This is a genomic window from Burkholderia sp. B10, assembly GCF_004368385.1.
In the GTDB taxonomy this organism is placed as follows: domain Bacteria; phylum Pseudomonadota; class Gammaproteobacteria; order Burkholderiales; family Burkholderiaceae; genus Burkholderia; species Burkholderia vietnamiensis.
Genome location: NZ_PQMX01000037.1, coordinates 1 through 57671 on the forward strand (window position 1 = coordinate 1; position 57671 = coordinate 57671).

The 57671-nt window shown below is 68.1% G+C and carries 45 protein-coding genes (1 of these 45 running past the window's edge); 18 read left to right on the forward strand and 27 right to left on the reverse strand.

Features of this window, described 5'->3' with window-relative positions; all coding sequences use genetic code 11:
- Positions 1 to 606: 606 nt before the first annotated feature.
- From C3Y15_RS18795 to C3Y15_RS18810, 4 genes are all read left to right on the forward strand, one after another.
- Entirely contained in the window at positions 607 to 1431 is an 825-nt protein-coding gene (locus tag C3Y15_RS18795) for an IclR family transcriptional regulator (RefSeq protein ID WP_011884053.1), read from the forward strand.
- A gap of 288 nt (positions 1432 to 1719) precedes the next feature.
- Positions 1720 to 3123, forward strand: coding sequence for an MdtA/MuxA family multidrug efflux RND transporter periplasmic adaptor subunit (locus tag C3Y15_RS18800; RefSeq protein ID WP_045579498.1), 1404 nt, complete (start codon positions 1720 to 1722; stop codon positions 3121 to 3123).
- A gap of 15 nt (positions 3124 to 3138) precedes the next feature.
- Positions 3139 to 6252: an MdtB/MuxB family multidrug efflux RND transporter permease subunit gene (locus tag C3Y15_RS18805; RefSeq protein WP_059462928.1), complete on the forward strand. Its 3114-nt coding sequence runs from the start codon at positions 3139 to 3141 to the stop codon at positions 6250 to 6252.
- 3 nt (positions 6253 to 6255) lie between these two features.
- Positions 6256 to 9564, forward strand: a complete 3309-nt coding sequence (locus C3Y15_RS18810; protein ID WP_059475883.1) for an efflux RND transporter permease subunit — start codon at positions 6256 to 6258, stop codon at positions 9562 to 9564.
- Between the two features lie 325 nt (positions 9565 to 9889).
- Here C3Y15_RS18810 and C3Y15_RS18815 read toward each other — a convergent pair whose 3' ends face one another.
- The gene (locus C3Y15_RS18815; protein WP_069246189.1) at positions 9890 to 11398 is read right to left on the reverse strand and encodes an NYN domain-containing protein; all 1509 of its coding nucleotides are present in this window, start codon (positions 11396 to 11398) and stop codon (positions 9890 to 9892) included.
- Positions 11399 to 11661: 263 nt separating this feature from the next.
- On the opposite strand from C3Y15_RS18815, the gene C3Y15_RS18820 reads away from it, so the two are divergent.
- On the forward strand, positions 11662 to 12291 hold the full coding sequence (locus C3Y15_RS18820; protein WP_014722761.1) for an SDR family oxidoreductase: 630 nt from the start codon (positions 11662 to 11664) through the stop codon (positions 12289 to 12291).
- A 204-nt stretch (positions 12292 to 12495) separates the two neighbouring features.
- On the opposite strand, the gene C3Y15_RS18825 is transcribed toward C3Y15_RS18820, so the two are convergent.
- Positions 12496 to 13047, reverse strand: a complete 552-nt coding sequence (locus tag C3Y15_RS18825; RefSeq protein ID WP_069246188.1) for a peroxiredoxin — start codon at positions 13045 to 13047, stop codon at positions 12496 to 12498.
- Between the two features lie 279 nt (positions 13048 to 13326).
- Here C3Y15_RS18825 and cdpA point away from each other — a divergent pair, with 279 nt between their 5' ends.
- Together cdpA and C3Y15_RS18835 are read left to right on the forward strand one after the other, a co-directional pair.
- Positions 13327 to 15066: a cyclic di-GMP phosphodiesterase CdpA gene (cdpA, locus tag C3Y15_RS18830; protein WP_196480377.1), complete on the forward strand. Its 1740-nt coding sequence runs from the start codon at positions 13327 to 13329 to the stop codon at positions 15064 to 15066.
- Between the two features lie 29 nt (positions 15067 to 15095).
- Positions 15096 to 16628 carry an HDOD domain-containing protein gene (locus C3Y15_RS18835; protein ID WP_011884038.1) on the forward strand — a complete coding sequence of 511 codons (1533 nt, stop codon included), beginning with the start codon at positions 15096 to 15098 and terminating at the stop codon, positions 16626 to 16628.
- A gap of 87 nt (positions 16629 to 16715) precedes the next feature.
- Here C3Y15_RS18835 and C3Y15_RS18840 read toward each other — a convergent pair whose 3' ends face one another.
- From C3Y15_RS18840 to hpnI, 16 genes are all read right to left on the reverse strand, one after another.
- A complete protein-coding gene (locus tag C3Y15_RS18840; RefSeq protein ID WP_011884036.1) occupies positions 16716 to 17510 on the reverse strand; it encodes an ABC transporter substrate-binding protein in 795 nt (264 codons plus the stop codon).
- Positions 17511 to 17746: 236 nt separating this feature from the next.
- Entirely contained in the window at positions 17747 to 18808 is a 1062-nt protein-coding gene (astE, locus tag C3Y15_RS18850; protein ID WP_176025741.1) for a succinylglutamate desuccinylase, read from the reverse strand.
- 7 nt (positions 18809 to 18815) lie between these two features.
- Positions 18816 to 20156, reverse strand: coding sequence for an N-succinylarginine dihydrolase (astB, locus tag C3Y15_RS18855; protein ID WP_124260154.1), 1341 nt, complete (start codon positions 20154 to 20156; stop codon positions 18816 to 18818).
- 14 nt (positions 20157 to 20170) lie between these two features.
- A complete protein-coding gene (astD, locus tag C3Y15_RS18860; RefSeq protein ID WP_124260155.1) occupies positions 20171 to 21634 on the reverse strand; it encodes a succinylglutamate-semialdehyde dehydrogenase in 1464 nt (487 codons plus the stop codon).
- A gap of 7 nt (positions 21635 to 21641) precedes the next feature.
- Complete coding sequence (astA, locus tag C3Y15_RS18865; protein WP_011884025.1) at positions 21642 to 22673, reverse strand: arginine N-succinyltransferase; 1032 nt, start codon at positions 22671 to 22673, stop codon at positions 21642 to 21644.
- Positions 22670 to 23746 (reverse strand): arginine/ornithine succinyltransferase subunit alpha, encoded by a 1077-nt coding sequence (aruF, locus tag C3Y15_RS18870; protein ID WP_046422471.1) that lies wholly within the window; start codon positions 23744 to 23746, stop codon positions 22670 to 22672. Before aruF ends, astA begins: the two co-directional genes overlap by 4 nt.
- A gap of 30 nt (positions 23747 to 23776) precedes the next feature.
- A complete protein-coding gene (locus tag C3Y15_RS18875; RefSeq protein WP_046422469.1) occupies positions 23777 to 25009 on the reverse strand; it encodes an aspartate aminotransferase family protein in 1233 nt (410 codons plus the stop codon).
- An 883-nt stretch (positions 25010 to 25892) separates the two neighbouring features.
- Positions 25893 to 26933: a GlxA family transcriptional regulator gene (locus C3Y15_RS18890; protein WP_011884021.1), complete on the reverse strand. Its 1041-nt coding sequence runs from the start codon at positions 26931 to 26933 to the stop codon at positions 25893 to 25895.
- Positions 26934 to 26953: 20 nt separating this feature from the next.
- Positions 26954 to 27754, reverse strand: coding sequence for an ABC transporter ATP-binding protein (locus tag C3Y15_RS18895; RefSeq protein WP_011884020.1), 801 nt, complete (start codon positions 27752 to 27754; stop codon positions 26954 to 26956).
- 21 nt (positions 27755 to 27775) lie between these two features.
- Positions 27776 to 28489: an ABC transporter permease gene (locus C3Y15_RS18900; RefSeq protein WP_011884019.1), complete on the reverse strand. Its 714-nt coding sequence runs from the start codon at positions 28487 to 28489 to the stop codon at positions 27776 to 27778.
- Entirely contained in the window at positions 28486 to 29175 is a 690-nt protein-coding gene (gene hisQ, locus C3Y15_RS18905) for a histidine ABC transporter permease HisQ (RefSeq protein WP_011884017.1), read from the reverse strand. The genes C3Y15_RS18900 and hisQ overlap by 4 nt, the downstream gene beginning before the upstream one ends.
- A 266-nt stretch (positions 29176 to 29441) precedes the next feature.
- Positions 29442 to 29996, reverse strand: coding sequence for a hypothetical protein (locus C3Y15_RS18910; protein WP_011884016.1), 555 nt, complete (start codon positions 29994 to 29996; stop codon positions 29442 to 29444).
- 88 nt (positions 29997 to 30084) lie between these two features.
- On the reverse strand, positions 30085 to 31128 hold the full coding sequence (locus tag C3Y15_RS18915) for a lysylphosphatidylglycerol synthase domain-containing protein (RefSeq protein ID WP_014722753.1): 1044 nt from the start codon (positions 31126 to 31128) through the stop codon (positions 30085 to 30087).
- Entirely contained in the window at positions 31125 to 32009 is an 885-nt protein-coding gene (gene hpnK, locus C3Y15_RS18920) for a hopanoid biosynthesis-associated protein HpnK (RefSeq protein ID WP_059475878.1), read from the reverse strand. Before hpnK ends, C3Y15_RS18915 begins: the two co-directional genes overlap by 4 nt.
- Before the next feature lie 3 nt (positions 32010 to 32012).
- A complete protein-coding gene (hpnJ, locus tag C3Y15_RS18925) occupies positions 32013 to 33458 on the reverse strand; it encodes a hopanoid biosynthesis associated radical SAM protein HpnJ (RefSeq protein ID WP_306306641.1) in 1446 nt (481 codons plus the stop codon).
- A 161-nt stretch (positions 33459 to 33619) separates the two neighbouring features.
- Positions 33620 to 34792 (reverse strand): bacteriohopanetetrol glucosamine biosynthesis glycosyltransferase HpnI, encoded by a 1173-nt coding sequence (hpnI, locus tag C3Y15_RS18930; RefSeq protein ID WP_059455548.1) that lies wholly within the window; start codon positions 34790 to 34792, stop codon positions 33620 to 33622.
- 638 nt (positions 34793 to 35430) lie between these two features.
- On the opposite strand from hpnI, the gene C3Y15_RS18935 reads away from it, so the two are divergent.
- Complete coding sequence (locus tag C3Y15_RS18935; RefSeq protein ID WP_011884003.1) at positions 35431 to 36429, forward strand: LLM class flavin-dependent oxidoreductase; 999 nt, start codon at positions 35431 to 35433, stop codon at positions 36427 to 36429.
- Between the two features lie 60 nt (positions 36430 to 36489).
- On the opposite strand, the gene C3Y15_RS18940 is transcribed toward C3Y15_RS18935, so the two are convergent.
- A complete protein-coding gene (locus tag C3Y15_RS18940; protein WP_059568536.1) occupies positions 36490 to 37548 on the reverse strand; it encodes an alpha/beta hydrolase in 1059 nt (352 codons plus the stop codon).
- A 175-nt stretch (positions 37549 to 37723) separates the two neighbouring features.
- Here C3Y15_RS18940 and pdxY point away from each other — a divergent pair, with 175 nt between their 5' ends.
- From pdxY to C3Y15_RS18960, 3 genes are all read left to right on the forward strand, one after another.
- Entirely contained in the window at positions 37724 to 38584 is an 861-nt protein-coding gene (gene pdxY, locus C3Y15_RS18945) for a pyridoxal kinase PdxY (protein WP_011884000.1), read from the forward strand.
- Positions 38585 to 38868: 284 nt separating this feature from the next.
- Positions 38869 to 41013 carry a phospholipase C, phosphocholine-specific gene (locus tag C3Y15_RS18950; protein WP_060122656.1) on the forward strand — a complete coding sequence of 715 codons (2145 nt, stop codon included), beginning with the start codon at positions 38869 to 38871 and terminating at the stop codon, positions 41011 to 41013.
- A gap of 386 nt (positions 41014 to 41399) precedes the next feature.
- Positions 41400 to 42548 (forward strand): branched-chain amino acid ABC transporter substrate-binding protein, encoded by a 1149-nt coding sequence (locus C3Y15_RS18960; protein ID WP_011883998.1) that lies wholly within the window; start codon positions 41400 to 41402, stop codon positions 42546 to 42548.
- A gap of 215 nt (positions 42549 to 42763) precedes the next feature.
- On the opposite strand, the gene C3Y15_RS18965 is transcribed toward C3Y15_RS18960, so the two are convergent.
- On the reverse strand, positions 42764 to 43525 hold the full coding sequence (locus C3Y15_RS18965; RefSeq protein WP_011883997.1) for a FadR/GntR family transcriptional regulator: 762 nt from the start codon (positions 43523 to 43525) through the stop codon (positions 42764 to 42766).
- Positions 43526 to 43948: 423 nt separating this feature from the next.
- Here C3Y15_RS18965 and gudD point away from each other — a divergent pair, with 423 nt between their 5' ends.
- On the forward strand, positions 43949 to 45301 hold the full coding sequence (gene gudD, locus C3Y15_RS18975; protein ID WP_011883996.1) for a glucarate dehydratase: 1353 nt from the start codon (positions 43949 to 43951) through the stop codon (positions 45299 to 45301).
- Positions 45302 to 45389: 88 nt separating this feature from the next.
- On the opposite strand, the gene C3Y15_RS18980 is transcribed toward gudD, so the two are convergent.
- From C3Y15_RS18980 to C3Y15_RS18990, 3 genes are all read right to left on the reverse strand, one after another.
- Entirely contained in the window at positions 45390 to 45854 is a 465-nt protein-coding gene (locus C3Y15_RS18980; protein ID WP_011883995.1) for a DUF2214 family protein, read from the reverse strand.
- Between the two features lie 37 nt (positions 45855 to 45891).
- Complete coding sequence (locus tag C3Y15_RS18985) at positions 45892 to 46692, reverse strand: hypothetical protein (RefSeq protein ID WP_011883994.1); 801 nt, start codon at positions 46690 to 46692, stop codon at positions 45892 to 45894.
- Positions 46693 to 46938: 246 nt separating this feature from the next.
- Complete coding sequence (locus C3Y15_RS18990; RefSeq protein WP_011883993.1) at positions 46939 to 48003, reverse strand: glycosyltransferase family 4 protein; 1065 nt, start codon at positions 48001 to 48003, stop codon at positions 46939 to 46941.
- A 581-nt stretch (positions 48004 to 48584) separates the two neighbouring features.
- Here C3Y15_RS18990 and C3Y15_RS18995 point away from each other — a divergent pair.
- The gene (locus tag C3Y15_RS18995) at positions 48585 to 50417 is read left to right on the forward strand and encodes an ABC transporter ATP-binding protein (protein ID WP_011883992.1); all 1833 of its coding nucleotides are present in this window, start codon (positions 48585 to 48587) and stop codon (positions 50415 to 50417) included.
- Between the two features lie 115 nt (positions 50418 to 50532).
- Here C3Y15_RS18995 and otsA read toward each other — a convergent pair whose 3' ends face one another.
- Both otsA and otsB read right to left on the reverse strand, forming a co-directional pair.
- On the reverse strand, positions 50533 to 51909 hold the full coding sequence (otsA, locus tag C3Y15_RS19000) for an alpha,alpha-trehalose-phosphate synthase (UDP-forming) (protein WP_069246185.1): 1377 nt from the start codon (positions 51907 to 51909) through the stop codon (positions 50533 to 50535).
- A complete protein-coding gene (gene otsB / locus C3Y15_RS19005) occupies positions 51906 to 52658 on the reverse strand; it encodes a trehalose-phosphatase (RefSeq protein ID WP_011883990.1) in 753 nt (250 codons plus the stop codon). The genes otsA and otsB overlap by 4 nt, the downstream gene beginning before the upstream one ends.
- Positions 52659 to 52929: 271 nt before the next feature.
- Here otsB and C3Y15_RS19010 point away from each other — a divergent pair, with 271 nt between their 5' ends.
- From C3Y15_RS19010 to C3Y15_RS19020, 3 genes are read left to right on the forward strand one after another with little or no spacing between them, the layout of a single operon-like run.
- Positions 52930 to 53574 carry an SCO family protein gene (locus tag C3Y15_RS19010; protein ID WP_014722744.1) on the forward strand — a complete coding sequence of 215 codons (645 nt, stop codon included), beginning with the start codon at positions 52930 to 52932 and terminating at the stop codon, positions 53572 to 53574.
- Positions 53575 to 53581: 7 nt separating this feature from the next.
- Positions 53582 to 54028 carry a copper chaperone PCu(A)C gene (locus C3Y15_RS19015; protein ID WP_011883988.1) on the forward strand — a complete coding sequence of 149 codons (447 nt, stop codon included), beginning with the start codon at positions 53582 to 53584 and terminating at the stop codon, positions 54026 to 54028.
- A 10-nt stretch (positions 54029 to 54038) separates the two neighbouring features.
- Complete coding sequence (locus C3Y15_RS19020; RefSeq protein WP_011883987.1) at positions 54039 to 54911, forward strand: cytochrome c oxidase assembly protein; 873 nt, start codon at positions 54039 to 54041, stop codon at positions 54909 to 54911.
- Positions 54912 to 54933: 22 nt separating this feature from the next.
- On the opposite strand, the gene C3Y15_RS19025 is transcribed toward C3Y15_RS19020, so the two are convergent.
- Together C3Y15_RS19025 and C3Y15_RS19030 are read right to left on the reverse strand one after the other, a co-directional pair.
- Positions 54934 to 55425 (reverse strand): GNAT family N-acetyltransferase, encoded by a 492-nt coding sequence (locus C3Y15_RS19025; protein WP_059735221.1) that lies wholly within the window; start codon positions 55423 to 55425, stop codon positions 54934 to 54936.
- A gap of 131 nt (positions 55426 to 55556) precedes the next feature.
- Positions 55557 to 56423, reverse strand: coding sequence for a pirin family protein (locus C3Y15_RS19030; RefSeq protein WP_069246183.1), 867 nt, complete (start codon positions 56421 to 56423; stop codon positions 55557 to 55559).
- 110 nt (positions 56424 to 56533) lie between these two features.
- Here C3Y15_RS19030 and C3Y15_RS19035 point away from each other — a divergent pair, with 110 nt between their 5' ends.
- Together C3Y15_RS19035 and C3Y15_RS19040 are read left to right on the forward strand one after the other, a co-directional pair.
- Entirely contained in the window at positions 56534 to 57451 is a 918-nt protein-coding gene (locus tag C3Y15_RS19035) for a LysR family transcriptional regulator (protein WP_059475873.1), read from the forward strand.
- A 157-nt stretch (positions 57452 to 57608) separates the two neighbouring features.
- Positions 57609 to 57671: the beginning of a GAF domain-containing protein gene (locus C3Y15_RS19040; protein ID WP_034194211.1), read on the forward strand. Its footprint extends 450 nt past the window's final position; the window shows 63 of its 513 coding nt (coding positions 1–63); it begins with the start codon at positions 57609 to 57611; its stop codon lies beyond the right edge, outside the window.

Here is a 57671-nt window from a genome sequence, read left to right on the forward strand (position 1 = left end):
CCAGCAGCCCAGTGCCTGAAGTGCCTTGCGATCGAGCAATTGCTTCTCCTGACGTCCTTAAAGTCAGGCGTCAGGTTACGCAATCGCTCTAAAACCCTCCACGGTTTCCTACGATGAACCTTTTTTTTGCACGGCGATGAAGGCGGTGCGAACGACGACGCGGCCGGGCGATAGACTCGCAGTTGACGCGGTAGACTGCGCTGTCGGGGAAACTGCGGCGTTCGGCCGCAGGTGTCGGCGTTGCGTCGGCAACAGGCAAAAAAAAGCGCCACGGAGACCGTGGCGCTAAAAAAGTTCTAGCCATTCCGAGGGCCGTGCTAGAACCTGAGAGACTGCGCGAAACACCGTAGCGAGTTAAACTCCTGAAACGATGTTTCGAAAACGTGAGACATTCTTTCCGTTTCCGGCCGCCAAGTCAAGCGGTATTTGCACCGGCCTCTTCACTTTCCGGCAATAGTGAGTTGGCGGTTTCCCCAGTAAACCCAAGGGTGAACCCGTAAAATGTCATACGATGAACGATTCACCCATGGAACATGCATGTTTTGACAATCATCGTACAATTCTAACAAAATTGAAATCGAGTTTCGGAAATAGAGAGAACCGCACGTGTCGACATCTGTAACGCCTCCTGCGCCCCGAGATCGCGAATCGTCGCCGGACGAGATCACCGCCCTCGCGCGCGGTCTCGCCGTGCTGCGCCGCATCGCTGCGGCCGACGCCCCGGTAAGCAATCGCGAGCTGACCGAATTGACCGGTATCCCGAAGCCGACGGTATCGCGCATCACCGCGACGCTCGTCAGCGCCGGCTTCCTGTTCCAGCTGCCCGACAGCGAACGCTTCGTGCTGACGGCGTCCGTCCTCGAGCTGAGCCACGGCTTCCTGCGCAACTTCGACATTCGCGCACGCTCGCGGCCGTTCATGATCGAACTGGCCGAACGCACGTCGCTGTCGGTGCACCTCGCGGTGCGCGACCGGCTCGACATGGTCGCGATCGACGTGATCCGGCCGCGCTCGGCGGTGCTGGTCACGCGTCTGGAAATCGGCTCGCGGATGGACATCGCGCGCACGGCGGTCGGCCGCGCGTATCTCGCGGCGCTCGAGGACGACGAGCGCGACACGCTGCTCGACGCGCTGCGCGCGACGGCCGGCGACGACTGGCCGCTCGTGTCGGCGCGCCTGAAATCCGGCCTCGACGAAGCGCTCCGCGACGGCCATGCGCTCGCGGTCGGCGAGTGGCGCGAAGGGCTGAACGCCGTGGCGGCCGGGTTCGTCGGGCCGTCCGGCCAGCGCTATTCGGTGAACTGCGGCGGCGCGTCGAGCCAGTGCTCGCCCGAATGGCTGCAGGAACACGTGGTGCCCGCGCTGCACGAATGCATCGCGAAGATCACGCGCGAGATCGGCGGCTCGCCGGCGCGGCGCAGCGTCGTGTAATCGATTCGTCATCGTCGCGTCGCGTTCTTCGTGTGCTGTAACGGCCGTAACCCGTTGAAAGATGGGCCACTGGACTGTAGCGGGGACGGCACGTAGGATCATGCCCATCGTCGCGCCGCAGCCGCGGCGCACAATGCGCTCTTTCCCGCGCGGATCTGACGGGCCGGACCGAGCCGGCCCCGCCGGCGCTGCATGCGCACGCGCGATCGGCGCGATCGGCGCATTCGCCGCGTTTACCGCGTGTACGGCGCCTACCGGCACGCCGCGCCGCCTTCCCGACAGAACACGATGGACAACCAACCCAAGCCCACGCCCCCTTCGAAGGACCCTGCCCCCACTGCCGCACGGCGCCCGCGCCGCACGCTCGCGATCGGCACGCTCGCGGTCGTCATCATCGGCGGCCTGCTGTGGTGGCATCCGTGGCGGCGCACGCCCGCCGACGCAACCGGCGCCGCCGGCCCGGCGTCCGGCGCGATGGCCGGCGGCGACCATCGCGGCCGCGGCGGCCCCGCTGCGATGGCGAACGTGCCGCAGCCCGTGTCGGTCGCAACCGCGACGCAAGGCGAGATGCCGATCGTGCTGTCCGCGCTCGGCACCGTGACGCCGCTCGCGAACGTCACCGTCAAGAGCCAGTTGTCGGGCTACCTGCAGTCGGTCGCGTTCCAGGAAGGCCAGATCGTGAAGAAAGGCGACCTGCTCGCGCAGATCGACCCGCGCCCGTACCAGGTCTCGCTCGAGAACGCCGAAGGCACGCATGCGCGCGACGCGGCGCTGCTCGCGACCGCGCGTCTCGATCTGAAACGCTATCAGACGCTGCTGTCGCAGGACTCGATCGCATCGCAGACGGTCGACACGCAGGCGTCGCTCGTCAAGCAATATGAAGGCACGGTGAAAACCGACCAGGCCGCGATCGACTCCGCGAAGCTCAATCTCACGTACGCGCGCATCACCGCGCCGGTCGCGGGCCGCGTCGGCCTGCGTCAGGTCGACGCCGGCAACTACGTGACGCCGGGCGACACGAACGGGATCGTCGTCATCACGCAGCTGCAGCCGATCAGCGTGATCTTCACGACCTCGGAAGACAACCTGCCGGCGATCCTCGAGCAGGTGAACGCGGGCCGCAAGCTGTCGGTCACCGCCTACAACCGCAACAACACGGTGCCGCTCGAGACGGGCTCGCTCGAGACGCTCGACAACCAGATCGACACGAGCACCGGCACGGTGAAGCTGCGCGCCACGTTCGCGAACGCCGCGGGGCGGCTGTTCCCGAATCAGTTCGTCAACACGCGGCTGCTCATCGACGTGATCCGCAATGCGACGATCGTGCCGACCTCGGCGGTGCTGACCGGCTCGATCGGCCAGTTCGTGTACGTCGTCAAGCCCGACAACACGGTGACGGTGCGCAAGGTCAAGACCGGCCCGGTCGACGGCGAACGCACGAGCATCGTCAGCGGCGTCGCGCTCGGCGAGCGCGTGGTCACCGACGGCTCCGATCGCCTGCGCGAAGGCTCGAAGATCTCGATCCCCGCCGACAAGCCGAACGGCGCGTCGGGCGCACATGGGGCCGGCGCGGCAGCGGGTGCGTCGGGGGCTTCAGGCACAACCAGTGCATCGGACGCATCGCGCACGGGCGCCCATCGCGGCGGCCACCACACCGGCGCGTCGCACGCAGCGGCCGCGTCGGCCCCGTAACGCACGGGCCGCTCGATGAATCCATCCCGCCTGTTCATTCTCCGGCCGGTCGGCACTGCGCTGCTGATGGCCGCGATCATGCTGGCCGGCCTCGTCGCGCTGCGCTTCCTGCCGCTCGCCGCGCTGCCCGAAGTCGACTATCCGACGATCCAGGTCCAGACCTTCTATCCGGGCGCGAGCCCGGAGGTGATGACGTCGTCGGTCACCGCGCCGCTCGAGCGGCAGTTCGGGCAGATGCCGTCGCTGAACCAGATGTCGTCGCAGAGCTCGGCCGGCGCATCGGTGATCACGCTGCAATTCTCGCTCGACCTGCCGCTCGACATCGCCGAGCAGGAAGTGCAGGCCGCGATCAACGCGGCCGGCAACCTGCTGCCGTCCGATCTCCCTGCCCCGCCGATCTATGCGAAGGTGAACCCGGCCGACGCGCCGGTGATCACGCTCGCGATCACGTCGAAGACGCTGCCGCTCACGCAAGTGCAGGACCTGACCGACACGCGCCTCGCGATGAAGATCTCGCAGATCGCGGGCGTCGGCCTGGTGAGCCTGTCGGGCGGCAACCGGCCGGCCGTGCGGATCCAGGCGAACCCGACCGCGCTCGCGAAGTACGGGATGAACCTCGACGATCTGCGCACGACGATCTCGAACCTGAACGTCAACACGCCGAAGGGCAATTTCGACGGCCCGACGCGCGCCTACACGATCAACGCGAACGACCAGCTCACGAGCGCCGACCAGTACAACGACGCGGTGGTCGCATACAAGAACGGCCGCCCGGTGATGCTCACCGACGTCGCGCAGATCGTCGCCGGCTCGGAGAACACCAAGCTCGGCGCCTGGGTGAATGCGGAGCCGGCGATCATCCTGAACGTGCAGCGCCAGCCGGGCGCGAACGTGATCGCGACCGTCGACGCGATCAAGGCGCAGTTGCCGAAGCTCCAGGAGACGCTGCCCGCCGCGCTCGACGTGCAGATCGTCACCGACCGCACGACGATGATCCGCGCCGCCGTGCGCGACGTGCAGTTCGAGCTGCTGCTCGCGGTCGCGCTGGTCGTGCTGGTGATGTACCTGTTCCTCGCGAACGTGTACGCGACGCTCATCCCGAGCCTGTCGGTGCCGCTGTCGCTGATCGGTACGCTGGCGGTGATGTACATGGCCGGCTTCTCGCTGAACAACCTGTCGCTGATGGCGCTCACCATCGCGACCGGCTTCGTCGTCGACGATGCGATCGTGATGATCGAGAACATCGCGCGCTACGTCGAGGAAGGCGACTCCGGGCTCGAGGCCGCGCTGAAGGGTTCGAAGCAGATCGGCTTCACGATCATCTCGCTGACGGTGTCGCTGATCGCCGTGCTGATCCCGCTGCTGTTCATGGGCGACGTGGTCGGACGCCTGTTCCACGAATTCGCGATCACGCTCGCGGTGACGATCGTGATCTCGGCGATCGTGTCGCTCACGCTCGTGCCGATGATGTGCGCGACGCTGCTGCGCCATTCGCCGCCGCATGAAAGCCATCGCTTCGAAGCGCGCGTGCATCGCGCGATCGACTGGGTGATCGCCCGCTACGCGGTCGCGCTCGAATGGGTGCTGAACCGCCAGCGCTCGACGCTGGTGGTCGCGCTGCTCACGCTCGCGCTGACCGCGCTGCTCTACGTGTACGTGCCGAAGGGCTTCTTTCCCGCGCAGGACACCGGCGTGATCCAGGCGATCACGCAGGCGCCGCAGTCGATCTCGTACGGCGCGATGGCCGAGCGCCAGCAGGCGCTCGCCGCCGAGATCCTGAAGGATCCGAACGTCGAGAGCCTCACGTCGTTCATCGGCGTCGACGGCACCAACATCACGCTTAACAGCGGCCGCATGCTGATCAACCTGAAGGCGCGCGACGCGCGCAGCGAGTCGGCCGCGCAGATCATTCGCGACCTGCAGCGGCGCGTCGCGAACGTGACCGGCATCTCGCTGTTCATGCAGGCCGTGCAGGATCTGACGATCGACTCGACCGTGAGCCCGACGCAATACCAGTTCATGCTGACGAGCCCGAACCCCGAAGAGTTCGCGACCTGGGTGCCGAAGCTCGTCGCGCGGCTGCAGCAGGAAGCGTCGCTCGCCGACGTCGCGACCGATCTGCAGAGCAACGGGCAGTCGGTCTACGTCGAGATCGACCGCGCGAGCGCCGCGCGTTTCGGCATCACGCCGGCGACCGTCGACAACGCGCTGTACGACGCGTTCGGCCAGCGCATCGTGTCGACCATCTTCACGCAGTCGAACCAGTACCGCGTGATTCTCGAATCGGAGCCGCGCGAGCAGCATTACGCGCAGTCGCTGAACGACATCTATCTGCCGTCGGCCGGCGGCGGCCAGGTGCCGCTCGCGTCGATCGCGACGTTCCACGAACGGCCGTCGCCGCTGCTGGTCGCGCACCTGTCGCAGTTCCCGTCGACGACGATCTCGTTCAACCTCGCGCCGGGCGCGTCGCTCGGCGAGGCCGTGAAGGCGATCGGCGCGGCCGAGCACGACATCGGCCTGCCCGGCTCGTTCCAGACGCGCTTCCAGGGCGCGGCGCTCGCGTTCCAGGCGTCGCTGTCGAACCAGCTGTTCCTGATCCTCGCGGCGATCGTCACGATGTACATCGTGCTCGGCGTGCTGTACGAGAGCTACATCCATCCGATCACGATCCTGTCGACCCTGCCGTCGGCCGGCGTCGGCGCGCTGCTCGCGCTGATGATCACCGGCCACGACCTCGACATCATCGGCATCATCGGCATCGTGCTGCTGATCGGCATCGTCAAGAAGAACGCGATCATGATGATCGACTTCGCGCTCGAAGCCGAGCGCGTCGAAGGCAAGCCGCCGCGCGAGGCGATCTACCAGGCGTGCCTGCTGCGCTTCCGGCCGATCCTGATGACGACGCTCGCCGCGCTGCTCGGCGCGGTGCCGCTGATCGTCGGCGCCGGCGCGGGCTCCGAGCTGCGCCAGCCGCTCGGCATCGCGATCGCGGGCGGCCTGATCGTGTCGCAGGTGCTGACGCTGTTCACGACGCCGGTGATCTATCTCGGCTTCGACAGCCTCGCGCGCCGGACGCGCGGCTGGTTCGAGCGGCACGGCCCCGGCGCCGGCAAGCGGACCGGTGCGTAAGCGATGAACCTGTCGCGCCCGTTCATCACCCGCCCCGTCGCGACGACGCTGCTCGCGCTCGGCGTCGCGCTCGCGGGGCTGTTCGCGTTCATCCGGCTGCCGGTGTCGCCGCTGCCGCAGGTCGACTTCCCGACCATCCTGGTGCAGGCGTCGCTGCCGGGCGCGAGCCCCGAAACCGTCGCGACCAGCGTGACGAGCCCGCTCGAGCGGCATCTCGGCTCGATCGCCGACGTCAGCGAGATGACCTCGACCAGCACCGTCGGCAACGCGCGGATCGTGCTGCAGTTCGGGCTGAACCGCGACATCGACGGCGCCGCGCGCGACGTGCAGGCCGCGATCAACGCGGCGCGCGCCGATCTGCCCACGTCGCTCAAGAGCAATCCGACCTACCGCAAGGTCAACCCGGCCGACTCGCCGATCATGGTCGTGGCGCTGACGTCGGAGACGTCGTCGCCGGCGAAGCTGTACGACGCCGCGTCGACGGTGCTGCAGCAGTCGCTGTCGCAGATCGACGGGGTCGGCCAGGTGGCGATCAGCGGCTCCGCGAATCCGGCCGTGCGCGTCGAGCTCGAGCCGCAGGCGCTATTCCACTACGGGATCGGCCTCGAGGACGTGCGGGCCGCGCTCGCGTCCGCGAACGCGAACAGCCCGAAGGGCGCGATCGAGTTCGGCCCGACGCACTACCAGCTCTATACCAACGACCAGGCGTCGCGCGCGTCGCAGTACAGCGACCTGGTGGTCGCGTACCGCAACGGCGCGGCCGTGCGGCTGTCCGACCTGTCCGACGTCGTCGATTCGGTCGAGGATTTGCGCAACCTCGGGCTGTCGAACGGCAAGCGCGCGGTGCTCGTGATTCTGTACCGCTCGCCCGGCGCGAACATCATCGAGACGATCGACCGCGTGAACGCGGCGCTGCCGCAGCTCACCGCCTCGCTGCCGGCCGACATCACGGTCACGCCGGTGCTCGACCGTTCGACCACGATCCGCGCGTCGCTGAAGGACACCGAGCGCACGCTGCTGATCGCGATCAGCCTGGTCGTGATGGTCGTGTTCCTGTTCCTGCGCAACTGGCGCGCGACGCTGATTCCGAGCGTCGCGGTGCCGATCTCGATCGTCGGCACGTTCGGCGCGATGTACCTGCTCGGCTTCTCGATCGACAACCTGTCGCTGATGGCGCTGATCGTCGCGACCGGCTTCGTCGTCGACGACGCGATCGTCGTGCTCGAGAACATCACGCGCCACATCGAGAACGGCAAGCCGCGCTTGCAGGCGGCGTTCGACGGCGCGCGCGAGGTCGGCTTCACGGTGCTGTCGATGAGCCTGTCGCTGGTCGCGGTGTTCCTGCCGATCCTGCTGATGGGCGGCATCGTCGGGCGGCTGTTCCGCGAATTCGCGCTGACGCTGTCGCTCGCGATCGGCGTGTCGCTCGCGGTGTCGCTCACCGTCACGCCGATGATGTGCGCGCGGCTGCTGCGCGAAGCGCACGACGTGCACGAGGAAGGCCGCATCGGCCGGTTCCTCGAGCGCTGCTTTGCGCGGATGCAGCGCGGCTACGAGCGCACGCTGTCGTGGGCGCTGCGCCGCCCGCTGCTGGTGCTGCTGATCCTGTTCGCGACGGTCGGGCTGAACGTGTATCTGTACATCGTCGTGCCGAAGGGCTTCTTCCCGCAGCAGGACACCGGGCTGATGATCGGCGGCATCCAGGCCGACCAGTCGACGTCGTTCCAGGCGATGAAGCTGAAATTCTCGGAGATGATGCGCATCGTGCAGGGCAACCCGAACGTGAAGAGCGTCGCGGGTTTCACCGGCGGCTCGCAGACCAATTCGGGCTTCATGTTCGTCACGCTGAAGGACCGCACGGAGCGCAAGCTGTCGGCCGATCAGGTGATCCAGCAACTGCGTCAGCCGCTGTCGCAGGTCGCGGGCGCGCGCACGTTCCTGCAGGCCGCGCAGGACATTCGCGTGGGCGGCCGGCAGAGCAACGCGCAGTACCAGTTCACGCTGCTCGGCGATTCGAGCGCCGAGCTGTACAAATGGGGGCCGCTGCTGACCGAAGCGCTGCAAAAGCGCCCCGAGCTCACCGACGTGAACTCCGATCAGCAGCAAGGCGGCCTCGAGGCGATGGTGACGATCGACCGGGCGACGGCCGCGCGGCTCGGCATCAAGCCTTCGCAGATCGACAACACGCTGTACGACGCCTTCGGCCAGCGCCAGGTGTCGACGATCTACAACCCGCTGAACCAGTACCACGTCGTGATGGAAGTCGCGCCGAAGTACTGGCAGAGCCCGGAGATGCTCAAGCAGGTGTGGATCAGCACGTCGGGCGGCAGCGCCAACGGTTCGCAGACGACCAACGCGACGGCCGGCACCTTCGTCGCGACGGCGGCCGGCACGTCGAGCGCCGGCACGGCCGCGACCAGCGCCGCGGCGATCGCGGCCGATTCGGCGCGCAACCAGGCGCTGAACGCGATCGCGTCGAGCGGCAAGTCGAGCGCGTCGTCGGGCGCCGCGGTGTCGACGTCCAAGTCGACGATGATCCCGCTGTCGGCGATCGCGACGTTCGGCCCGAGCACGACGCCGCTGTCGGTCAACCATCAGGGCCTGTTCGTCGCGACGACGATTTCGTTCAACCTGCCGCCCGGCGTGTCGCTGTCGCAGGCGACCCAGGCGATCTACGAGACGATGGCGCAGATCGGCGTGCCGCCGACGATCGTCGGCAGCTTCCAGGGCACCGCGCAGGCATTCCAGCAATCGACGAACAACCAGCCGATCCTGATCCTCGCGGCGCTGCTGGCCGTCTACATCGTGCTCGGCGTGCTGTACGAGAGCTACATCCATCCGATCACGATCCTGTCGACGCTGCCGTCGGCCGGCGTCGGCGCGCTGCTCGCGCTGCTGCTGTGCAAGACCGAGTTCAGCATCATCGCGCTGATCGGCGTGATCCTGCTGATCGGCATCGTGAAGAAGAACGCGATCATGATGGTCGACTTCGCGATCGACCAGACCCGCCACGCCCACAAGTCGTCGTTCGACGCGATCCACGAGGCGTGCCTGCTGCGCTTCCGGCCGATCATGATGACGACGATGGCGGCGCTGCTCGGCGCGCTGCCGCTCGCGTTCGGTCACGGCGACGGCGCCGAGCTGCGCGCGCCGCTCGGGATCGCGATCGCCGGCGGGCTGATCATGTCGCAGGTGCTGACGCTCTATACGACGCCGGTCGTGTATCTGTACATGGACCGACTGCGCGTGTGGAGTGAGAAGCGGCGCGGACGGCGCGGCGATACGGGTGGGCCGGCGGTGGCTGGGGAGTGAGGGGTGTGGGTGGTTGGCTCAGGTGATCGCCGTAAGCCGTCCGCGAAAGGCGTCGTGATCGACGGGGCGATGCAGGTGGGCTGACCGTGGCCGGCGAATGAGCCGTGCAAGCGGTCGGCTCCGGTGATCGCCGCGGGCCATCCACGAAAGGCGTCGTGATCGACGTGGCGATGCAGGCGCGCTGACCGTGGCCGGCGAGTGAGCGGCGCAAGCGACCTGCGCAGACCATCGGCGTAGGTGGTCCGCGCGGGGCAACGGTGCGGGAAAACGGCGGCACCGGCACCGACGTTCCCCCGCCGAACTGCCGAACCGCCGCTATTCCCCGTTATTCGCTCGCAGCTGCCGTCTTGCGCGGGCGACGTGCGCGCGGCGCCGTCTTGCGGGCCGGTTTCTTCGGCTTCGCTTCGCTCGATGCTTCACCCGTCGCCTCGGCAGCCGCTTCGGCAACCGGTGCGGCCGCTGACGGTTCACGCGGCGTCGCGCCGCTCGCCGGCGCAACGGGCTCACCCGATGCCTGCGCTACGCGCCGGTCGTCGTCGTGCGCGGCGCGCGCGTGCTGGCGGTCGGCATGCCTGGTATCCGCATGCTCGGGGTTCGCGTGCTGGTCTCGGCCATGCCTGTCGCCGTCGTGCGTCGCGTCGTCGGGCTTCGCTTCGCCATGGCGGGCAGCGCCCTTCGCATCACCGCCCTTCTTCGCGCCGGCCTTCTTCGCGGCGCTCTTGCGTGTGCGCTTGCGACCTTCCTTCGCGTCGCCATGCGTATCCACCGCCTCCACCGCTTCGCCGGACGCCGTGCTTTCGGCCGCATCAGCCGCCTGCGCCGCGACGATCGCCGCTTCGTCGACGAACTCGACGGCGGCTGCATCGTCCGCATCCGCGTGCGTGCTCTCCGGCACCCCCGCATGAGCGCCGTGCCCGCGACGGCGCGGCTCGCGCGCGGGCTGTACAGCGTCGCGCCCGCCGTGACCATGGTGCCCGCCCGCCTCGCGCGTGGCCGCCGGCTCCGCCGCAACGGGATGCCGCGGCCGCGACACGAACGCGCCCGACTTGTCGTCGCGCCCCACTTCGAGCAGACCGCGCGCCTGCGCTTCGTCGAGCAGGTTGCCGAACGCGCGGAAGCCGTAGTACGACTCGTTGAAGTCGGGCTTGCGGCGCTTGATCGCGCTCTTGAGCACCGACGCCCAGATCTTGCCGACGTCGTCGCGCTCCGACGCGAGCGCATCGAACGTCTCTACCGCGAGCGCGATCGCCTCGCTGCGCCGCGCTTCCAGCTCCGGCTTGCGCGACGGCTCGTCCGCGCGCTTCGCGCCGCCGTTGCCGGTACGCTGCTGCTCGCGCTTGGCGAGCGCACGCTGCTGCTCGCGCACCAGGTCGTCGTAGAAAATGAATTCGTCGCAGTTCGCGACGAGCAGGTCCGACGTCGACTTCTTCACGCCGACGCCGATCACCTTCTTCGCGTTCTCGCGCAGCTTCGACACCAGCGGCGAAAAATCCGAGTCGCCGCTGATGATGACGAACGTATCGACGTGCGACTTGGTGTAGCAGAGGTCGAGCGCATCGACGACGAGCCGGATGTCGGCCGAATTCTTGCCCGACTGGCGCACGTGCGGGATCTCGATCAGCTCGAAGCTCGCCTCGTGCATCGACGCCTTGAAGCCCTTGTAGCGCTCCCAGTCGCAATAAGCCTTCTTCACGACGATGCTGCCCTTGAGCAGCAAGCGCTCGAGCACGGGCTTGATGTCGAATTTCTCGTACTTCGCGTCGCGCACGCCCAGTGCGACGTTCTCGAAGTCGCAGAACACGGCCATGCTGATGTTGTCCAGGGGTAATGCCATGTGTACTCCAACCGGTTGGCCGCCGCGTTGTACTGCATGGCGGCGAAAAATGCATCGCGCACATGATAGCCGGTCGGCGGCCCGATTCCGCCATTCGCGCGTGCAGCCGCATCGAGCGGCGCGCTGCCGCGGCGGCTCGCCGGCGCGCGGCCAGCGGTACAGCCCCAATTACACGCGCGCCGCCTGCGCAATTCGACATACACTTGAGTAACGGTCGTCCGTCCCTATCTGGAAGGATGACGCATCGAGCAAGGAGCGGTTTCATGACGACGAAGGTACTGCTGATTGGCGCCACCGGCCGCACGGGCCAGGCCTGCGCGGATCTGCTGCTCAAGCAGCCGGAATTCGAGGTGACGGCGCTGGTGCGCCGGCACGGCTATGCGCTGCCGGGCGCGAAGGTCGTCGAGGCCGACCTGACGGGCGATTTCTCGCACGCGTTCCAGGGCATCACGCACGTGATCTACGCGGCCGGCTCGGCCGAAGCGGAAGGCCCGGCCGAAGAGGAGCAGGTCGATCGCGACGCGGTCGCGCGCGCCGCCGACTATGCGCTCGCCTGCAACGTGCAGAAGCTGGTGGTGATCAGCTCGCTGACCGCGTACTGGCCCGAGCGCAGCAGCGACGCCCTGCGCCATTACTCGCAGATGAAGCACGAGGGCGACGAGCGCGTGATCGCGTCGGGCATCGACTACGTGATCCTGCGCCCCGGCCCGCTCGCCGACGGCCCGGGCGTCGGCAAGATCGCGCTGGCCGAGGAGCCGCTCGACTCGCCGCCGCCCGTGTCGCGCCAGGACGTCGCCTGGGCCGCGATCGAAGCGATCAAGCTCGGCATTTCCCGCAAGGTGATCGGTTTCGTCGGCGGCAGCGTGCCGATCGAGCAGGCGCTGCGCGCGTAAAGCGCGCCGTGGCCGTGACCGGGTGCGGGCGGGCGCGCAGCCCGTCGCACCGGCGCCATGCGTCGTGGCCGGGTTTCGCATTGCATCGCGCGTTTCGCGCCGCCCGGACACGCGATTTCCTTCAACAGGCGCTCGCGCTCGCGTGCGGCCGCGACGTCGATTACCGCCGGCCCGCCGCGCCGCCGCACACCTTCGGCGCGATGCCTACTGCTTCGGATGAGCGTCGGCCCACGCCTTCACCGCCGCGAGCGTATTCTCGACGTGCTTGTCCGGCGACAGGCTCGTGTACTCGTAGAGCACCTTCCCTTCCGGCGAAATCACGTACGACACGCGGTTGGCGCGATCGAGCGCGGGCAGCTTCGCGTCGTATTCGCGGATGATCTTCGCGTCCGGATCGGCCGCGACTGGGAATTTGCTGCGGCACTCGCTCACCGAGAACTTCGTCAGCGTGTCGATGTTGTCCGCCGACACGCCGATCACCGTCGCGCCGTAAGCCTTGTAACGATCGACCGCGTCCGCGAACGCGTGCGCCTCGATCGTGCAGCCCTTCGTGAACGCGGCCGGGTAGAAATACAGCACCACCGGCCCACGCTTGAGCGCATCGGCCAGCGTGTACGTGTACGTCTTGCCGCCCAGCGACGCCTGCGTCGTGAAATTCGGCGCCCGTTGGCCCGGTTTCAATTGTGCGTGCGCAACCAGCGCATGGCCGGCCACCAGCGCCGCTGCCGCGGCGCCCAGCAATAGTTTTCGCTTCATCTGCGTCCTCATTTCTTATAAAGTCGGCCTCGATGCAGGCCATGCCGGCGTTCGCCTGCCGAACACCGGAGGTACGACCCGGCGCGGCACGTAGTCTCAGCCCCGGCCGGACGGTTAAAGATTTCGCGCAGGCTGCCGTTATTCCTTCCGGACAACCGGTTCCAGCCCTTCACGTCAGCGAGACACATGGAAGCCAACAGGAAACAGACGCCACTCAAGGGCTCCTGGCGCAACGCCTTGCATACGCTGCGCCGCTTTGCCTGGTCGGGCGGCGCGCTGATGCCTGCGCGCGCCGGCACGCCGCGGCGCGACGATACCGTGCGCGACTGGCTGGAACAGACGGTGGGCACGGTCGATTTCCTGGCGCACGTCGATCGCGAATTGCGCTTCCTGTACGTGTCCGACGCCAGCCTGCGCTTCATCGGCTATCACCGCGACTACCTGCACACGCTGACGCTGCGCGACCTGATCGCCGAACAGGATACCCCGGCGCTCGAAGCGCTGCTCGCCCGCGCCGCGCGCTCGGGCCAGGTCGAGAAGACGACGCTGTGCATCGTCAAGTCGCTCACCTACCCGCTCGACGTCGAGATCCGGGCGTTCAAGAGCCGCCACCACGGCGTCGACGGCTTCGCGATCGCCGCGTTCGACGTATCGGCGTGGCGCGCGCTGGAGGCGCGTCTCACCTACGAGATGCATCACGACCCGATGACGGGGCTCGACAACCTGTCCTCGCTCGTGCCGGCGCTGATGCGCGCGCAGCAGGCCGCCGACGAGTCGGGCACCTGCGCGGCGCTGCTGCTGCTCGACCTCGACGACTACCAGCGCATCAACCGCGCACTCGGCTACGATGCCGGCGACGTGCTGCTGCGCGAGACGGCGAAGCGGCTGCAGGCGCTGATGTCGCCGGACGAACAGCTCGCACGCGTGGCGAGCGACAAGTTCGCGGTGGTGCTGACCGCCCCCGACCGCGCCCGCGCGAGCAGCGCCGCCGACGCGCTCGCGCGCCGGCTGCAGGCCGCGGTGCGCGAGCCCTACGTGCATCAGGGGCAGACGGTCCACCTGTCCGCGAGCATCGGCATCGCGCTGTACCCGGACGAACGCACGGCATCGCACCGCGCGCAGCATCACAGCCCGCTGCTGCGCCGTGCCGATCACGCGCTGTCGCAGGCGAAGGCGTCGGGCGGCAATGCGCTGTCGTTCCACGCGCCGGTCGACGATCCGGCCGACGCCGAGCGGCTCAAGCTCGAAGCCGACCTGTACGACGGCGTGCGCAACGGCGAATTCTCGCTGCACTTCCAGCCGATCACGCGCAGCCAGTCGGGCGCGGTGGTCGGCGTCGAGGCGCTGATCCGCTGGCGCCATCCGCTGCACGGCCTCGTGCCGCCGGTGACCTTCATTCCGCTCGCCGAATCCATCGGCCTGATCAACTATCTCGGCAACTGGGTGCTCAAGGCCGCGTGCATGCAGCTCGTCGCATGGGACCGCCAGGGGCTTCCGCTGCAGTACGTGGCGGTCAACGTGTCGCCGCAGCAGTTCCGCGACCCGCGCTTCACGCAGAGCGTGCGCGAGGCGATCGCGCTGACGGGCATCGACCCGCGGCGCATCGTGCTCGAGATCACCGAGAGCCTGCTGATGCACGACCCCGCGCAGGCCAAGGGCCTGCTCGAGGAGCTGACCGAACTGGGCATCCGCTTCGCGATCGACGATTTCGGCACCGGCTACTCGAGCCTCGCGTACCTGCAACGCTTCCCGCTCGCGAAGCTGAAGATCGACCGCAGCTTCGTCGAGAACCTGCTGACCTCGCGCAACGACCGCGCGATCGTATCGGCCGTGGTCGGCCTCGCGCAGACGCTCGATCTGGAGCTCGTCGCCGAAGGCGTCGAGACCGAGGCGCAGCGCGAGCTGCTGACCGAGATGGGCTGCAACCACATCCAGGGCTGGCTCGTGTGCCAGGCGCTGCCGTCCGAGGAACTCGCACGGCGCTTCGAGGCGCAGCAACTGCGCCTTCACGCCGCCTGACGCGCACGCCGAACCGGACAGATTCCCGTATGTCACTCACCGCACACCTGCCCCGCACAGCGCTGCTCGACAAGCTGTGGGCCCGGATGAACGAACGCGGCGACTTCCCGCTGCTGTCGGAATCGCTGCGCACGACGATGGCCGCGATGAAGAACGACGAGCTCGACTTCACCGCGCTCGTGCGCGTCGTGCTGTCCGATTTCGCGCTCACGCAGAAAGTGCTGCGGCTCGCGAATTCCGCCATGTACATGGCCTTCGGCGGCAACATCACGACCGTCACCCGAGCGCTGATGGTGCTCGGCATGGACACCGTCGGCCATCTGGTCGTCGGGCTGAAGCTGGTCGACCATTTCCACCAGAGCACGCCGCGCCGCATCGACGCGAAGCTCGAGCTGAATCGCGCGCTGCTGTCCGGCTGCGTCGCGCGCAAGCTGACCGAGCATGCGGAGCTGCGCGGCGGCGAGGAAGCCGTCGTCTGCACGCTGATGCGCCAGGTCGGCAAGCTGCTGGTGGTCTGCTATCTCGACAGCGAATGGGACCGGATTCGGCGCCGCGCGGCCGAGCTGGACGGTGACGACGAGCGCGCCTGCGTCGACGTGCTGGGCGTCAGCTTCGAAGCGATCGGCCTCGAGGCGGCGGCCAGCTGGCGGCTGCCCGACGTGATCCGCGCCGGGATGGCCAATGGCGACGACGACGTCGAGCCCGACGAGATGGACGACGACGCCGACGACCTCGACGACGAGCGCCGGTTCGCGCCGGACACGCGCGCCGACGAAGGCGAGGAGCGCGTGCGCTGGCTGCGCGCGGTGAGCCGCTGCTCGACCGACGTCGCCAGCGCGCTCACCACGCCCGCCGGCCCGCAGCGCGACGCGCACATCGCCGCGCTCGCGCAGCGCTACGGCGCGGCGCTCGACATCGAAGCCGACGCGCTGGTCGAAATCGCCGACCGGCTCGCACGCGAGGAAGCGAGCGACACCGTGATGCGCGAGATCGTCGAGCTGCGCGCGAATGCCGACGCGATCGCCCGCGCGCAAGGCCAGCCCAAGGCATGCATCGAAGCCGGCCTCGCGGACCTGCGCGCGCTGCCGTCCGAACACGTGCTGACGCCGGTGCTCGCGCTCGCGTCGGAAAGCCTGCTCGCGGGCCTCGCGTTCACGCGCACGGTGATGTTCGTGCGCCGCGACGACGGCATCTTCGCCGCGCGCCTCGGCTTCGGCCCGGGCGTCGATGCAGCGCTCGACCGGCTGCAGTTCACCGAGCGCTTCGAGCCCGACGTCTTCCATCTGGCGATCACGAACTCGGTCGGCATCTTCATCGAACAGGCGCAGGACCCGAAGATGGCGAAGCGCCTGCCCGCGTGGTACGTCGACGCGCTGCCCGATGCGCGCGCCTTCGTGCTGCTGCCGGTGCGCGTCGGCACGACGAGCGTCGCGCTGCTGTACGGCGACTGGGCCGGCGCGCAGACCGCGCGCAAGATCACGCAGCAGGAGATGAGCGTGCTCAACGAACTCGCGCGCGAGCTCGCGCGGTTCTTTCCCACGCAGCCCACACCGGCGACGTGACGCGGGCACGGCGCCCGCAACGCGCCGCGCCCAAAAGCAAACCGGCCGCGAACGCGGCCGGCTGCATCGTGCGACGGATCGAAACGCTTACTTGAGCGTCACCGGCACGCTGAAGTATTTCTTCGCGAGCGTGTCGATCGTGCCGTCGGCCTTCAGCTCCTTGAGCGCCTGATCGAGCGCGGTCTTCAGCGCCGCGTCGTTCTTGCGCAGGCCGAAGCCGACGCCCGAGCCGAGAATCTCGGCATCGCTGACGGTGCCGCCCGCGAATGCGAAGCCCTGGCCTTGCGGCTTCGACAGGAAGCCCTTCGCGCCCGCTTCCGAATCCTGGAACGTCGCGTCGAGACGGCCCGACTTCAGGTCGGCGTATGCGAGGTCCTGGGTCTGGTACGGCACGACTTCGACGCCGGCCGGCGCCCACTTCTTCTTCGCGTAGGCTTCCTGGATCGTGCCCTGCAGCACGCCGACGCGCTTGCCCTTCAGCGCTTGCGGCGTCGGCAGCAGGCCGCTGCCCTGCTTCGCGATCAGCTGGTTCGGGATCGTGTAGATCGGATCGGTGAACGCGACCGCGTGCTTGCGCTGCTCGGTGATCGTCATGTCCGAGTTGATCGCGTCGAACTTGCGCGCCTGCAGCGCCGGAATCAGCCCGTCGAAGTCGTTCTCGACCCACACGCACTTGGTTTTCAGCTTCGCGCACACCGCGTTGCCGATGTCGATGTCGAAGCCGGTCAGCTTGCCGTCGGGCGTCTTGTATTCGAACGGCGCATACGAGGCCTCGACGCCGAACCGGATCTCCTTCAGATCCGCGGCCATCGCGCTGCCTGCCGCCACGACCGATGCTGCCACGACCGCGTGCGCGGCCAACTTACGCCAAACCAACTTCATCAGGTGTTCTCCTCGATACTCGAATGTTCCGGAACCACGGCGCATGCATCATGGCAGCGCCGGACCACTACCACCATCCCGATGCCGCGCGTTGATGCGGCGCAACAGCCGCAAGGCCGCGATTGTACCAATCCGCGCCGCCCGCGACGGCAAAGCGGCGGCGGCCGCGCGGCGCCGGCGAACGCGCAAGACGATGTCGCTGTCGCGCAAGCGCGACACGCGGACGCCGCCGTCGGTCACACGAGCGCGGCGAGCGTGTCGCGCGTCGTGTCGACGACCAGCAGCCCCGCGCGCAAGCCCGGCTTCACCGACGGATTCGGAAACACGATGCGCTCCTCGTCGTGCCTGACCGTGTAGCGGTAATCGCCGTCCTGCGCGAGCACGGTGCCGCGCGCGAACGCGGTGAAGTTCGCGACGTCGGGCGCGACGAACAGCTCGAGCGCGTCGCTGCGCTTCGTGATCTGGTCGATCACGGTGAACACGCGCGGCAGCGGCGCGTCGCCGCGGGCAGCGCCGGCGTCACCCTTGTCACCCACATCGCCGGCCGCGCGCGACACGAGCTGGCGTACCGCGCGGTCGGCCGCCGCGAAGCGCGACAGGTCGTTCTGCCCGAACGGGCGCACCTTGCCGAGCTCGAGCGTGCATGCGAGCGCGCCGCATTGCTCGGCCGTGAAATGCGAATACGTATTGCCCTTCGCGGTATGCAGCAGCACGGCCGCGATGCGCGCGTCGCCGAGCCATTCGATCATCGCGCGGGTCGGCGGCGTGCCGGTGTGCGGCAGCAGCGCGAACTGCTCGAACACCGATGCGCGGATCGCCGTATGCATGTCGATGTGCCAGCGCGTGCCGCCGGCCGGCGCGGCCGCGAAGAACGCGGCGGCCGCCGCTTCGAGCTGCTGCGCACGCGGCGCCTCGCGGCTCGCCGGCAGTTGTGCGTGACGGCCGCCGAACAGGCGGTTCAGGTCGTCGTCGAGATAGCGCTTGCCCGCGCGCATCGCCGGCACGTTGCCGAGCACGACCAGCAGCCGGCAGCCGAGCGCGGCCCTGCCCGCCGCGAGATCGCGCACGAGCAGCGACAACAGCTCGATCGGCGCGGTCTCGTCGCCGTGCACACCGGCCGACACGAGCACGCTCGCGCGGGCCGCCGCGCCGGCCGCGGCCGGCTCGAGCGCGAGCAGGCCGTCGCCGAGCCAGCGCCAGCGCAGCGCGCCGCCCGCACACACGCCGTCGCGCTCGGCCGGCGTGCGGCCCGCGAGCGTGAACGCGAGGAAATCGTCGAGCAGCCCGGCAGCCGCCACGCGCGACTCAGCGCTGGAAGTCATACAGCGAGCCCACCCGCAGGATCTGCGTGAGTTCGTCGAGCGCCGTGCGCGATTCGTCGAGCAGCGCCGGATCGGCGAGGTCTTCCGGGGCGATACGGTCGCGATAGTGCGTGTCGATCCACGCGTCGAGCGACGCGAACAGCGTGTCGTTCATCCACACGTTCGACGTGACGGCCGCGCGCTCGGCCTCGGTCAGCACGACGCGCAGGCGCAGGCACGCCGGGCCGCCGCCGTTCTTCATGCTTTCGCGCAGGTCGAACACCAGCACGTCGCCAATCGGCCCGTTGGCCGCCGCGAGACGATCGAGATAGGTGGCCACGTTCGCGTTCTCGCGGCATTCCTGCGGCACGACGAGCACTTGCGAGCCGTCCGCGCGCGACAGCAGCTGGCTGTTGAACAGATACGACGTCACCGCGTCGTTCACGCTCACGGCCGCGTCGGGCACCTCGATCACGTTCAGCCGCGCGCCGCGCGCGGCGAGCGCGGCCGTCAGCGTGTCGTACACCGCCTGCTTGTTGACGAATGCACGCTCGTGCGTGAACAGCGTGTCGCGGTTGCCGACCGAAATCACGTCGTTGTGGAACACGCCCGCATCGATCACGTCCGGGTCCTGCTGCGCATAGACGGTCGCCGTTTCGTCGAGACCGTGGCGCTGCGCGACCGCGCGGCTCGCCTCGAACGTCTGCCGCGCCGGAAAGCGCTTCGGCTCCGGCCCGCGGCGATATTCGGCGCGGCCGTACACGAAGAACTCGACGCCCGGCTTGCCGTATGCCGCGCAAAAACGCGTATGGTTCGCCGCGCCTTCGTCGCCGAGCGCCGGCGTGCCCGTCAGCGCGTCGTGCACCACGAAGCGCGCGGGATCGGCGAACAGCGTCGACAGCGTGCGGCGCGTCGCCTCGTGTTCGATCGCGCGATGCAGCTTGCTGCACAGGTTGGCCGGCGTGAAGTGGACGCGGCCGTCGGCGGTGTCGGCCGACGGGCTGACGGTCGCCGCGTTCGCGGTCCACATCGCCGACGCCGAGCTCGCCGCGGCGAGCAGCTCGGGCGCCTGCTTCGCGGCCTTCGCGATCACGTCGGCGTCCTTGCCGGAGAAGCCGAGCTCGCGCAACAGGCGCAACGACGGCCGCTCCTGCGGCGGCAGCACGCCTTGCGCGAAGCCGAGATCGGCGAGCTGCTTCATCTTGCGCAGCCCCTGCTTCGCGGCTGCCTTCGGGTTCGCGGCCGACTTTTCGTTGTTGAGCGACGCCACGTTGCCGAACGACAGCCCGGCGTAGTTGTGGGTCGGGCCGACGAGTCCGTCGAAATTGGCTTCTTGTGCGTTCATCGTCGTTCCCTCGTTCAGAAGTGCAGGCCCGGCGACAGGCTCGCGGGCAAGCTCAGTTGCGTGCTTTCGACCGATGCCATCGGATAGGCGCAATAGTCGGCCGCGTAATACGCGCTCGGCCGGTGGTTGCCCGAGCGGCCGGTGCCGCCGAACGGCGCGGCCGACGATGCGCCGTTGGTCGGCCGGTTCCAGTTGACGATCCCAGCGCGGATCGTGCGGCGGAACTGCTCCCATGCGTGCGCGTCGTCACTGAGCAGCCCGGCCGACAGGCCGAACGCCGTGTCGTTCGCGCGCTCGATCGCTTCGTCGAAGCGCGCGTAGCGCACGATTTGCGCGAGCGGGCCGAAGTGCTCCTCGTCGGGCAGGCGGGCGACGTCGGTCACGTCGATGATCGACGCGTTCACGAAGCCCAGGCGCGCATCGCGCTGCGTCATCTCGATGATCGGGCGGGCGCCCTGCTCGATCAGCCGCGCCTGCGCGTCGACCAGCTTCGCGGCCGCGCGCGTCGAGATCACCGCGCCCATGAACGGCTGCGGATCGGCGTCGAACACGTCGGCGGTGATTTTCGACGTAACGTCGACCAGGCGCGCGAGAAAGCGCTCGCCGTGCGCGCCCTGCGGCACGAAGATCCGCCGCGCGCAGGTGCAGCGCTGGCCGGCCGACAGGAACGCCGACTGGATCGTATGGTGCACGGCCGCGTCGATGTCCTCGACTGCGCCGATCACGAGCGGGTTGTTGCCGCCCATCTCGAGCGCCAGCACGATTTCCGGACGGCCGCCGAACTGCTTGTGCAGCAGCGTGCCGGTGTCCGAGCTGCCGGTGAAGAACAGGCCGTCGATCTGTCGATGGTTCGCCAGCGCGATGCCGGTGTCCTTCTCGCCCTGCACGAGGTTCAGCACGCCGGCCGGCAGCCCGGCTTCATGCCACACCTCGACCGTCGCGCGTGCCACGCCGGGCGCCAGCTCGGACGGCTTGAACACGACCGTGTTGCCCGCGATCAGCGCCGGCACGATGTGCCCGTTCGGCAAATGGCCGGGGAAGTTGTACGGGCCGAACACCGCGACGACGCCGTGCGGGCGATGGCGCAGCACCGCGACGCCGTCGGCCATGTCCTGGCGCTTCTCGCCGGTACGTTCGTGGTAGGCTTGGATCGAGATGGCGACCTTCGCGGCCATCGCCGCGACCTCGGTGCGCGCTTCCCACAGCGGCTTGCCGGTCTCGCGGCCGATCGCGGCGGCGAGCGCTTCCTTGCGTTCGGTGAGCAGCGCCGCGAAGCGCTGGACGATCTCGCAGCGCGCGTCGAAGTCGAGCGCCGACCAGCCGGCGAAGGCGCGGCGCGCGCTCGCGACCGCACGCTCGACGTCGGCCGCCGACGCACTGGCGCCTTGCCAGGCGATCGCGTCGGTGCCGGGGTTGCGCGAGGCGAACACGGGGCCCGAGCCTGCGACCCAGGCGCCGTCGATGAAGAGTTCCGTCATGATTCGTTTATCCCTGTTTGGCTTTGAGCGGCAGCACGCGGACCGGATCGCCGGCCTTCACGTCGAGCGCGGCGGCATCGTCGGCCGACAGCACGAACGATCCGTTCGCGACCACGCCCGGCGCGACGCCGACGCGGAAGTCGTGCAGCGACGTATTCGAGACCAGCGAGCGGCTCGCGTCGCCGAGCGCATCGGGCACGCCGATCGCGGCCGGCACGACCACGCTCTCGCGCACGGTGCGCAGGTCGTTGATGTGGCATTCGAGCACCGGGCCGGCATCGAAGATGTCGACGTGGTTCTGATAGCGCAGCCCTTCTGCTTCGAGCATCTTGCGGGCCGGCAGCGTGTCGCGGTGCGTGAGGCCGACCGCGTCCTGCGCGTCCTGCGGCAGCAGGTCGACGTACACCGGATAGCGCGGCATCAGTTCGGCGAGGAACGACTTGCGGCCGTGCGAGCTCAGGTAATCGGCCGCGTTGAAGTCGATCTGGTAGAAGTGCGAGCCGACGGCGCGCCAGAACGGCGACGTGCCGTCCTCGTCGAAGTGCCCGCGCAGCTCCGCGCAGATGCGTTCCGGAAAGCGCTCGCGGAACTGCGCGATGAACATGAAGCGCGAGCGCGACAGCAGGCCGCCGACGCCGCCCGTGCGATAGCGCGGGCTCAGGAACAGCGAGCACACTTCCGCGTAGCCGGTCAGGTCGTGCGAGATGTTCAGCGCGTGCATGCGCGTCCACACGCCGAGCTCCTGGCTCGCATGCACGACGGTGCTCACGCGATAGTTGTAGAACGGCTGCTCGAGGCCGACCTGCGACTCGATCCCGCAGACGCCCGCGATGTCGCCCGTCGTCGAATCTTCCATCACGAAGAAGTAGCCGGCTTCGCCCGGCGCGGCGCGGCCGTCGAGCGTGCGGCGCGAGCGTTCGATGCGCGCGGCGAGCGCGTCGCGGTCGGGCTTGAACGTGGTCAGGCCCGGCCCGGTTTCCTGCGCGAGCGACACGAGCGCGTCGACGTCGCCCGTTTGTACGACCCGAACGACGATCATGCTGCGTCTCCCTTCATGTCTTCATCGTCGCGGCGATGCAGCGGCACGCAGCGCACGACATCGCCATCCTTCACGTCGAGCGCCGCGCGCACGTCGGCGGCGAGCGGCGCGTCGGCGCCATGTGCGTCGGCCGCATCGGCCACGCCCGCGGGCAGATCGGCCAGCACGCAGCGGAACGCTTCGCCGCTGCCGCTCGACACCATGTACGCGACGTCGCCCTGCTGACGCGAGGCTTCGCGCACGGTGCGCTCGGCGGCGAACTTCACGCAGGCGGTGCGGTCGACCTGCGCGGTGAGCACGGGGCCCGCGTCGAAGATGTCGACGAAGCGGTCGGGTTCGAAGCCTTCCTCGAGGTGGATGTCGTACGCGAGCAGCGCCGATTCGTTCGGCTCGCCGAGTACGCGCTGCGCGGCTTCGGGCAGCAGCGGCACGTACAGCGGATAGGCCGGCATCACTTCAGCGATGAAGGTTCGGCTGCGGCCGCCCGATGCGATGTCGACGTCGGTGAAGTCGCGGCCGAAGAACTTGCGGCCCACCGCTTCCCAGAACGGCGAGGCGCCCGTGGCGTCGCTCACGCCGAGCAGCAGCGTGAAGACTTCGGGCGTGAAGCGGCGGCGGTTCGCGGCGATGTACATCATTCGCGCGCGCGAGATCAGGTGCGCGGCCGCGTCGCCGCGCAGCGACGGATCGACGTAGAAGCCGGCGAGCCGGCTCTTGCCGGTGAGCTCGTGCGACATCGTGAGCGCATGGATCTTGCGGTTCACGTGCAGCTCGCGCGACGCATGGATCAACGCGTCGTTGCGGAACGCGTAGAACGGTTCCGAGTAGCCGGCCGCGGCGACGATGCTCGCCGTGCCGAGCAGCTTGCCGGTCGATGAATCCTCGAGCACGAACAGGTAGAACTCTTCGCCGGCGAAGTCGACGTCGGCGCGAAACGAGTCTTCGGAGAGCGCCACGCGCGCTTCGAGCGCTGCGCGGTCGTGCGGCAGCGAGTGCAGGACCGGCTGCGCGGTGCGCGCCATCTGCGCGAGCGCATCGAGATCCGTGAGTTTGCCGGGGCGGACAAATAGCATCGTCGTTCCTGTCTGCGATGGGCGCGCCGCTCAGCGCGCGGTGGCTTCGTGGACCGCGAGCACCTGCTCGACCGCCTTTTCGAAGCGCTTCACGCCTTCGTCGAGCAGGTCGAACGGGATCACCAGCGACGGCACGAAGCGCAGCACGTTCGGGCCGGCGATCAGCATGATGAGGCCGTTGTCGGCGGCCGCGTTGACGAAGTCCTTCGCGCGACCGTCGAACGCCGCGGTCAGTTCCGCGCCGACCAGCAGGCCCTTGCCGCGGATGTCCTTGAAGATGCCGAAGCGTGCGTTGATGCGTTCCAGCGCGCCTTTCAGGCGCACGCTGCGTTCGCGCACGCCTTCGAGCAGCGCGGGCTCGGCGATCAGTTCGACGACCTTGTCGGCGATGGCCGACGCGAGCGGGTTGCCGCCGTAGGTGGTGCCGTGGACGCCGACCTTGAAGTGCGCGGCGAGTTCGTTGGTCGTCAGCATCGCGCCGATCGGGAAGCCGTTGCCGAGTGCTTTGGCGGTGGTGAGGATGTCGGGTGTGACGCCCGTATCCATGTACGCGTAGAAGTGGCCGGTGCGGCCGACGCCCGTTTGCACTTCGTCGAAGATCAGCAGTGCGTCGTTTGCATCGCATGCGTCGCGCAGGGCTTTCAGGAAGGCCGGATCGGCCGGGATCACGCCGCCTTCGCCCTGCACCGGCTCGACGATCACCGCGCAGGTTTGCGGGCCGATCGCGGCCTTGGCGGCTTCGATGTCGTTGAACGGCAGGTGTTTGATGCCGGCCGGGACGGGACCGAAGCCTTCGGAGTATTTCGGCTGGCCGCCGACGCTGACCGTGAATAGCGTGCGGCCGTGGAACGACTGGACGAACGAGACGATTTCATATTTGTCGGCGCCGTGGCGATCGAATGCGACGCGGCGGGCGAGCTTGAGTGCGGCTTCGTTGGCTTCGGCGCCCGAGTTCGCGAAGAATGCGCGGTCGGCGAAGGTCAGCGATTCGAGGCGTTTCGCGAGACGCAGGACCGGTTCGTTCGTGTAGCCGTTGCCGATGTGCCAGAGCTTGCGGCCCTGTTCGTCGAGCACCTTCAGCAGTTCCGGATGGCCGTGGCCCAGCGACGTGACCGCGATGCCGCATGCGAAATCCACGTACTCGCGGCCGGCCGTGTCCCACACGCGCGAGCCCTCTGCACGGTCCGGCACGAACGGCGCGGGGGAGAATACCGGCACCATCACTTCGTCGAATGTCTGGCGGGTCACGGTCGAGGTCGTCATGGTCGTTCCTTTCGGGTTCGTAAGAGGGTTCAACAGGTTCAAGTTTAGGTAAGGGCTGCGCAAGCGTCTTGCGGAATTGCGACGGGTTCTATCGGAAGCGGTTTTGTCGGGCTGACTTGCTGGTGGCGTTGGCGTTGGCGTGAAATACCTGTGATCGTGTCGGTCTATTAGCGTCGCCCCTGCGCGGGGCGGCGGTTACTTTTCTTTGTCTTGCCAAAGAAAAGTAACCAAAAGAAAGGCGCTCAGATAACGCATGACCTCCCGGTGCCATGGCACCCGGAGTGGCCACCGCCTAAGTGTCCGCGCCAGACAGGAACCCGGAGTGGTTCGAGAAATAGTTCTGACATCACTCACCACACCACAGAGCGGTATACCGCCCGCCAGCTCCATCCTCGCTGCGCTCGGCTGCAAGGTACTTCAACCGCAAAATCTGCGCCACGTGCGCGAGCTGACCATGAAATAAGTGCTCCAGATCAATTAGCCCTTCACGATTACAACCGGACGATTTTCTCCGTGCTGGCGCGATGGGGAACCATTGCGGATACACGGATCGCTCGCCTTGAAACCGGGGAGTTGCCCGTCGTCCGAGCGAAGCGAGGACGGAGCTAGCGGGCGGTATACCGCTCTGTGGTGTGGTGAGTGATGTCAGAACTATTCTCGAACCACTCCGGCTTCGTTACTGGCGCGGACACTTAGGCGGTGGCCACTCCGGTGACCATGGCACCGGGAGGTCACGCGTTATCTGAGCGCCTTTCTTTTGGTTACTTTTCTTTGGCAAGACAAAGAAAAGTAACCGCCGCCCCGCGCAGGGGCGACGCTAATAGACCGACACGATCACAGGTATTTCACGCCAACGCCAAGTCGCACGACAAAACCGCGCTAGCTAATCCCCATGACGCTCGACCAACGCCCCAGCCCGCGGCTCACTCCCACCCCCGGTCTGCTTCTCGAGCCACGCCCGCCGATCCTCCCGCGGCGTCACCCCAAACCGCTCGCGATAAGCATTGGAAAAATGCGCAGCAGAAGAAAACCCACAGGCGAGACTGACCTGCACGACCGACTTGCTGGTCCGCTGCAACTGCGTACGCGCCTTGAGCAACCGAAGATTGAGGTAATACTTCGACGGCATCGCCCCAAGATACTGCCGAAACAACCGCTCGAGCTGCCGCCGCGACACCCCCACCAACCCGGCAATCTCGTCGGTCGTGAGCGGATCCTCGATATTGGCCTCCATCAGCAACAACGCATCGTTGAGCCGCGGATGCCGCTCGCCGGGCGCAGTAACGAACGGAATCCGCTGCCGCTCCTCGCCGCTGCGCAGCGTGCCGGCGCCCAGCGCATCGGCAATCCGCTCCGCCAGATCGGCCCCATGCTCACGGCCGATCATCGCCAGCATGAAATCGACCGTCGCCTGCCCGCCCGCACAGGTCGCCCGATCACGATCGATCTCGAAGATCTGCTGCGTGACGATCGAACGCTCGAACTGCTCGGCAAACTGCTGATACGTCTCCCAGTTCACGCTCACGCGATACCCGGACAACTGCCCCGCCATCGCCAGCCACCACACGCCGTGGTGAATCCCGCTGACGACCGGCGTACGCTGCCCGACCCGCGCCAGGCTCGCGAGAAACAACCGATAGTCGGCGAACTGCTGAAACCGCTCCGATACGACGATCAGCCAGTCACACGCGATCGCATCGTTGAACGCCGCATCGGCATGCCAGTGCGCACCGCCGGCGAGCGGCACCGGCCGCCCGTCCCACGAACACACCTGCCACCGATACAACAGCCGCCCGTCGATCTCGTTCGCGAGATTCAACGCATCGACGATCGGCCCCACACCCGACATCGACACGGGCGGCAACGCAACGATCGCCACCTGCGTCGTGCGGGTGGCGCCTGCGGGACGAGACACCGGGACCACGATGAAAACCGCCCGTCGCGTTACTTGAGACTGCCCGACAGGAACTGCTTCAGACGCTCGCTCTGCGGACGCACCAGCACTTCCTTCGGATCGCCCTGCTCCTCGGTCCGCCCCTGATGCAGGAACATCACGTGGTTCGACACGTTGCGCGCAAAACCCATCTCGTGCGTGACGACGATCATCGTGCGCCCCTCCTCGGCGAGCTTCTGCATCACCTTCAGCACCTCGCCGACGAGCTCCGGATCGAGCGCCGAAGTCGGCTCGTCGAACAGCATCACGTCCGGATGCATCGCGAGCGCCCGCGCGATCGCGACGCGCTGCTGCTGGCCGCCCGACAGATGCGACGGATACTGCTTCTCGACGCGCGGCGGCAGACCAACCTTCTCCAGATACTCGCGCGCACGCTCCTCGGCCTCTTTCTTCGTGATGCCGAGCACATGCACCGGCGCTTCCATCACGTTCTCGAGCACGTTCATGTGCGCCCACAGATTGAAGTGCTGGAACACCATCGCCAGCTTCGTGCGGATCCGCTGCAACTGCTTGTGATCGGCAACTTCCAGCGCGCCGGCACGGTCGGTCTTCGTGCGCACGGTCTCGCCGTCGACGACGATCTGCCCCGCGTTCGGCCGCTCGAGAAAATTGATGCAGCGCAGGAACGTGCTCTTGCCCGAACCGCTCGCGCCGATGATGCTGATGACGTCGCCGGCCTTCGCGTTCAGCGACACGCCCTTGAGCACCTCGTTATCGCCATAGCGCTTGTGAATGTCGACCGCGGCAAGCTTGACGGAAGCGGACGCGCTCGTTTGAGTGATCTCGGCCAACTGGCTCTCCTCGAAGTGAAATCAATGACGTCCGGCCGCGAGATACGCGAGCCAGTGGCGCTCCGCCCGGCGAAATGCCGCGACGAGTGCGAACGATACCGCAAGATAGATCAGCGCGGCGAGGCCGAACGACTGGAACGCCATGTAGGTCGCGGAATTGGCGTCGCGCGCAACTTTCAGAATGTCCGGCACGGTCGCGGTGAACGCGACGGTGGTCGCGTGCAGCATCAGGATCACCTCGTTGCTGTACAGCGGCAGCGCACGCCGCAGCGCCGACGGTACGATCACGCGCCGGTACATCGTGAACGGCGACATCCCGTATGCGCGCGCAGCCTCGACCTCGCCGTGCGGAATCGCACGGATCGCACCGGCGAAGATCTCCGTCGTGTACGCACACGTGTTCAGCGCGAACGCAAGAATCGCGCAGTTGAAGCCGCTGCGGAAAAACGCGTCGAGCAGCGAATGCGAACGGACGAACTCGAGGCTGTACATGCCCGTGTACATCAGCAGCAACTGCACGTAGAGCGGCGTGCCGCGAAACACGTACGTGTAAAGGCGCACCGGCGTCGACACCCAGCGCTTCTTCGACACGCGCGCAACGGCGAGCGGCACCGCGCACACGAAGCCGAGCGAAATCGACGCGACCAGCAGCCACAACGTCACCGCGAGGCCGGACAACCGCTGGCCGTCCCAGTAAAGAAACGCCTGGCCGAATTCCTGGAGAATCTCGATCATAGTTCTGCGTGCCGCACGCCCATGGAATAACGCTTCTCGAGCTGGATCAGCACGAGATTGGAAACGGTCGTGATCGCAAGATAGATCAGCGCCGCAACGAGAATGAAGAAGAACATGTTGAACGTGCTCTTGCCGGCGTCCTGCGCGGCCTTCACGACGTCCGCGAGGCCGATGATCGACACCAGTGCGGTCGCCTTCACGAGCACCTGCCAGTTGTTGCCGATGCCCGGCAGTGCGAAGCGCATCATCTGCGGAAACATGATCCGCGCGAACACGCGCGCGCCGCTCATCCCGTATGCCGCGCCCGCTTCGAGCTGACCGCGCGGCACCGACAGGAACGCGCCGCGGAACGTCTCGGTGAAGTACGCACCGTAGATGAAGCCGAGCGTCAGCACGCCGGCGACGAACGGATCGATGTCGATCTGGTCCCAGCCCAGCAGGTCGGTGAACTGGTTCAGCCAGATCTGAATGCTGTAGAACAGCAGCAGCATCAGGACGAGATCGGGCACCGAGCGGATCAGCGTCGTATAGCCGGTCGCGATCGCTCGCAGCACCCGGTTGTGCGACAGCTTCGCCACCGCGCCGATCAGCCCCAGCGCCACCGCGGTGGCGAGCGACAGAACCGACAGCTCGATGGTCTGCACGGTGCCGGCCCACAGGACGGGACCAAAGCCGTAAAGGAACACGCGCGTCTCCAGTGTTGACAGGGTTACCGGCGCGCATACCTGTCCCACGCCGGGCTGACGCGGATAGTCGCAAGCGAAAATATTTGTCTCAAATCACCTCGTCCGCCATTGCTGCGTCGCAGCAAACGATGCGGCGATTTGAACGCGCGGGCTACGGCGCTGTTTCAAAAGGAAAAAAGCCGCTCCCTGACAGTCGTACAACACGCAGGGAAGCGGCTTTTTTGCAATTTTCCGGTCGCTTTTTCGATATCGCGACGCGCCGGGAGTCAGCGCCCCTTCAGGATGTCGGAGCGCGAAGTCGTGTAGACGAGCCCGTCCGGGCCGAAATGGACGTTGAAGAACGCGTCGGTGTTCACGCCGTCCTCGAGCCAGCGCCAGCTCCATACCGTCTCGGGCTTGAGCGGATACTGCGCGACGTCGCCCGGCTTGCCGAGCAGGCGCCGCACCTCGTCCTCGTTCATGCCGGGGCGCACCTTCGCGAAATTCTCGGCGGTGAGCACCTGGGTCGCGCCGACGTAATGGCCGCTCGCGTCGAGATCGACGAACCAGGTCTGGTTGCCCATCGGCCCGCGCGGATATTCGAGGCGTTTCGAGCCGTCGGTGAACATGCGCTCGGTGTCGGGCTTGCCCATCGTCTCGCGCACGTCGGCCTCGGTCGACACGCCGACCTTCAGCCCCTTGAGCAGCAGCGGCGCCGGCTTGATCGCGGTGAAGAAATCCCTGATGCGTTGCACGTCGAGATCGCCCTTGTCGTTGCAGCCGGACAGCGCGAGTGCGGCAGCCAGCAGCGTCACGGGAAACAGCCGGAAACGAAAGATCATCGGAAGAATTGCGCGTCGAGAAAACACGCGGCAAGCATACCCGCGCCGCGCCAAAAGCGCGAGACGGGCCGCGCGGCCCGTCACCCGTTCAATGGGTCGATTCGGTCTGACGCTCGCGCTCGCCGCGCAGCGGCTGCGCGACGCGCGCGGCGGCCGGGATCGCGGCGATCCGGCCGCGCGTGCGCACGAGCTCGGCCAGCTGCCACGAGCCGAGCGCGAGACAGCCGAACAGCACCTCACGGCCGCGCTTGACCAGCGCGAGCGACAGCGCGCTCTCGCGATCGACGCCGAACATCTGCGCGAGCAGCACGACGGTGGCCTCCTGCACGCCGAGGCCGCCCGGCACCATGAACGCCGCATGGCGCACGGCCTGCGTCATCGCCTCGATCGCGACCGCGCCGCCGATCGACACCGGATGGCCGAGCAGCGCGAGCGCCCAGTAGATCTCGAGCGCACCGAGCACGTAGCCGGCCAGCTGCCAGAAGAACGCGCTGAACAGCAGCGCGGTGCGCGACATCAGCGCATCGATGTCGCGATCGAGCCGCCGGCCGTCGACGCCCTGCAGCAAGCGGTGCGAATCGCCGAGCAAGCGCCCGGCAAAACGCTCGATCGCGTGGAAGACGCCGCCGCGGCGCATCAGCACGACGCCGAGCACCGGCAACGGCAGCGTCAACACCAGCGCGAGGCCGATCGTGCCGCCGCCCATGTCGTGCGTGGTCGCCAGCAGCAGCACGAGGCCGAGCGCCGCGAACGCATACTGGACGACGATCGTCACCAGCACCTCGACGATCACCGACGCGGTCACGCGGCTCGCGTCGGCCACCTGCCAGCGCGCGAGCCGGATGCCGACCAGCTCGCCGCCGATGCCGACGACCGGCAACAGGCGGTTCACCGCCTCGCGCACGGTCGCGATCCACCACAGGAACGGCAGCGTCGCGCGACGGTCGAGCAGCTGATGCCACGCGTATGCGTCGAGCAGCAGCGGCAGCGCGTGAAACGGCACGAGCCACAGCAGCGCGAAGCCGGCGCGCTCGATCATCCGCGACACGTCGCCGATGCCCTCGTGCAGGCCCAGCGCGAGCAGGATCCCGATGCCGATTGGCCAGCCGAGCCATTTGATCCATTTGGTCACGACGGCTGCGCCCCCGCTTCGCGCGCGTGGTGCGCGCCGCGGCGCGCCGCGCGCTGACCGAACACGTCGGCGAACCCGCCGGTCGCGACGCCGGCCGCCTTCAGCGCAGCCGCGACGCGCGGCGACAGCAGCGCGTCGAGCTCGTCGACCGGACGGTAATCGGCCATCGTCGGCGTGATCGGGCCGTCGCCGGCTTCGGCCGGATGGCAATAGATCTCGCCGACACCGGGCGGCAGCGCGGCGAGCGCGTCGAGCAGCACGCGCTCGTCCATGGCGCCCGTATGCTCGATGCCGACCACGTAATCATTGTGCGCGAGCCCCGCGCGGTCGAGCCGCGCGCGCACGAGCGCGATCCACGGCTTGAGCAGCGCACTCGCGCTCGCTTCGTACGGCAGCCGCACGGCGCGCAGCCCGTAGTCGCGACCGATGTCGATGATCATCGACAGCACGGTCGGATGCAGATGGAAATGCTTGTGCGCGTTCACGTGGTCGAGCGGCAGGCCGCTCGCCGCGAACGCCTCGAACTGCGCGCGGATCTCGCGGCGCAGCTGCGCGCGCACGTGCGGCAGGAAGAAGAAGCGGCAGCCGTCCTTCGCCATCGCGTCGCCGAAGCGCCCGTCGCGGCCGACGAGCGCCGGTATCTCATGCGCGGGCAGCGTGGCCGGCCCGTCCGCGAGCACCAGATGCAGACCGACCGCGAGCGACGGCAGCCGCCGCGCGCGCTCGATCGCATCCTGCGCGGCGCTCGCGCCGACCATCAGGCTCGCGGCGTTGAGCACGCCGTCGCGATGCGCGCGCTCGACCGCCGCGTTCACGCGCGGATGCAGCCCGAAGTCGTCCGCGGTGAAGATCAGCGCCCGCGCCGCCCGCTGCGTCGTCACGAATCAGGCCTCGTGCGCGCGCAGGAAGCGGAAGAACTCCACGCCTTCGCGCAGACGGCGCTTCATCATGTCCCAGCTCGTCAGCATCTCGCGGACGATTTCCCAGATCTTCGACGGACGGAAATAGAACTCGCGATAGAACTGCTCGAGATGGTGATAGATCTCGTCGCGCGACAGGTGCGGATAGCCGATCGCGGCCAGCTGCACGCCTTCTTTGCTGACCAGGTTGATCGTCTTGTTCTCTTCCATCCAGCCGTTCTCGACGGCCTGCTTGTACAGCGTCGTGCCCGGATACGGCGCGGCGAGCGACACCTGGATCGTGTGCGGGTTGATTTCCTTCGCGTACTCGATCGTCTTCTTGATGGTTTCCGGCGTCTCGCCCGGCAGGCCGAGGATGAAGGTGCCGTGGATCTTGATGCCGAGCTTCTTGCAGTCCGCGCTGAAGCGGCGCGCGAAATCGGTGCGCACGCCCTTCTTGATGTTCACGAGGATCTGGTCGTCGCCGGATTCGAAGCCGACCAGCAGCAGGCGCAGGCCGTTTTCCTTCATGATCTTCAGCGACTTGTACGGCACGTTCGCCTTCGCGTTGCACGACCACGTCATGCCGAGCTTGCCCAGGCCGATCGCGATCGCTTCGGCGCGCGGCAGGTCGTCGGTGAAGGTATCGTCGTCGAACATCAGTTCCTTCACTTCCGGCATGTTGTCGCGGATCCACTTCGCTTCGGCGAGCACGTTCTCGACCGAGCGCGTGCGATAGCGATGGCCGCTGACCGTCTGCGGCCACAGGCAGAACGTGCAGCGCGACTTGCAGCCGCGGCCCGTGTAGATCGACACGTACGGATAGTTCAGGTAGCCGATGAAGTAGTTGTCGATCTTCAGGTCGCGCTTGTAGATGGGCGCGACGAACGGCAGCTCGTCCATGTTCTCGAGGATCGGACGCGCTTCGTTGTGCTCGATCGAGCCGTCCTTCGCGCGCCAGCTCAAGCCCTTGATCTCGGGGAACGGCTTGCCTTCGGCGATTTCCTTGCAGGTGTAGTCGAATTCCTCGCGGCACACGAAGTCGATCGCGTCGCTCGCCGTCAGCGAATTGTGCGGATCGACCATCACCTTCGCGCCGACCATGCCGACCAGCAGCGACGGCTTCATCTTCTTCAGGTCCTGCGCGAACATCGCGTCGGTCGGGAACGACGGCGTGCTCGTGTGGATGATCACGAGATCGTAGTCGTTGGCGATCTTCAGCGTCTCCTCGACCGACAGGCCGTCGGCCGGCGCGTCGACGACGCGGCTGCCCGGCACGAGCGCGGCCGGCTGCGCGAGCCAGGTCGGGTACCAGAAGGAACGGATTTCGCGCTTCGCCTGATAGCGCGAGCCGGCTCCGCCGTCGAAGCCATCGTACGAAGGGGCCTGCAAGAACAGCGTTTTCATGAATGCTCCGGTAGCCTGCATAATTCGATTCGTTTCAACGATTCAGTTTCAATCAACCGCGGGCCGCGCTGTGGGCGCCCGCCTCTGTCATGTCGCGTCGCGCGGCGTGGCCGCGCGGCGCGTCTCGGCCCTCGGGCCGGATTCGCTCGGGAGCGGGCGCGCGGCCGGCTCCCCCAACATGCTCGTCAGCAGCCGTCGCCGCCTTCCACCGCCGGCGCGCGCTCGCCGCCGACCACCGTCATCCGCGCGCCGCGCCACACGACCTGCGAGCCGTACGCGGCCGCCAGCCATTCGAGCGCGAGCAGCGTGTCGCGTACCGCCACGAGCGGCAGGTCGCGCCAGAACGCACTCCAACCGTCCTCGCCGCGCGCATGCAGCACGAGCCGCCCGAACGCACCGACGATGGCCGCGCCGCCCGCGAGCGTGCCCGCGACGGTGCCGTCCAGCCGCAGCGCGAGCGCCGCGCCGATCGCGAGCCACGGCACGGTGAACGTGATGAACAGGAACGCGAAGCCCATCGGGTTCAGCGACCGGATCGTGCGCAGCCAGCGCGTCTCGCGATGCCACAGCGGGCCGAACGACGGCTCGATCACGTCGGTCGCGACGTCGACCTCGGACAACACGGTGCGCCGCCCGAGGCGGCGCGGCAGCTCGGCGAGCCAGAAGTCGTCGGCGAGCTCGTCCTTCAGCGCGAGAAAACCGCCGATCCGATCGAGCGTATCGCGCGTGACGGCGAGCGTCGCGCCGAACCCGAAGCGGCTCGAGCGGCCCAGGTGCGTGATCCGCACCGACGGCGCGAACCACGCGTCGACGAACTGCGCGCCGATCCGCGTCCAGAAGCCGCCGACGCTGCGCGCATGATACAGGCACGTGACGACGCCGACCGACGGATCGGCGAGCGGCGCCGTCACGCGCTCCAGATAATCGGGCTGCACCGCGATGTCGCTGTCCGCGATCACGATGCGGCCGTACTTCGCGCGCTCGGCCAGGTTGATCAGGTTGCTGACCTTCAGATTCTTGCCGTGCACGCGCGCGTCGATCACGAGCGTGATGTCGCATTCCGGATAGTCGGCACGCAGCCGCTCGACCACCGCGATCGCCGGATCGGCCGCCGACGCGACGCCGAACAGCACTTCATGGCGCGGGTGGCGCTGTTCGCAGAAGGTCGCGAGGTTCTCGTACAGGTGCGGCTCCGCGCCGCACAGCGGCTTGAGCACGCTGACCGGCTCGAAGCCGTCGCGCGCGGCGGTGCGCGGCGTGCGCGGCGCCGGCGCGAAGGCCGCGACGAGCGCATAGCCGGCCGCGGCGAGCGTGAAGGCGACCAGCAGCCAGTCGAGCAGCGTGACGGTCGGCATCATGCGGCATGCCTCCCGGCACCGCGGGCGGCACGTCGATCGTTCGAACCGGGTTGAACGTGATGGGGTATTACGACAGCGACGAACGCGGGCACGACCCGACTCCTTGTTCCAGCAGCGTCTGTATGAGGGGCGGCACGGCTCGCCCCGAAAGCGGCCATGCCCGGCTTCGCGCGGCCGCCCCCTCACGCGAAACCCGGAACGGGATGCGGGAAGACTCGAATGGCTGGCATCGGCAAAACATGGACAGGCGCAGGATTTTAGCAGCCCGCGCACCGTCACGCGCGGAGCAACATGAAACGGACTGGTGCAATTTCGGCAAAGCTGCGCGGCCGGCAAACCATTTCGGCGCCGGCCTGCCGACATTAGCGTAAGCGCTTTGCAGGCGTATTGCCGTCTGCAAAATCAAACATTTCGTTGAGAATTGTGCGTCGGTGCGAAGACACGTGGAATCACCGTAAAGTTTGGTAATTATTCGTGGATTGGATCGATTTTCGCAACAATGAAACGGGCGTGGCTTGCAGCCCTGTAAGGCGTGTGGGTATCCGTGCGTCGCCAGCGCGCGGCGCGGCCCTTTGGCAGAATCGTCGTCATCTGTTGCGCATGCGCATCACCGCGCCCCTCCTTTCGAAGGCCATCCGATGATTCCGTTTTCCGTACTCGACCTCGCCCCCATCCCCGAAGGCGCCGACGCCGCGCAGGCATTCCGCAACACCGTCGATCTGGCGCAGCATGCGGAACGCCTCGGCTACCGCCGCTACTGGCTCGCCGAGCACCACAACATGCCGGGTATCGCGAGCGCGGCGACCGCCGTCGTGATCGGCCACGTGGCGGGCGCGACGCAGACGATCCGCGTCGGCTCGGGCGGGATCATGCTGCCGAACCACGCGCCGCTCGTGATCGCCGAGCAGTTCGGCACGCTGGCGTCGCTGTACCCCGGCCGCATCGACCTCGGGCTCGGCCGCGCGCCCGGCACCGACCAGACCACGTCGCGCGCGCTGCGGCGCGACCTGATCGGCAGCGCCGATTCCTTTCCGGACGACGTCGCCGAGCTGCAGCGCTACTTCGCGGCGCCGGTGCCCGGCCAGCGCGTGCGGGCGGTGCCCGGCGCGGGGCTCGACGTGCCGATCTGGCTGCTCGGCTCGAGCCTGTTCAGCGCGCAGCTCGCCGCGATGCTCGGCTTGCCGTTCGCATTCGCATCGCACTTTGCGCCGGACTATCTGATGCGCGCGCTCGAACTCTATCGCGCGCAATACCGCCCGTCGGCCGCGTGGCCGAAGCCGTATGCGATGGTCGGCGTGAACGTGTTCGCCGCCGATACCGACGAAGAAGCACGGCGCCTCTTCACGTCGCTGCAGCAGCAGTTCATCAACCTGCGCCGCGGCACGCCGGGCAAGCTGCCGCCGCCGGTCGACGCGCTCGAGGCCAGCGAATTCGAACTCGCGAACGTCGCGCATGCGCTGTCGTTCGCGGCCGTCGGCTCGCGCGACACGGTGCGCGACCAGTTACGCGACCGGATCGCGCAGACGGGTGCGGACGAGCTGATCGTCACCGCCCAGATCTACGATCACGCGGCGCGGCTGCGCTCGTTCGAGCTGGCCGCGCAGATCCGCGACGAGCTGGCGAGCGAAACGCGCTGACGGTGCGGCCGCGCCGCCGCTCGCGGCGCGCGCCCGCCCGCCCGTCGCTTCGTCACTTCGTCACTGCGGATGGACCGCAGCCATCCCGTCGAGCAGCGCCTTGTGGAACGCGTCCGGATCCTGGATCTGCGGCGCGTGCCCGAGCGCCGGGAATTCGATCAGTTGCGCACCGGGAATCGCCGCCTGCGTGCGCTTCGCAAGCTCCGGATAACGGCCGAGCTTCGCGTGCACGTCCGGCGGCGCGGCGTCCTTGCCGATCGCGGTCGTGTCCTTGTCGCCGATCAGCAGCAGCGTCGGCACGCGAATCGCGCCGAGCTCGTAGACCACCGGCTGCGTGAAGATCATGTCGTAGACGAGCGCCGAATTCCACGCGACCGCGTCGCGGCCCGCGCCGCGATACATGCCGGCGAGCATCTGCACCCAGCGCTCGTACGACGGCGCCCACTTGCCCGCGTAGTAGGTCGCCTGCTCGTAGCGGCGGATGCCGTCGGCCGTCGTCTTCAGCTCGCGTGCGTACCAGTAATCGACCGACAGCGGCGGCACGCCGAGCGCCTTCCAGTCCTCGAGGCCGATCGGGTTCACCAGCACCAGCTGGTCGGTCGCCTTCGGATACATCAGCGCGTAGCGTATCGCCAGCATGCCGCCGGTCGAATGGCCGACGAGCGTCGCCGACTTCACGCCGATCGACTCGAGCAGCGCGTGCGTGTTGCGCGCGAGCTGCTGGAAGCTGTACTGATAGCGCTCCGGCTTCGACGACTTGCAGAAGCCGATCTGGTCCGGCGCGACCACGCGATAGCCGGCGCGGCTCAGCACGTCGATCGTGTCCTCCCAGGTCGCCGCGCAGAAGTTCTTGCCGTGCAGCAGGACGACGGTGCGGCCGTTCGGGTGCGCCGGCTGCACGTCCATGTAGTCCATTTCGAGCGTTTCGCGCTGCGACACGAACGCATGGCGATGCACCGGCGCCGGATAGGCGAACCCTTCCAGCCGCGGGCCGTACGCGGGCCCGTCGTTGCCGGCCGGCGTCGGGGCGGCGGCCGTGGCGACGCTCGCAGCGGCGGCGATGCCGGCGGCCAGCCACGCGGCGCGCGCGACGGACAAGATCGGGGAAGTCGAAAACATGGCGCTCACGGTAATGGGACGGGCACGCGCGGCGGCCGGGCAGCCACACGCCCCGCGATTCTACGCGGTCGGGCTGACGGCGGCGCGCAACACTCGAAGGCCGCGCGACTTCCGCGCGCGCGACGAACTCGGGTATCTTGTGACGTGACCCTGAAACGCCTGCAGGCGAGCGCCCATGAAAAACGTCCTCAGCATTCAGTCGCACGTGATCTACGGACATGCCGGCAACAGCGCGGCCGTGTTTCCGATGCAACGGCTCGGCGTCAACGTCTGGCCGCTCAACACCGTCCAGCTGTCCAACCACATGCAGTACGGGCACTGGGCCGGCAGCGCGATCGACGCCGCGAAGATGGAGCAGCTGGTCGACGGTGTCGCCGCGATCGGCGGCCTGAAGCGCTGCGACGCGGTGCTGTCCGGCTTCGTCGGCTCGCCGGCGCAGGCGCGCGCCACGGTCGAGATCGTGCGCACGGTGAAGGCGATGAACCCGAACGCGTGGTACTTCTGCGATCCGGCGTTGGGCCAGACCGGCGGAATCCGGCCCGAGCCCGGCGTCGAGGAATACATCGTCGACGAGATGCCGGCGCTCGCCGACGGCATGTCGCCGAACCACACCGAGCTGCAGAAGCTCGCGGGGCGGCGCATCGAGACGGTCGCCGAAGCCGTGGACGCGTGCCGCGCCCTGATCCGCCGCGGCCCGAAGCTCATTCTCGTCAAGCACCTGCACGACCGTAACAGCCCGGCCGACCGCTTCAACATGCTGGCCGTCACCGAAACCGAAGCATGGATCGGCCAGCGTCCGCTCTATGCGTTTCCGCGCCATCCGGTCGGCGTGGGCGACCTCACCAGCGCGATCTTCGTCGCGCGCCGGCTGCGCGGCGATTCCGTGCGCGGCGCGTTCGAGCACACGCTCGCGGCCGTGCACGCGGTGGTCAAGGCGACCTACGACGCACGCCGCTACGAGCTCGAGCTCGTCGCCGCCCAGGATGAAATCGCGCGGCCGAGCGAGTGGTTCGGCGCGTGGGTGACCGACGCCTGACGCAGCCGTAGCGCGGCGTGCGGCGCCGCGTGTCGAAGCCTGCGCGGCGCGCCGCGCGCCGCCCTTCTCCCGCCGTCCACGCGGGCCATCGCTGCCCCAACCGAACCCGCGCCGTACCTGCAAACCGTGCAAACGTTTCCGACTTCACATGAATGACACCGTTTGCTCGCTATGCTCGCGTCCGCACGACCGACGCAGCCGCATCCTGCGTCCGGGCGCGCCAGCCTGTTCCGTTGTTCCGCATGTCCCGCCAACCGGCTCCCCTTTACCCCACGATAACGACCATGACCCGATCGACCCGTCGTGACTTCCTCCGCGTCGCCGCCGGCACCGCCGGCGCCGCCGCGCTGAACCTGTTCCCGCCCGTGATCCGCGATGCGCTCGCCATTCCCGCGAACCGCCGTACCGGCACGATCCGCGACATCGAACACATCGTGATCCTGATGCAGGAGAATCGCTCGTTCGACCATTACTTCGGCACGATGCGCGGCGTGCGCGGCTTCGGCGACCCGCGGCCGCTGCGCCTCGCGAGCGGCAAGTCCGTGTTCCACCAGCCGGCCGGCCCGGCCGAGGTGCTGCCGTTCCATCCGGGCGCCGACAACCTCGGCCTGCAGTTCCTGCAGGATCTGCCGCACGGCTGGCAGGACATGCATGCCGCGTGGAACAAAGGCCGCTACGATCAGTGGGTGCCGAACAAGGGCACCACGACGATGGCGTACCTGAAGCGCGACGACATCCCGTTCCACTATCAGCTCGCCGACGCGTTCACGATCTGCGACGCGTACCACTGCGCGATCCCGAGCTCGACCGACCCGAACCGCTACTACATGTGGACCGGCTACGTCGGCAACGACGGCACGGGCGGCGGCCCGGTGCTCGGCAACGAGGAACAGGGCTATGGCTGGACGACCTATCCGGAAGTGCTCGAGCAGGCCGGCGTGTCGTGGAAGATCTACCAGGACGTCGGCACCGGGCTCGACGCGAAGGGCTCGTGGGGCTGGACGCAGAACCCGTACATCGGCAACTACGGCGACAACGCGCTGCTGTACTTCAACCAGTACCGCAACGCGCTGCCCGGCACGCCGCTGTACGAGAAGGCGCGCACCGGCACCAACATCAGCGCCGGCGGCACGCTGTTCGACGTGCTGGAGCAGGACGTGAAGAACGGCACGCTGCCGCAGGTGTCGTGGATCTGCGCGCCGGAAGCGTACTCCGAGCATCCGAACTGGCCGGCGAACTACGGCGCGTGGTACATCGAGCAAGTGCTGAAGGTGCTGGTGTCGAACCCGGACGTGTGGAGCAAGACCGCGCTCTTCATCACCTACGACGAAAACGACGGCTTCTTCGACCACGTGCCGCCGCCGTTCGCGCCGCAGTCGCGCGATAACGGGCTGTCGACCGTCGCGACGACCAACGAGGTGTTCGCCGGCGACGCGTCGCACATGGCGGGCGCGTACGGGCTCGGGCCGCGCGTGCCGATGCTCGTGGTGTCGCCGTGGACCAAGGGCGGCTGGGTCTGCTCGCAGACCTTCGATCACACGTCGCTGCTGCAATTCATCGAAGCGCGCTTCGGTGCGCAATATCCGATCACGGCCGCGAACGTATCGCCGTGGCGCCGCGCGGTGTGCGGCAACCTGACGTCGGCGTTCGACTTCTCGAACGCCGACGCCGCCTGGCCGACGCTGCCGGACACGAGCGGCTACGCGCCGGCCGACCGCGTGCGCCATCCCGACTACGTCCCCGTGCCGCCGGTGCTGCAGACGGTGCCGAAACAGGAAGCCGGGCTGCGTCCGGCGCGCGCGCTGCCGTACGAGCTGTTCGTGCACGGCCGCGTCGAGCCCGCGAGCGGCCAGTTCCGGCTGACCTTCGCGAACACGGGCCGCGCCGGCGCGGCGTTCCAGGTGCAGTCGCGCAACCGCGTCGACGGCCCGTGGGCGTACACGGTCGAAGCCGGCAAGCGGCTCGCCGACACGTGGAGCGCCGCCGCGTCGCTCGGCCTGTACGACCTCGACGTGTACGGTCCGAACGGCTTCTATTGCCATTTCCGCGGCTCGTTCGCGAGCGGCGTCGGCGGCACGAGCGCGAACCCCGAGGTGGTCTACGGCTACGACGTCGCGAACGGCAACATCACGCTACGTCTGATGAACCGCGGCCACAAGGCGGTGCGGCTCAAGGTGAGCAACGCGTACGGCCACCGCGGCGCACGCACGTTCGAGCTCGCGCCGGGCGCCCACGTCGACGACTACTGGGACCTGCGCGGCAGCCACGGCTGGTATGACCTGACCGTCAGCGACGAGCGGCCGCTCGGCTTCGTGCGCCGCTTCGCGGGCCACGTCGAGACCGGCCGGCCGAGCACCAGCGACCCGGCGATCCGCACGAGCGCGACGCAGGACGTCGTAGAAGCCGCGTCGGACGCGCTGGCCGACTGACGACGGCCAGCGCGACGCAGCCCCGCCGCGGGGCTGCGTCGCCTGCCGCATCCTCCTGCTCTACCCGCCTTCCGCCCTGCCTCCATTCGTCCGTCCGCTCGTGACGGGAAACTCCCGATACCGGCCGCTGCCGCACGCGCGGAAGCTATGCGCAAATCCGCATCGAATGCGCGGCAAATTGCCAAGACCCGCACATATCGGCGACCTATAAATCGAAGCGATCGGGGCTCCTCGCCGAGCCTGCCGGGAGCGTCTTCCCTGGAATGGCAGCACGCCGGACCTACCCGCCCGATCAGAGAAGCGGTTGAACCGCCCGCCCGTCGCGCGCATCCGGCTGCCGGATGCGTGCGGAATCCACCCGCTGGTGTAGAACAAGAGGAACGAACATGAAATTTCGTCATTCCCTGCTGTCGGTATCGGTCGTATCCGCATTGGCACTCCTCTCGCAACAGGCCGCCCGCGCCGCCGACGCAACCGACGTGAAGGTCGGTTTCGCCGCACCGCTCACGGGCGTGAACGCCGGCTACGGCAAGGATCTACAGAACGGCGTGCAGCTCGCGCTCGACGATGCGGTCGCGCAGAAGGTGCAGATCGCCGGCAAGCCCGCGCATTTCGACCTCGTCGTGCAGGACGATCAGGCCGACCCGCGCATCGGCGTGCAGGCCGCGCAGGCGCTGGTCGACCAGAACGTGTCGGTGGTGATCGGCCACTTCAACTCGGGCACGACGATTCCGGCGTCGGTCGTCTACGACAAGGCCGGCATCCCGGTGATCGACCCGGCCGCCACCAACCCGACGCTCACGTCGCGCGGGCTCGCGAACATGTTCATGGTGATCGCGACCGACGGCCAGAACGCGGGCAACGCGGGCAAGTACGCCGTCGACGTGACGAAGGCGAAACGCATCGCGATCATCGACGACCGCACCGCGTTCGGCCAGGGCGAGGCGGACGAGTTCGAGAAGGCCGTGAAGGCGGCCGGCGGCAACATCATCGGCCGCGAGTTCACCAACAACCAGGCCGTCGACTTCCGCGCGCAGATCACCAGCCTGAAGGGCAAGAATCCCGACCTGATCTTCTTCGGCGGCCTCGATTCGCTGGCCGCGAACTTCATCAAGCAGATGCGCCAGCTCGGGCTGACCGCGCAGTTCGTCGGCGGCGGCGGCGTGAAGGACAACGAGTTCGTGAAGATCGCCGGCCCGGCCGCCGAAGGCGCGATGGCGTGGGAATACGGCCGGCCGCTCGATGAACTGCCGCAAGGCAAGGATTTCGAGAAGCGCTTCAAGAAGCGCTTCGGCGTCGACGTGCTGTCGTACGCGCAGTTCGGCTACGACGCCGCATGGGCCGCGATCAAGGCGATGCAGGCGGCCAATTCGACGGATCCGAAGGTCTATCGCCCGGCGCTGAAGAAAGTGGACTTCGAAGGCGTGACCGGACGCATCTCGTTCGCCAACGACGGCTCGCTGAAGAGCGGGATGTCGACGCTGTACCAGGTGAAGAACGGCACGTGGAAGACCATCGTGACGAAGGGAGGCTGATCGACCGGCAGCACCGCGCCCGGACGGCTGTACCGGGCGCCCGGCGCGGGCCGCGACGACGATGCGCGTCGCGACCGCTCCTGCCCCGGCGTGCGTGGCGAGCGGTCGCGACGCGCGCCGGCGGCCACTGCGCCGACAAGGTCGCCACCATCTCATACGACGACCGATCTCAATACACTCTGCATGCGGCGTACGTCACCGCGTGGCCATGCGTCTCAGCCGGCTTGCGTATCACGCTCCGCTTCGGCCGCCTCGTGCGCGCGGCGCAGCCGCTCGCGGCTATTGGTGAGGTGCGTGCGCATCGCGGCGCGCGCGGCCTCCGGGTCGTGGCGTGCGATGGCCTCGTAGATGTCCTCGTGCTCGTGATTGAGCCGGGCCACGTAGCGCTCGAGGTCGTCGCCGGCGAAGCGTGCGGAATTCACGCGCGTGCGCGGAATGATCGACGCGCCCAGCTGCGTCATGATGTCGACGAAATAGCGGTTGCCGGTCGACTGCGCGATCTGCAGATGGAACTGGAAGTCGAGCTGCGCGGTGTCGTGACCGCCGCCCGCCCCCGAGGCGATCGCGTCGAGCGCGCGGCGCAGCGCGGCGAGATCCGCGTCGCTCGCGCGTTGCGCGGCAAGGCTCGCGCACTCGCTCTCGAGGCTGATCCGCAGCTCGAGCACCGCGAGCACGTCGCGCAGCGTCGTGATGGTCGCGGGATCGATCCCGAGCGCCCGACGACGCGACGGCTCCAGCACGAAGCTGCCGATCCCGTGGCGCGTTTCGATCAGGCCGCTCGCCTGCATCCGCGAGATCGCTTCGCGCACGACCGTGCGGCTGACGCCCTGCGCCGCCATGACTTCGGTTTCGGTCGGCAGCTTGTCGCCGGGACGCAGCGTGCCGTTTTCGATCTGCGCGGTCAGCGCGTCGACGACATCTTGTGCGAGGCTGCGGGCGCGACGGCGCGGCGCTGCGGGAAGCGTGGGCACGGACATGAGGCCGGTTCCTTTTTGAGTGATCGTAATGTGAGCCGAGGGTTTACGCGGGGTTTGAGCGAACGCCGTGGATTCATTATACTGCGTCACAAGTCATCCGACGACTGATGATGACCACACGGATCTCCTGTCGACCGCGGCAGGCGCAGTGCCTGCCCGGTCCCGTGATAGGTCTTCATCGGCGTTCGCACCTGCGTGCAGATGCCGGCGCGCGGTTCGGCAGTGGATCGAGGCGCACCTGCGCGCCTGGCTTCCGTCCGATGCGGCACCGGCATCGGGCGCGCGTCGCTCGCCCCTCGCGGGTTGCTGTCGACGGGCGCGGTTCGTGCGCCGCGCACGTCGGTTGTCGAATGATCGCACCTCGCGCCGCGCGCGGCAAAGCATTTGCCGCACGGCATCGCCTACTCTCTCGTCATCGCCGCCATGAACGCCGTCACCGCCTCGCCTTCCCACGACACGCCGCGCATCGTCGATCTGCAAGCCATTCCGGTCGCCGGCCACGACAGCATGCTGCTGAACCTGAGCGGCGCGCACGGCCCGTTCTTCACGCGCAACCTCGTGATCCTGAAAGACAGCGCGGGCCGCATCGGCGTCGGCGAAGTGCCGGGCGGCGAAAGCATCCGCCGCACGCTCGACGACGCGCGCGCGTGCGTCGTCGGCCAGCCGGTCGGCAATTACCATGCGGTGCTCAACGACGTGCGCCGGACGTTCGCCGATCGCGACGCGGGCGGCCGCGGGCTGCAGACCTTCGACCTGCGCACGACGATCCACGCGGTCACCGCGCTCGAAGCCGCGCTGCTCGACCTGCTCGGCCAGCATCTCGGCGTGCCCGTGGCCGCGCTGCTCGGCGAAGGCCAGCAGCGCGAGCAAGTGGAAATGCTCGGTTACCTGTTCTACGTCGGCGACCGCACCAGGACCGCACTGCCCTACCGCGACGGCCGCGACGCGACCGACGACTGGACGCGCGTGCGCGACGAAGCCGCATTGACGCCCGACGCGGTCGTGCGCCTCGCCGAAGCCGCACATGCCCGCTACGGCTTCAACGACTTCAAGCTGAAGGGCGGCGTGTTCGAAGGCGCGCGCGAAATCGAGGCCGTGACGGCGCTCGCCGAGCGCTTTCCCGACGCGCGCGTGACGCTCGACCCGAACGGCGCGTGGTCGCTGGACGAAGCCGTGCGGCTGTGCCGCGACCAGCATCACGTGCTGGCCTATGCGGAAGACCCCTGCGGCGCGGAGAACGGCTATTCGGGCCGCGAGGTGATGGCCGAGTTCCGCCGCGCGACCGGGCTGCCGACGGCGACCAACATGATCGCGACCGACTGGCGCCAGATGGGTCACGCGATCCAGCTGCAGGCCGTCGACATCCCACTGGCCGATCCGCATTTCTGGACGATGCAGGGCTCGGTGCGCGTCGCGCAGATGTGCCGCGACTGGGGCCTCACGTGGGGCTCGCATTCGAACAACCATTTCGACGTGTCGCTCGCGATGTTCACGCACGTCGCGGCGGCGGCGCCCGGCCAGGTGACCGCGATCGATACGCACTGGATCTGGCAGGACGGCGAGCGGCTGACGCGCGAGCCGCTGAAGATCGCCAACGGGCTCGTGGAAGTGCCGAAGCGGCCGGGCCTCGGCATCGACATCGACATGGACGCGGTCGCACGCGCGCACGAGCTGTACAAGCAGCACGGGCTCGGCGCCCGCGACGATGCGGCCGCCATGCAATATCTGATTCCCGGATGGACGTTCGACAACAAGCGTCCGAGCCTGGTGCGCTAAAAGGTAAGGCGAAGCCGGGCCGCGCAACGGCCCGGTAGAGACGATGCGCGGCTCGCCGGCCGCGCCCGCGCTTCGACGCCGCGCTACGCTAGCCGGCGAGCCCGATGCCGCGCGCCATGCCCGCCGCGGCGAACACGATCACCATCACGAGCACCGCCTGCCAGTGGCCGATCCGCACATAGGTGCGGGCGCGCCGCAGATCGGGGGTCTGCTGCCGCCGCACGGCGCCGCGCCAGCGCAGCAGCCCGAGCATCGGCACGATTTCGAGCAGCAGGATCAGCACGAGCGCGGTCATCTTGAGGTGGAAGAGCGGCTCGTGAAGGTAGTACGCGGTGCCCTTCTCGAAACCGCCGAAGGCGCGCGCAAGCCCCGTCGCGATCAACACCAGCGCCGACGCGCCCCACACCGCGTCGGCCTTGAACACACCGGGCAGGTCGGCAGCCTGTGCCGACGCGATCACGCGCCGCAGCGCGCGATTGCGTGCCGCGATCCCGGCGAACGCGACGCCGAATGCCATCAGGTGAACCGCTGCGAGCAACCATCGGACGATCATTGAGGCTCCTTGTCGCCCGCGCGCCGCGCGAGCGCGATTAGACGATCTGTTTGAGCGCCGCGTCGAGCGCGAGGACCGCGACGCGGTCGCCTTCGGTCGCGAGCGGCGCGCGCAACACGGTCTGCCGGTTATGGCCGACGGCCGCCGGCGAATCCCACAGCAGCTCCACTTTGGGCCGCCGGAACAGGCTGCCGCGCGGCGGCGCGGCGACGGCCGATGCGGCGAGCCCGTCCGCCGCGGCCGCGGCCGGCCGGCCGGGCCAGCGCACCGACAGCTCGCGCGCGTCGTACTGGCCGACCTTGCGGCTCTCCATCCAGACGATCGCGGTGCGGGTGAGCGTGTCGAGCGAAATCGCATAGCGGCCGATCGCGAAACGGCGCGCGGCGACGTTGGTGCGCCACAGCGGCCGTGGACGGCACATCCACACGATCGCCGCATACAACGCGGGCGCGGCGACGAGCCAGCCGTTGGTTGCCGTCACCGCATGCAGCGCGCGGCGCCAGCCGGCCGCCCACGCGAACGCGCCGATCGACCAGACGGCGAACAGGAAACCGATCAGCGCGAACACGCGCAGCGCCTGGCGCAGCCATTGCGGCAGCGGATGAAACGGACGCTCGGCGCGCGCGGCGGCGCCGGGGAGCGCGAGCAACAGGAAGATCAGCACCAGATAGACGAACGCCCAGGGCGACGACACCATCGCCGACAGCGAGGCGCGATAGCCCATCTGCGACATCGAGAACAGCCAGCGCGCGAGCAGCACGAGACCGATCGCGCGCAATGCGAAGATCACGCCGGCGCCGGGGGCCGGCGCTGCGCGCGTGGTTTTCGTTCTCGCCAAGACTGCTCTCCTATCGATGTTCGTGCGGGGCCGGATTTCGCGGCACGGCCATTATAGGGACATTACCGTCTGGACAGACGGCTCGATCGCGTGCCCGATCGGTTCCCGCGCCGTTCGCGGCGTCGGGCGCGGCGAGAATACAACAGATCGCAACGGCTCGGCACGGCAGATGTGACGACGCCCCGCCGGAAACCCGGACGGGGCGTCGGTGCCGACACCGGCCGCAGCGCGGCCGGCGACTCGGCGTCAGCCTGCGTTGACTTCGCGCAGCACCGTGCGGCGCTTCTGGCGCAGCAGTTCCTCGTACGCCTTCACGTAGTTCTGCGCCATCACCTTCGACGAGAAGCGGGCTTCGAATGCGGCGCGCACCTTCTCGCGCGGCAGCGTATCGAGGCGCTTGAGCGCGGCGACGGCCGACAGCTCGTCTTCGACGACGAAGCCCGACACGCCGTTGTCGATCACTTCCGGCACCGAGCCGCGCTTGAACGCAATCACCGGCGTGCCGCAGGCCATCGCCTCGATCATCACCAGGCCGAAGGGCTCCGGCCAGTCGATCGGGAACAGCAGCGCGTGCGCATTGCCGAGGAATTCGGTCTTTTCGGCTTCGCTGATCTCGCCGATGTACTCGACGTGCGGCAGCGCGAACAGCGGCTTGATCTTCTCTTCGTAATATGCGCGGTCGGCCTTGTCGAGCTTCGCGGCGATCTTGATCGGCAGGCCGGCCTGCTCGGCGATGCGGATCGCGGTGTCGACGCGCTTTTCCGGCGAGATGCGGCCCAGGAACGCGAGATAGCTCGGCTTCACGTTCGGGATCGGCGTCAGCAGGTTTTCCGGCAGGCCGTGGTACACGGTCGACAGCCAGTTCGCCTGCGGCAGCGGGATGCGCTGGTTGTCGGAGATCGACACGACCGGCACGTCGCTGAACGCGTTGAAGATCGGCTGCAGTTCGGGCAGGTCGAGACGGCCGTGCATCGTCGTCAGATGCGGGACCGGCTGACGCGAGAACAGCGAGAACGGGTAGTAGTCGATGTGGCAGTGCAGGACGTCGAACTCTTCCGCGCGGCGGCGCACTTGCTCGAGCAGCAGCATGTGCGGGGCCATCACGTCGCGGATCGTCGGATCGAGGCGCAGCGCCTGCGGCCAGCACGCTTCGAGCTTCGCCGACGTTTGCGAATCGCCGCTCGCGAACAGCGTGACGTCATGCCCCATCTCGACGAGTGCTTCGGTCAGATAGGACACCACTCGCTCGGTCCCGCCATAAAGCTTCGGGGGAACCGCTTCGTGCAACGGAGCGATTTGGGCGATTCGCATGCGTAACTCCTAAAAATTCGGCTAAAAACCAGGTATGGGTCGGCAACCTGCCGGCGGTCCGGGCTGGATGCATTTCGTCCGATCATCGGACGAATCAGCCTGCCGGGGGCGTCGAGCCCGCGCTGCCCGCGCTGCACAAGGAGCGTCGGCGACGCGACAGGCTTAGAACGTTTGAAACGAAGACCCGTTGACAGGGGTTCGTAAAAACCTGGGACCGAACCCGGAGCCGATTATCTAGGGTTAATCCCGATACGGCGCCCGCCATTTCAAACTCTTTACTTTGTTACAAAGGCGCAACACTTTGCAACCCGCGGACTCGGACGTCCGTTCTAGAGTGGAAGGCCCGTTCGGCACTCCATGTCCGTCATCGCTGCCGGCATTGCCTTTGCGACACCTAAGGCTCTTTGCGGCGAACGGGATGCCGGATTTTATCTCAAAACTGGTCGTGCGCCCCCAGGCTCGCGCAAGATTCGCACAGCGCAACGCACGGCCTTGTTTACAATGCCGGATTATTCAGTCCGGGCGACCGCCGGCTGGGCTCCAGCCGCCCCGCTCAATCACCGAATCACCGCACGCATATTTTGGAATATCTCACCCCTGCCCAGCGCAACGCCCACAACGCGAAGCTGTCGAGCTACGCGCATCGGCCGATCGCGTTCCTGTTCCGCTACATCCGCCTGCACCCTGTCGCGCACCTGATCGTGCTCTGCAGCGTGCTGGCCGCCGTCGGCTGCGCGCTCGGCTCGCAATACGCGATCAAGCATCTGATCGACGTGCTCGCGGCCGGACGCCATCATCCGGGCCCGCTGTGGAGCGCGTTCGCGCTGCTCGTCGGGCTGATCGCGGCCGACAACCTGCTGTGGCGGGTCGGCGGCTGGACCGCCGCGCACACGTTCGTCGCGGTGACCGGCGACCTGCGGCGCGATCTGTTCCAGTATCTGATCGGCCATTCGCCGACGTATTACGCGGAGAAGCAGCCAGGTACGCTCGCGAGCCGCATCACGGCCACGTCGAACGCCGTCTATACGTCGGAGAACACGATGGCGTGGAACGTGCTGCCGCCGTGCATCGCGGTGATCGGCGCGATTCTGATGATCATCGTCGTGAATCCGCTGATGGCCGCCGGCCTGCTCGGCTGTTCGGCGCTGCTCGCGATCGTGCTGTTCAAGCTCGCCGGGCGCGGCTCCGCCCGCCATCACACGTTCGCGGCGAAGGCCGCCGCGGTGGACGGCGAGCTCGTCGACGTGATCGGCAACATGGGGCTCGTGCGCGCATTCGGGATGACGCTGCGCGAACAGAAGCGCTTCAGCGCGACCGTGAAAGCCGAGATGGACGCCCGTCAGCAAAGCCTGCTCTATCTCGAGAAGCTGCGGCTGCTGCACGCGGTGATCACCGCGATGCTGTCGGCCGGGCTGCTCGGCTGGGCGCTGTGGCTGTGGGATCAGGGCCGCGCGACCTCCGGCGACATCGTGCTCGTCAGCTCGCTCGGCTTCACGATCCTGCACGGCACGCGCGATCTGGCCGTCGCGCTGGTCGACGTCACGCAGCACGTCGCACGCCTGTCCGAAGCCGTGAAGACGCTGCTCGAACCGCACGGCATGCCCGATCGCTCCGACGCGCAGCCGCTGTCGGCCAAGGGCGGGCGCGTCGACTTCGAGCGCGTGACGTTCGCGTATCCGCACCGCCGCGCGATCCTCGACCACTTCGACCTGCATATCGAGGCCGGCCAGCGCGTCGGGCTGATCGGCAAGTCGGGCGCCGGCAAGTCGACCGTGCTCGCGCTGCTGCAGCGCTTCTACGACACGCAGGACGGCGCGGTGATGGTCGACGGCCAGGACGTCAAGACGATCACGCAGGACAGCCTGCGCCAGGCGATCGCGCTCGTGCCGCAGGACATCTCGCTGCTGCACCGGACCATCTACGACAACATCGCGTACGGCCGCCCCGACGCGACCCGCGAGCAGGTGCTCGCAGCCGCGCGCGACGCACGCTGCGCGGAGTTCATCGAGGCGATGCCGGAAGGCTATGACACGATCGTCGGCGACCGCGGCGTGAAGCTGTCGGGCGGCCAGCGCCAGCGCATCGCGATCGCGCGCGCGATCCTGAAGGACGCGCCGATCCTGCTGCTCGACGAAGCGACGTCGGCGCTCGACAGCGCATCGGAAGAAGCGATCCAGAGCGCGCTCGACCGCCTGATGGTCGGCCGCACGGTGATCGCGATCGCACACCGGCTGTCGACGCTGCGCAACTTCGACCGGATCATCGTGATGAGCAACGGCAAGGTGATCGACGATGGCAGCCCCGACGTGCTGCGCAGCCGCCCCGGGCTGTATCGCGACCTGCTCGCGAAGCAGCACGGCCGGCTGCACGCGCCCGACGGCGCCGCGCCGACCACCGGCGAACGCGTCGCGTGACGCCGCGGCATCGCGCCGCCCGCCGATAGACGATAAAAAGGCCGCCGTGCTCGTAGCACGGCGGCCTTTTTTCAGCGCGGCGCGCGACCGGCGCTCGATGTGCAACCGCCCAAGGCTACGCGCGCTGCAAATCGCGCAGGAAGTTGTCGCGCCACACCGACACGTTGTTCTCGCGCAGCTGCGCGATCATGTCCGCATAACGCGCGCGCCGCTCGGCGAGCGGCATCGTCAGCGCCTGCGACAACGCGTCGGCCATGCCGTCGATGTCGATCGGATTGACGATCAGCGCACCGGTCAGCTCGCGCGCCGCGCCTGCGAAACGCGACAGCACCAGCACGCCCGGATCGTCCGGATTCTGCGCGGACACGTATTCCTTCGCGACGAGGTTCATCCCGTCGCGCAGCGGCGTCACGAAGCCCACGCGAGCGAGGCGATACAGCGCGGCCAGCACCTGCCGGTCGTACTGGCGATGAATGTACAGAATTGGCGCCCAGTCGAGCTCCGCGTAGCGCCCGTTGATGCGCCCCGATTCCGCTTCGAGCTGCAGCCGGATGTCCTGATACGCGCGCAGGTCGGCGCGCGTCGACGGCGCGATCTGCAGGAACGACACGCGATTGCGGATCGACGCCTGGTGCTCCAACAGCTTCTCGAACGCGCGGAACCGCTCGACGAGGCCCTTCGAATAATCGAGCCGGTCGACGCTCATGATCAGCTGGCGCCCGCGCAGCGACGTGGCCATGCGCGCGGCCTTGCCGTGCTCGCCCGCCTGCGCGAGCGACGCGATCTCGTCCGGATACACGCCGATCGGATAAGCCGCCGCGCGCAGCATGCTGCCGAACGCGCTCACGCGTACCGTGCGGCCGTCGCGCGTCACTTCGCCGCCGGCTTCGAACTCGACGTAATCGCAGAACGCGCGCAGGTCGGGCTCGGTCTGGAAGCCGAGCAGATCGAACGCGCACAGCGACTCGACCAGCTCGCGATGCGGCGGCACGTTCACGAGCACCTGCGCGGCGGGAAACGGGATGTGCAGGAAGAAGCCGATCCGGTTCTTCACGCCCGACGCGCGCAGCGCGCGCGCGAACGGGATCAGGTGATAGTCGTGGACCCAGATCACGTCGTCGTCCTGCAGCAGCGGCACGAGCTGCTGCGCGAGCCACACGTTCACGCGGCCGTAGCCTTCGAACTCGTGACGGTCGTACTGGATCAGGTCCGCGCGGTAGTGGAACGCCGGCCACAGCGTCGCGTTCGAGAAGCCGCGGTAGTACTGGTCGTAATCGCGGCGCGACAGCCCGACGGTCGCGAACGTCACGGGGCCGCGCTCCTCGATGCGGATCTGCGGCGCACCGGACGCGACCACTTCGCCGCTCCAGCCGAACCACATGCCGCCCGTCTCCTTCAGCGCGTCGTACACGCCGATCGCGAGACCGCCCGCCGCCGGCTCGCCTTCCGAAATCGGTGCGACGCGGTTTGAAACGATGATCAGTCGGCTCATGCGCCCGGCAGCTCCAGATCGAGCCAGCGGGCGATCTGCGCGTGCAGCGCGGCGACCGAATCGAGCCGCATGCGCGCCGACGTCTCGCCGGCGCCGACCTTGATCGACAGGCCGCCACGCGCGTTCACCACCGCGAAGCCCTTCTCGTCGGTCAGATCGTCGCCCGCGAACAGCGGCACGCGACCCGCGAACGGCGGCTCGTCGAGGAACGCGGCCAGCGCGCGCCCCTTGTCGACGCCCTTCGGCTTGATTTCGAACACCATCTTGCCGGGCTGCAGTACGTACGCGTCCGCATATTCGGCGACGAGGCGCTCGGCCGCTTCGCGCGCGACCGGCTCACGGTCGGCCGCGTTGCGGTAGTGCAGCGCGACGGCCGCGCCCTTGATCTCCAGCAGCATGCCCGGATGACGGTCGACCACGGCCGCCAGCTCGCGCTCGATGCGCAGCAGGCGTTCGTCGTTGAAGCCGATGCGCTGCGTGTCGCCGTTCGAATCGCGACGCTCGGCACCGTGCAGGCCGGCGATCGGTAGATCCGGCATGCTCAGGAACGTGTCGAGATTGTCGATGCCGCGCCCCGACACCACCGCGACCGCGCCATGCGAGCGCTGCCTGAGCGTATCGAGCAGCGTCAGCAGCGACGGCGGCACGTGAATGCTGTCGGGCGTGGGGGCGAGCTCGACGAGCGTGCCGTCGAAGTCGAAAAAGAACGCGGTATCGGTCAGGGACAGGGAAGCCGGAACGGATTGCATCGATTCGAGAGTCCGAGCGGCGGCCGGCAAACGCCGGGCCGCCGCGACGAGAATGGAATTGTGCGCATCTTACCGCGCCTGCGTACCGAGATGGGCGAAACCGGCCGCCGCGCGCCGCCCGCGCCGCCGCTGCGACATATTGCCCCGCCCCGCGCGACCGCAGGGATTTCGAAAGCGCGCAGGCGCGGGAATTGCGTTACAGTCGGCAACCGCCGGTCGCGCGCCCCAGTGCGGCGCGACCGGCGTCATTCCGTCCGATTCGAGTCCCAGGATGTCGCTTGCCCGTCCCGCGCCGCGCCGGCGCCGCTCCAGCTTCAACCGTTTCGCGCGCATGGCCGCGGCGATGGCCGTTGCCGTCGCGCTCGCCGCGTGCACGCGCGACGAGCCGGGCTGGCACCTGACCAACGTCACCGGCCATCTGCCCGACCTGTCGTTCACGCTGACCGGCGGCGACGGCCGGCCCGTCGACGCGAGCGCGTTCCGCGGCCGCGTCGCGCTCGTCTACTTCGGCTACACGCACTGTCCGGACGTCTGTCCCGAGACGATGGCGCGGCTGATGGAAGTGCTCGCGAAGCTCGGCCCGCGCGCGAACGACGTGCGCATCCTGTTCGTGTCGGTCGATCCCGCGCGCGACACGCCGCAGGCGCTGCAGTCGTACGTCGCCGCGTTCGACGCCGCGCACGCGCGCGGCCTGACCGGCAGCGACGGCCAGATCGAATCGCTCGCGAAGCGCTACCGCGTCGCGTACCAGATGGAACAACGCGATCCGTCGGGCGGCTACGAGGTCACGCACAGCTCGGCCGTCTACATCTTCGACGCCCACGGCCGCGCGCGCCTGCTCGCGACCGACGGCGACTCGCCGGACGCCATCGCCGCCGACGTGCGGCGGATCATCGACACTGCCCCCACCACGTGAACCAGACATGAAGCCGAAAACGATCCTCAAGACGTTCGCCGCCCTCGCCGCGCTGTGCGCCGGCGCACACGCCTATGCGGCCGGCGCGATCACCGCGCAGAACGCATGGGTACGCTGGCTGCCGAACCAGCTGCCCGCCGGCGGCTACGTGACGCTCGTGAACACCGGCGACAAGCCGGTCGATCTCGTCGACGTCGACAGCCCCGACTACGGGATGGCGATGCTGCACCAGACGGTGTCGAACGGCTCGACGCAGAAGATGGAAATGGTCGACAAGCTGACGATCCCCGCGCGCGGCAAGGTCGACATCGCACCGGGCGGCTACCACTTCATGCTCGAGGAGCCGAAGCACGCGATCAAGCCGGGCGACACGGTGCGCCTGCGCCTGAAATTCTCCGACGGCGAAACCGTCGACGCGCCGTTTGCGGTGAAGTCGCCGGCCCAGGCGAAGTGATGCGCGTGCGATGAACGTCCTGTACTGGCTCGATCCGTGGGAACCGTCGCCGACCGTGGTGATCGCGGTGCTGACGGCCGCCGTGCTGTTCGCGCGCGGCGTGAAGAAGGCGAAGGTGTCGCCGCTGCGACAGTTCTCGTTCTGGCTCGGGCTGACGGCGCTCTACATCGCACTGCATACGCGGCTCGACTATTTCTTCGAGCACGAGTTCTTCATGCACCGCGCGCAGCATCTGGTGCTGCATCACCTCGGGCCGTTCTTCATCGCGCTCGCCTATCCGGGCGCGGCGATCCGCGCCGGCATTCCGTTTCGCTGGCGGCAACGCTTCGTGCGCCCCGCGCTCGCATGGGCGCCCGTGCGCGCGGCGCTCGACCTGGTGTTCCATCCGGTCGTGGCCGTCGTGCTGTTCGTCGGGCTGATCTATTTCTGGCTGCTGTCGCCGATCCACTTCGTCGCGATGCTCGACTGGCGTCTGTATCGCGTGATGAACTGGAGCATGGTGATCGACGGGCTGCTGTTCTGGTGGCTCGTCGTCGATCCGCGTCCCGCGCCGCCCGCGCGGCTGTCGCCGGGCCGCCGGATTCTGATCGTCGTCGCCGCCATCCCGCCGCAGATCGCGCTCGGCGCGCTGATCTTCTTCACGCCGCACGAGCTGTATCCGATCTACTCGATCTGCGGGCGCGCCTTCACGTGGCTCAGCCCGTTGCGCGACCAGCAGATCGGCGGCCTGCTGCTGTGGATTCCCGGCTCGATGATGAGCGTGATCGGCGCGCTGATCGCGCTGCGGCACTGGATGCGGCTGTCCGCACGCGGCCGGCTGATCGACGAGCGCGCCGCTGCGCGCAGCGCCGCGCGGCCGGCGGCCACGCGCAACGCCCACTGATCCCGGCACGCCGCGCCGCGCGTCAGCCGCGCGCGCGGGTCATCCACACGTGCGGGATGCCGTCTTCGTCGTGCACGTCGGAGCTCGGCTCAAAGCCGAACGCACCGTAAAAGCGCTGCAGGTGCGCCTGCGCATGCAGGCTCATCTGCGTATCGGGCCACTGCGCGGCGATGTGTTCGAGCGCGCGGGCGAGCAGCGTATTGCCGAGGCCGGCCCCGCGGAACGCGGCGGTCGTCAGTACGCGGCCGATGCGCACGTCGGCACGCTGCGCATCGGGCAGCAGCACGCGCAGATAGCCGGCGACGCGGCCCGCCGCGTCGTACGCGGCCAGGTGCCACGCGGCCTGATCGGCATCGTCGATGTCGCGGTACACGCAGTTCTGCTCGACGACGAACACGGCGCTGCGCGCTTCGAGGATCGAATAGACCTCGCGTGCGCTCAGGGCGTCGAAGGATTTCCAGCGCCAGTCCAGGTCGGCGGCACGCGGGGAGATGGCGGATGCGGAAGCGTTCATGGGCGGTCCTCGGTGCTGTTTCGGGCGCGCCGGTGGGCGCGCGGCAACCGACGATTATGCCGCGAAGCGCGGCCGCTGCGCCCGCGCCGCCGCGCACATGCAGAAAGCCCCGCATTGCGCGGGGCCGTACGTCATGCGGGCATCCGTCCGAAGCGGCCGCTGTTGAAATCGTCGATCGCGGCGCGGATTTCCTCTTGCGAGTTCATCACGAACGGGCCATAGCCGACCACCGGCTCGTCGATCGGCTCGCCGCTGAGGATCAGCAGCTTGACGTCGCCGTTCGCCTCGATGTCGACGTCGCTGCCTTCGCGGCCCAATTGCACGAACTGCGCTTCGCGGGCGACCGTCTCGCCGTTCACGAGCACCGTGCCGCTCAGCACGACCACGGCGAGCGTGCGGCCTTCGGCGATCGGGAACCGCGCATGACCGCCTGCGGCGAGCCGCACGTCCCACACGTCGATCGGCGTGTGCGTGCGGGCCGGGCCGCGCCGCCCGTCGAGCTCGCCGGCGATGATCCGCGCGCGACCCGCCCCGTCCGGCAACTCGACGACCGGGATGTCCGCGTTCAGCAGCGTTTGATAGCCGGGCTCGCCCATCTTGTCGGCGGCGGGCAGGTTCACCCACAGCTGCACCATCTCGAGCGGGCCGCCGCGCTTCGTGAACGCTTCCGAGTGGAATTCCTCGTGCAGGATCCCGCTCGCGGCCGTCATCCATTGCACGTCGCCGGGGCCGATCACGCCGCCCGCGCCGGTCGAGTCGCGGTGCGCGACTTCGCCGTCGTAGACGATCGTCACCGTTTCGAAGCCGCGGTGCGGATGCTGGCCGACCCCGCGCGGCGCCGACGCCGGCTCGAAATTCGCGGGGCCCGCATAGTCGAGCAGCAGGAACGGGCTCAGATGGGCGCCGTGCGACTGATAGCTGAACATCGAACGCACCGGGAAACCGTCGCCGACCCAATGGCCGCGCGGCGCGCTGTAGACACCACGGATCTTCTTCATTTGCCTTCTCCGAATTGCGGCGAAACACGTGTTTCGCATCCTGACAATCAATATAGAGATGGAACGATCGATTCGGTAGACTCGCAAAATCGCACTCAGCGTTCCATTTGATGAACGATCAACAGCGAGATCTCAACGATCTCTATTACTTCGTGCAGGTGGTCGAGCACGGCGGCTTCGCGCCGGCCGGGCGCGCGCTGAACATGCCGAAGTCGAAGCTGAGCCGGCGCGTCGCGTTGCTCGAGGCGCGCCTCGGGATGCGGCTGATTCAGCGCTCGACGCGCCGCTTCACCGTCACCGACGTCGGCCAGACGTACTACGCGCATTGCCGCGCGATGCTCGTCGAGGCCGACGCCGCCGACGAGGCGATCGCATTGCTGCACGAGGAGCCGCGCGGCATCGTGCGGGTCAGCTGCCCGGTCGCGCTGCTCGACTCGCTGGCGGGCGCGATGATCGCCGTGTTCATGGTCGCGTGCCCGCACGTCGAGATTCATCTCGAAGCGACGAACCGGCGCGTCGACGTGGTCGGAGAAGGGATCGACGTCGCGATTCGCGTGCGTCCGCCGCCGCTCGAGGACAGCGATCTCGCGCTGCGCGTGCTGGCCGAGCGCGGGCAATGCCTGGTCGCGAGCCCCGCGTTGTTGCGCGAACACGGCGCGCCGGCCGTTCCGGCCGACCTGACCCGCATGCCGAGCCTCGACCACGGCCTGCCGCAGGCCGCGCACGTGTGGCGGCTGCGCGGCCCGGACCAGGCGCATGCGGAGATCCACCATCAGCCGCGGCTCGTGACGGGCGGCATGCTGGCGTTGCGGGCCGCGGCGGTCGCGGGCGTCGGCGTCGTGCAGTTGCCGACGATGATGGTGCGCGACGAACTCGCGCGCGGCGAACTGGTGAACGTGCTGCCCGACTGGGCGCCGCGCCGCGAGATCGTGCACGCGGTGTTCGCGTCGCGGCGCGGGCTGCTGCCGGGCGTGCGCGCGCTGCTCGACTTCCTGGCTGCGCGGTTCGCGGAGCTAGAACCCGATTGATCGGGGTTGCCGGTGCACGCGCCGGTTCGACGCGATGGCCGGGAGCGACAGTGACGGCGGCGAATCACGCGCTGCAAATGCGCGGCGCGTGCCGTAGACTGCGGGGCCGGCATCGCGCATCGCGCGTCCCCCTTACTCTTTTCTCTGCACTTCAGCCATGTTCACGCTGTCCACCGACCCTCACGCCTCCAAGGCCGAACTGTATGCGACGCTCGCCGAG

Coding starts and splice junctions, on each gene's coding strand:
- C3Y15_RS18800 (WP_045579498.1), top strand. CDS start 1,720: ATGGACAACCAACCCAAGCCCACGCCCCCTTCGAAGGACCCTGCCCCC.
- C3Y15_RS18805 (WP_059462928.1), top strand. CDS start 3,139: ATGAATCCATCCCGCCTGTTCATTCTCCGGCCGGTCGGCACTGCGCTG.
- C3Y15_RS18810 (WP_059475883.1), top strand. CDS start 6,256: ATGAACCTGTCGCGCCCGTTCATCACCCGCCCCGTCGCGACGACGCTG.
- C3Y15_RS18815 (WP_069246189.1), bottom strand. CDS start 11,398: ATGGCATTACCCCTGGACAACATCAGCATGGCCGTGTTCTGCGACTTC.
- C3Y15_RS18820 (WP_014722761.1), top strand. CDS start 11,662: ATGACGACGAAGGTACTGCTGATTGGCGCCACCGGCCGCACGGGCCAG.
- C3Y15_RS18825 (WP_069246188.1), bottom strand. CDS start 13,047: ATGAAGCGAAAACTATTGCTGGGCGCCGCGGCAGCGGCGCTGGTGGCC.
- cdpA (WP_196480377.1), top strand. CDS start 13,327: ATGCCTGCGCGCGCCGGCACGCCGCGGCGCGACGATACCGTGCGCGAC.
- C3Y15_RS18835 (WP_011884038.1), top strand. CDS start 15,096: ATGTCACTCACCGCACACCTGCCCCGCACAGCGCTGCTCGACAAGCTG.
- C3Y15_RS18840 (WP_011884036.1), bottom strand. CDS start 17,510: ATGAAGTTGGTTTGGCGTAAGTTGGCCGCGCACGCGGTCGTGGCAGCA.
- astB (WP_124260154.1), bottom strand. CDS start 20,156: ATGAACGCACAAGAAGCCAATTTCGACGGACTCGTCGGCCCGACCCAC.
- astD (WP_124260155.1), bottom strand. CDS start 21,634: ATGACGGAACTCTTCATCGACGGCGCCTGGGTCGCAGGCTCGGGCCCC.
- astA (WP_011884025.1), bottom strand. CDS start 22,673: ATGATCGTCGTTCGGGTCGTACAAACGGGCGACGTCGACGCGCTCGTG.
- aruF (WP_046422471.1), bottom strand. CDS start 23,746: ATGCTATTTGTCCGCCCCGGCAAACTCACGGATCTCGATGCGCTCGCG.
- C3Y15_RS18875 (WP_046422469.1), bottom strand. CDS start 25,009: ATGACGACCTCGACCGTGACCCGCCAGACATTCGACGAAGTGATGGTG.
- C3Y15_RS18900 (WP_011884019.1), bottom strand. CDS start 28,489: ATGATCGAGATTCTCCAGGAATTCGGCCAGGCGTTTCTTTACTGGGAC.
- C3Y15_RS18910 (WP_011884016.1), bottom strand. CDS start 29,996: ATGATCTTTCGTTTCCGGCTGTTTCCCGTGACGCTGCTGGCTGCCGCA.
- hpnI (WP_059455548.1), bottom strand. CDS start 34,792: ATGATGCCGACCGTCACGCTGCTCGACTGGCTGCTGGTCGCCTTCACG.
- C3Y15_RS18935 (WP_011884003.1), top strand. CDS start 35,431: ATGATTCCGTTTTCCGTACTCGACCTCGCCCCCATCCCCGAAGGCGCC.
- C3Y15_RS18940 (WP_059568536.1), bottom strand. CDS start 37,548: ATGTTTTCGACTTCCCCGATCTTGTCCGTCGCGCGCGCCGCGTGGCTG.
- pdxY (WP_011884000.1), top strand. CDS start 37,724: ATGAAAAACGTCCTCAGCATTCAGTCGCACGTGATCTACGGACATGCC.
- C3Y15_RS18950 (WP_060122656.1), top strand. CDS start 38,869: ATGACCCGATCGACCCGTCGTGACTTCCTCCGCGTCGCCGCCGGCACC.
- C3Y15_RS18960 (WP_011883998.1), top strand. CDS start 41,400: ATGAAATTTCGTCATTCCCTGCTGTCGGTATCGGTCGTATCCGCATTG.
- C3Y15_RS18965 (WP_011883997.1), bottom strand. CDS start 43,525: ATGTCCGTGCCCACGCTTCCCGCAGCGCCGCGCCGTCGCGCCCGCAGC.
- gudD (WP_011883996.1), top strand. CDS start 43,949: ATGAACGCCGTCACCGCCTCGCCTTCCCACGACACGCCGCGCATCGTC.
- C3Y15_RS18980 (WP_011883995.1), bottom strand. CDS start 45,854: ATGATCGTCCGATGGTTGCTCGCAGCGGTTCACCTGATGGCATTCGGC.
- C3Y15_RS18990 (WP_011883993.1), bottom strand. CDS start 48,003: ATGCGAATCGCCCAAATCGCTCCGTTGCACGAAGCGGTTCCCCCGAAG.
- otsA (WP_069246185.1), bottom strand. CDS start 51,909: ATGAGCCGACTGATCATCGTTTCAAACCGCGTCGCACCGATTTCGGAA.
- otsB (WP_011883990.1), bottom strand. CDS start 52,658: ATGCAATCCGTTCCGGCTTCCCTGTCCCTGACCGATACCGCGTTCTTT.
- C3Y15_RS19010 (WP_014722744.1), top strand. CDS start 52,930: ATGTCGCTTGCCCGTCCCGCGCCGCGCCGGCGCCGCTCCAGCTTCAAC.
- C3Y15_RS19015 (WP_011883988.1), top strand. CDS start 53,582: ATGAAGCCGAAAACGATCCTCAAGACGTTCGCCGCCCTCGCCGCGCTG.
- C3Y15_RS19020 (WP_011883987.1), top strand. CDS start 54,039: ATGAACGTCCTGTACTGGCTCGATCCGTGGGAACCGTCGCCGACCGTG.
- C3Y15_RS19025 (WP_059735221.1), bottom strand. CDS start 55,425: ATGAACGCTTCCGCATCCGCCATCTCCCCGCGTGCCGCCGACCTGGAC.
- C3Y15_RS19030 (WP_069246183.1), bottom strand. CDS start 56,423: ATGAAGAAGATCCGTGGTGTCTACAGCGCGCCGCGCGGCCATTGGGTC.
- C3Y15_RS19035 (WP_059475873.1), top strand. CDS start 56,534: ATGAACGATCAACAGCGAGATCTCAACGATCTCTATTACTTCGTGCAG.